This is a genomic window from Streptomyces sp. col6 (assembly GCF_008042035.1).
Taxonomy (GTDB): Bacteria; Actinomycetota; Actinomycetes; order Streptomycetales; family Streptomycetaceae; genus Streptomyces.
In genome coordinates, this window is record NZ_RDBL01000021.1 from 44016 (window position 1) to 99244 (window position 55229).

Consider the following 55229-nt stretch of genomic DNA (forward strand, 5'->3'; position numbering starts at 1 on the left):
TCCTCCGCCACCGCCGCTTCCGCCCCCTCGGCTCGTACGTCCGCCGTTCACCGCACCGCCCGCCCCGTCGTCGTACGGACTGCCAGGGCAGCCACGTTCGTGGCGAGCGCCGATGAGGCAGAGGCGCGATTCCTGGAGCTGGCCGACCTCATCGGACAGAGCTGCGAACCGGACGTCCTCGCCGCCGTCGGCCGCGTGGCACCGGCCCTCGCCCCCACTCCGGCCGACCCGGTGGCGCTGCATCCGGCGGAGGAGTGCGCCGCCCAGCGCCACCAGCTCCGGATCAGCAAGGCGTTCTCCGGCACGGTGACGGCCACGTACGAGCAGATGCGGGACAGGCTGACGACCCTGCGGTACCCCCGAGCGCGGATCCACCGCATGCCGAACTTCGCGGGCAGACCCGTGTCGAGACTCGACCTGCGCGTGGGAGCCGACCATCTGGCCCTGGAGGTCACCGACATCGGCGGCGGTGTCATGGTCCGGGCGTTCGGCGCCCCGCAGGGCGTGAGCGTGACCGATGTCCGTCTGAAGCCGGAGGTGGACCTGCCCACCTCCTGAGAACGCCGGCGGCCCTGTCCGCCCTGCACCCTCTCACGCCCTCTTCGCCATTCCCGCGAAGAGGGCGTCGAGCACCCGGTCGACATACGCGTGGGTGAGCGGTTCCTGTGTGATGAGCAGCTGGAAGTACAGCGGGCCGGAGAGGAGCGCCATCGACAGGTCCAGGTCGAAGTCCGGTGAGAGCCGGCCCTCGGCCTGTGCCGTCCTCAGACGTGCGACGGTCTTGTCCGCCTGAGGGGTGATGAATCGTTCGTTGAGAGCGGCGGCCACGCCCGGGTCGTGCTGGGCCTCGCCGACCAGTGCCTGGAAGAGCGGCCGGAACGATGGCCCGGCCAGGAGGTCGATGGCCTCGTAGATCTGCTGGCGCAGGTCTGCCACGACATCCTCCGTGTGGGGGTAGTCCAGGGTCGACTCACTGAGCGACAGCAGCGAGTCGAGCAGCAGGGTGCCTTTGGAGGGCCATCGGCGGTAGATGGTGTGCTTGCCGACGCCGGCGCGGGCGGCGATCGCTTCGATGCTGAGTTTCGCGTAGCCGAGCTCCTGCCCCAGTTCCAGAGTGGTTTCCATGATGGCTCTGGTCAGAGCGGGGCCATTGCGTCGGGCGGCAGTCATGCTCCCATGCTAGCGGCACGGCACGTGCCGTTCTTGACAAGTACTCCATGATCCAGGCACGCTTCAGCGAACGACACGGCACGTGCCGTGTCGCCTGCGGGGGGATGAGCGCGTGGACGCGGAGGTGATCACCGTGGGCGCGGGCACGTGCTGCGTAGACCCGTGGTCCCACGCCCTGCCGGACCAACGGCCGGTCACCGGCCACGTATCAGCCACTCGCACACGATGAGGACGCCCGCCATGCCCGTACCCGCCGACCCCACCGTGCTCCACCCGATGCCCGGCCAGCCGAGGGTGGTGCAGCTCAAGCCGCTGGTGACCTCGCCGCTGATCGAGGTGGGGGAGTACTCGTACTACGACGACCCGGACGACGCCACCGCGTTCGAGACCCGCAACGTCCTCTACCACTACGGCCCGGAGAAGCTGGTCATCGGCAGGTTCTGCGCGCTCGGAACGGGTGTGCGCTTCCTGATGAACGGTGCCAACCACCGTATGGACGGCCCCTCCACCTTCCCGTTCCCGACCCTGGGCGGCTCCTGGGCCGACCACTTCGACCTGCTCGCCGGGCTGCCGAACCGCGGCGACACCGTCGTCGGCAACGACGTCTGGTTCGGACACGGGGCGACGGTGCTGCCCGGTGTGCGGATCGGGCACGGCGCGATCATCGGCAGCGGCTCCGTGGTCACCAAGGACGTGCCGGACTACGGGATCGTCGGCGGCAACCCGGCCCGGCTGCTGCGTACCCGCTACGCGGACGAGGACATCGCGCGCCTCCTCGCTCTGGCCTGGTGGGACTGGCCCGCCGAGCACATCACCGGGCACATCCGGACCCTCATGTCCGGGACGGTCGACGACCTCGAAGCCGCCGCCCCGACCCTGCCGCGCGCCTGAACGCCGCGGTCACCACCCACCTGGAGAAACCATGACCAGCAGGTTCACCGAACTCGTCATCGACTGTCTCGACCCGCAGCGCCTCGCGGATTTCTGGTGCGAAGTACTGGACTTCACCGTGCTCGACCGAAGCGAGGACTCGGTCGAGATCGGCTCGTGGGAGCCGACCGCCGAGGCCGTGCGGGCCGGGCAGATGCCGCCGACCATGTTCTTCGTCCGGGTGCCCGAGGCGAAGACCGGCAAGAACCGGCTCCATCTCGACGTGAGCCCTGTCGACGCCCGTACCGCCGACGAGGTCACCAGGCTGCTGAAGCTCGGCGCCACCCGGATGGATGTGGGCCAGGGGCCCGATCGGAGCTGGGTGGTCATGGCCGACCCCGAGGGCAACGAGTTCGATGTCGTACGCAGCCTCGCGCCCTAGCCTGTCTTCGATATCCCCCCGTCGCCCGGAGGACGGCCGGCTCAGGAAGCCGCTGAAGCGATCACCTTCGCGAGATCCGCGGGCCGGCTCCACATGGGCCAGTGCCCGGTGGGCAGGTCGATGACCTCAAGGTGCTCCAGGTTGGCCACCTCGGCGAACATGGGATGCCCGGCGCGGGCCAGCTCCATCAGCTGCGCGCTCGGGATCGAGCAGCACACCAGCGTGGTCGGGACGCCGAGGCGGGCGGGATTCGTGAGCTCCACGGACGCGCGCAGCACGGGGCCGGGTTCGGGGACGGCCCTGGCCCGGAAGCGCTCCAGTACCTCGGGGCTCAGACCGTCGAGACCGGCCTGCTCCCCGAGGACCTCGAAGGGCGGCAGCGGCAGCTCTTCCAACTCCTGCGGCACGTCCGGAGCGAAGACACTTCCCGGCGCCACCGGTCCGGAGTCGACCCACACCACCCGCTGGACCAATTCCGGATGCCGGTCCAGAACGAGGCCGACCGGTGCGTTGGCCCCGCTGTGAGCGACGAGAACAGCCGGCTGGTCCTCGCTGACCCCGGCCTCGGCCATGACCTGTCCGACGGCCGCCGCTTGATCGTCGAGGGTCCTCGACGAACGGTCGGGATCGTGCGGGTCCAGACCCGGGAGGGTCATCGCGACAGCACGCGCGTCGTCGGCTGTCAGGTGTTCGAGTACCTCGTCCCAGGCCCAGGCCCCCAGCCAGTGGCCGGCGATCAGGATGATGGTCGGGCTGTTCGTGGTCGTCGTCATGCCCTGATGCTCGCAGTTCGTGCGGACAGGTGTGTGTCACCATTTCCGTCATGAATTTCTCGGGGTGGGGACAGTGAAGCGGGCGGAACGGCTCCATGCCCTGTCGGAGACGCTGCGCCGCAGTGGCGCGCGAGGACGCACCGCCGGGCAACTGGCCGCCGAGTTCGGCGTGTCCACGCGCACCGTGAAGAGAGACCTCGCGGCGCTGGAGAACAGCGGCGCACCCATCTGGTCCCGCCCCGGCCCCGGTGGTGGCTACGGAATGGCCACGGGCGCGTCCCTGCCGCCGGTCAGCCTGACTCCGGCCCAGGCGGTGGCCCTTCTGGCCGCAGTCTCCGCAGCGGCCGATGCCCCGTACGCCGATCTGGCCTCGGCCGGGGTGCGGAAGATCGTGGACGTCCTCGACCCCAGGACCCGAGCGAAGGCCGAGGAACTGGCGCGCCGCGTCTGGGTCGACGCGCCCCCGCTGAGGTCGCGCGCCAACAAGTCGGCGCTGGAGGAGGCGATGGCCGAGCAGAGGGTGCTCCGGATCCGCTACACATCGGGCGACGCCATCACGACCGGCCGCGATGTCGAACCCGTGATGTTCGCCTTCAGGAACAGCCAGTGGTACCTGGTCGGCTGGTGCCGGTTGCGCAACGCCATGCGCTGGTTCATGGTGTCCCGCATCGAGCAGGCCGCCGTGACCCGGATCGCCTGCGACGGCCACACCCTTGACGAGGTCGGGGTCCCCCCGCCGAACGCCCGGCCGGCGTTCGGTGACGGAGGCTGATCCACCCGGTCAACGTCCGAGGCGGGCCCGGCGGGTGGCGACGACGGGCCCGGCCGGGTTCTCGGCGCGACTGTGCGGGGCTGCCGGGACCTCCGGGAATCCGCATCGAACCTTCCTGGAGCACCGGACGCGTCGGCTCACCAGGTTCCCCGGCATTCTCCACGCGGCGTGGCCGGGCTGCGGTGGCCGGCCGTCTGGACGCCCCGCCGATCGACACCCCGGGCTCAGCCCAGTGCCTCAGCCAGAGCTTTCCTGAACTCCAGGTGGGCCTGCGCGTCGAAGAGGACGAACCGTACTTCCTCGACCGGCGGTGTGGCCTCCGCCAGGATCGTACGCACGGCGATGCGGGCCCCGTCGTCCATCGGCCAGCCGTAGATTCCTGTGGAGACCGCGGGGAAGGCGACGGTTCGCGCCCCCAGTTCCGCCGCCACACGCAGGGCTTCGCGGTAGCAGGACTCCAGCAGGGCCGTACGGTCCTCGGTACCGCTCCACACCGGGCCGACCGTGTGTACGACCCAGCGGGCGTCGAGCCTGCCGGCCGTGGTGGCGACGGCCTGGCCCGTACGCAGTCCCTTGCCGTAGCGCGAGGCGCGCAACTCGCGGCAGGCGGCCAGGATTTCGGGGCCGCCGCGCCGGTGGATCGCGCCGTCCACCCCGCCACCCCCGAGCAGGGAGGAGTTGGCGGCATTGACGATGGCGTCGACGGACTGCTGCGTAATGTCCCCCTGCACAAGGGTGACCGGGACCGCGGAAGGTGTGCTCATGCGGCCATCATGCCGTCGTTCGTCGCTCCGTATGAGCGCCTGTGCGCGCTGAGTTGCACCGGAAGGCGGTGGGGGACCGCAGCGCGAAGTCAGGCCGGTGAGGTGCCGCGCGCCGGAGCGAGACCCCCGCGTGCCGCTGCCCGAACCCGGTGAAGAACGGCCGTATCTCGTCCCTGGACGCAGATTCCCGGCCGTTGCGGTCAGCCTGCGCCGACGAGCGGGTTCCTGCAGGAGCGGCTGCCGGGGGCCGTCGAACGTCGAGGTGCGGAACACGCGGTTCGTGGCCTGGAGTGCGGCGCTGTGAGCGATAACACCGGGCATGGTGCGCCGACTTGTCGCCGTGCGGGGCGCAGGGCAACCCGGAAGGAACTGGGTCGTAAGGCTTGACTGGGTCACGTCAAGTCTCCATAGTGATGCCCGGCCGCACAAGCAGGCCGCACATCCCGCCCATGTCTCCAGGTCGGCTCGCGGTCGCAATTGTTAGCGCTAACAATCGGCGGCGTGCCGGAATGGCCCGCACCAGCAAGGAGCCCACCCTTGACCGTTCAGACCTGGCTGCGCCACGCACGGCGCAGCCTTCTCGCCACCGGCACCACCGCCGTGCTGACTGTCGCCCTCCTGGTCGGCACCGAAGCGTCCTCGCAGGCCGCCACGCAGGGGCCCTGTGATCTCTACGCCTCCGGCGGCACGCCCTGTGTGGCCGCCCACTCGACCACCCGCGCCCTCTACGGTGCGTACAACGGCGCGCTCTACCAGGTCCGGCGGGCGTCCGACAACGCCACCAAGGACATCGGGCTGCTGAGCGCCGGCGGCTATGCCGATGCCGGCGCCCAGGATGCCTTCTGCGCCGGAACCACCTGCGTGATCACCGTCATCCACGACCAGTCCGGACGGGGCAACAGCCTCACCCAGGCGCCCGGGGGCGGCGCCGCCCCCGGCCCCGACAACCTCGCCCCCGCCACTGCCGCCCCGGTCACCGTGGCAGGCCACCGGGCCTATGGCGTATACGTCGCCGCCGGCACCGGCTACCGCAACAACAAGACCAACGGTGTGGCCACCGGCGACCAGCCGGAGGGGATGTACGCCGTCCTCGACGGGACGCACTTCGGCGGAGGGTGCTGTTTCGACTACGGCAACGCCGAGACGAACAATCTCGACACCGGCAACGGCCACATGGAGGCCATCTACTTCGGCGACAGCACGATCTGGGGGAAGGGCACCGGCAGCGGTCCCTGGGTGATGGCCGACCTGGAGAACGGCCTCTTCTCGGGTCCCAACGCCGGTTACAACGCCAATGATCCCAGCGTCAGCCACCGCTTCCTGACCGCGATCGTCAAGGGTGCCCCGAACCTGTGGGCCATCAAAGCCGGCAACGCCCAGTCCGGCGGCCTGTCCACGTACTACAGCGGAGCCCGGCCCAACGTCCAGGGATACAACCCCATGCACAAGGAGGGCGCGATCATCCTCGGCATCGGCGGCGACAACAGCAAGTCCTCCAGCGGCACCTTCTACGAGGGGGTCATGACCTCCGGCTACCCGACGGACGCCACGGAGAACGCGGTCCAGGCCAACATCACCGCCGCCGACTACCAGGCGCCCGCACTCACGGCCGGCGCCCTCACCCCGGGCGCGCGGGTCTCCCTGAAGGCCACCACCACCTGCTGCAACGCCGACTACCTGCGCCACCAGGCCGACGGCACCGTGGCCATCTCGCCGATCACGGCCGCGAGTTCCGGCGGTGACAAGAACGACGCGACCTGGATCGTCCGCGCCGGGCTGGCCAACTCCGCCTGCCTGTCCTTCGAATCCGCCGGCGCCCCCGGACAGTATCTGCGCCACGCCGGATTCCAGCTCCGCACCGCGGCCTCGGACGCCACCGCCCTGTTCAACCGCGACGCCACCTTCTGCCTCCAGGCAGGCCACAGCGGGCAGGGCTACTCCTTCCAGTCGGCCAACTATCCCAACCGCTTCATACGCCACTACTCCTACACCGGGTACCTCGCGGGGGACGGGGTCGGCGGCAACACCTGGGACAGCGACGCCCTGTGGAGCGAGGACACCTCCTGGCTGACCGCCCAGCCCTGGTCCTGACCGCTCACCGGTGGCACACCGCGCGCAGGCGGGTGTGCCACCGGCGACGAGGAGCCGCACGCCGCCGGGGCGCCGGCTCCGCCCTGGACCGTTCGCCCACCGGGGTTCAGGAGCGGGCCCCCAGCACGTCGGCCAGGAACTGCGCCTCGTTGCGTCCGAGTCTGGTCGCGATCACGACCTCACTGCCCGTGATGCGGCCGATGACGGCGACCTTGGCGAGCAGCCGGCCCTCGCCCTGGACGATCGCCAGGGAGTTCGTGGGCTCGGTCCGGCCCGTCACCTTGCCGGTCAGGGTGGTGAACGCCTTGGCGTCCTTGTCCTGGAACGTCACCCGCACCGACCATCCGCCCGGAGCGCCCTCCTCCGTCTCCTCGAACGCCGAGACCTCCCTGAACCTGTTGACCGTCATGCCGGGCGCGGTGGAGACGACCACGCACTGCTGCCGGTCGTCCGAGGTGAAGCCGCGACCCGAGGGCACCCCGGGCTGCGACGTCCCGAAGACGGTGGCTTCGGAGGCCCCGCTGCCGGGGCAGGCCCCAGGCTGCTCGCGCTCCACTTCGAGGAAGCGCACCGGCTGGTCCGGGGCTACCGCACCGCCCTTGGCACCCCCGTCGCCGGACCCGTCCCAGGGGTTCAGCACCAGCAGCGTGCCCGCCAACGCGCCGACCGCGACCAGCCCACCGACGGCCCACCGCACCCGCCGGCCCCGTCCGGAGGCGGCGGTGGGCGGTGGGCCCGGGAGGCGTACCGTCCCGGCAACACCTGCCACGGCCTGCGTGGGTTCGTCCGGTCCGCTGCGCCCGGACCGGGAGGACGGGCCGGTGGCGCCGACGTGGCGCATCGCCGCACGCAGGGCATCGGTGCGCTCGGCGCGGTGTCGCTCGATGGCCGCGGTCCACCGGGCGTCCAGCACACCCCCGTCGCCGCGGGCCGACGGCCCCTCACCGAGGTGTCCGGCGCAGTGGGCGACCAGCTCGGCCGGCGTGGGCCGCGCCCGCGGATCCAGAGCGAGACAGGGCAGAACGAGGGCGCCCAGAGCGGGCGGAAGACCCGAGACATCGGTGTCGCCGGTGGCCGCGCGCATCAGCAGCTCCAGGGCCGAGATCTCCTCGATGTCCCGGTAGGGCGGCCTCCCCACCGCCAGGTAGTGCAGCGTCGCGCCCAGCGAGAACACGTCGGACGCCTCCGTGGTCGGCTCCCCCCGGGCCTGTTCCGGCGACGCGTACGCCACGGTGCCGAGAGCCGACTGGGTCCGGGTCAGGTCGTGCGCCTGCGAGATGCCGAAGTCGATGACGCGCGGTCCCTCCACGGGCAGCAGGACGTTCGACGGCTTGATGTCCCGGTGCACCAGCCCTGCCGAGTGCAGGGACGCCAGCGCCTCCGCCATACCCGCGCCCACCCAATGCAGCGCGTCCGCTCCCAGCGTGCCGCAGTCCTCCACCAGCTCCTTCAACGAAGGCGCCGGCACGTACTCCTGCGCCATCCACGGCACCTCCGCCGTGGGATCGGCATCGACGACACTCGCCGTGTAGATACCGTGCAACCGCTGCGCGCACGCGACCTCTCGGGCGAACCGGCGCCGGTCGTCCGCGTTGTTCGTGATCAGCGTCTTCAGCGCGACCGTACGCCCCGCCGGTGACCGCGCCAGGTACACCCGCCCCATGCCACCGCTCGCCAGCTCGGCCAGCACGGTGAACCGTCCGACCCGCTGGCCCGGACGCACCGCTTCCGCCCCACCCCACCGCATGCCCCGTGCCCACCTGTCTCCCCGTCACGGGGAAGCCGTAGCCCAAGCGGTCGCGTCGCACTCGACCCGACCGCTCTGCATCGTCACGTACGGAACTCGAACTGTGCATGCTTTTGGCCGAGTTGACCGGCGAAGTGGCGGGATGCCTCCGTGCGGACGGCGGCTCGTCCGTCCTCCGCCGGAAGCGGCGCGAGGCCCTGTCGCGGTATTCAGGGGGCAGGGGGGCTCAATGCACTGGCCGACGGGCAGGCGCTCAGGCTGTACGATACCCCTCAGGGGTATTCTGTTCGGGCGGGCGCGAGGCGGAAGCGAGGATTCGGGCATGAGTGGCGGAGCGGCGGGCAGGCCGGGCAGCACCCGGCTGGCTGCCGTGTGCGTGCTGTTGCTCGGCCTCTTCCTGATGCATGGCGCTCCCGCCACCGCCGCCGAGGGCTGCCACGGCGCGATGCCCTCCATGGCCGCTTCGGCGCAGCAGGGTCACACTGCCTCGGCGATGGCCCCGGCGCAGATGCAGGACACCGTGCACGGTGCACCGGTCTTCCGGGCCGGGGACGGTGCGGGAATGCGTGGCGCGCTGTGCGTGTCCACGCCGGCCCCGGAGCGCAACCCGCTGCCGGCCCCGGCCCTTCTCGCCTTCGCCGCCGCGCTGTCGGCCGGATGGGCGTCGGCGGCCTGGCGGGCGGCCGTCAACGGGACGCGGCGACGCGGTCCGCCGGCGGGCGGGCGGGATCTCGTGACGCGGGTGTGTATCGCGCGGACGTGACAGGCGCCGCCGGTCCCCGGCCACCGGCCGGGACCGGCACCATGTCCTGCCCTTCCCGCGCGCCATTGATGTGGTGCGCCCGCCCTGAAAGACATCGCGATCCCATGAACTTCTCCTCCCGTTTCACCCTGCGCCGCCGCGCCCTGGCCGCAGCCGGAACCGCTGCCACCCTCGCGCTGACGCTGGCCGCCTGCGGGTCGTCCGGCGACTCCTCGTCCATGCCCGGCATGGACCACGGCGGCACGTCCTCCGCGGCCTCCTCGCCGAGGGCGACAGCCTCCACGGACGACATGCCCGGTATGGACCACGCGGCCGGCGGCAACGGCCTGTCCGGCAACCAGGACGGCTACCGCCTCACCTCCTCCGACCGGTCCCTCGCGGCGGGCAAGCAGGCCGCGTACCGGTTCGCCGTGGCCGGCCCGGACGGCAAGCCGGTCACCCGGTTCGCCGTCGACCAGACCAAGCGGATGCACTTCTACGCCATCCGCTCGGACCTGACCGGCTTCCAGCACCTCCACCCGACCATGGCGGCCGACGGCACCTGGAGCGCCGGTCTCGCCTCCCTGACCCCCGGGTCCTGGCGCATGTTCGCCTCCTTCACCCCTGACAGCGGGGCCGGCAAGGGCAAGGACTTCGTGCTCGGCCGCACGGTCACCGTGCCGGGCGGGGCCACCCGGACGCCGCTGCCCGCAGCGGCCGGCAGCACTCAGGTCGACGGATACACCGTGACCGTCAAGGGCGAGCCGATGGCCGGCATGGCGCACCCGCTGACCGTCTCCGTCGCCAAGGACGGCAAGCCGGTCACCGATCTGCAGCCCTACCTGGACACCTACGCCCACCTGACCGCCTTCCACGAGGGCGACACCGCGTTCGCCCACCTGCACCCCACCACGAAGGTCAACGGGGACCACGGTGGCCCGGACCTGTCCTTCCATGCCGAGCTGCCCACGGCGGGCAACTGGCGGCTGTTCCTGCAGTTCCGGACCGGGGGAACGCTGCACACGGCGGCCCTGACGCTGCGCGTCGGCTGAACCCCGGCGGGCGCCACCCCGGCCGGGGCGGCGCCCGCATCTCCCGTCTGCCGGGAGCGCGGAAGGCGTAACAGGGTGCGCCGGCGACCTTCGGCGGAACCCGGGGGACCGTTACGCGCTCCCCGGAAGCCCGTAGGACACTGCTAGGCGGCCGAGCGCTTCGCGGAGCGCGGTCTGCTGAGGGGCGGTGAGGCCGGCGTCGAGCCGCGCGTCGAGCGCGAGCGACTTCGCCGTGCACTGCCCGAGGAGTTCGCGGCCCTCCTCGGTGAGGCTCAGGATCTGGCGGCGACGGTCCGCCGGGTCACGCAGCCGCTTGATGGCGCCCTTGGACTCCAGGTGATCGGCCAGCGAGACGACGAGGCTGGGTGCCACCCGCATCAGCCTGGCGATCTCCAGCTGTGAGGCGGCCAGCCCCGCATCGAGGACGCCCAGTACCCCGACGTGCTTGGGCTTCAGGCCGAGCTCGGCGAGGGCCTGCGCGTACTGATCGGCGACCATCGCGCCCAGGGCGCCCAGGCGGAAGCTGAGGGTCTCGGACCACTTGACGTCGTTCACGGACAGCATGCTACCTTCCTCAAACCATTCAGACTGTGAATGATTCGAGGGTGGAACGATGACAGATCCCGAGACCGTGCATGTGGTCTTCGCCGACCTGCAGGACAGCATCGTGGCCCTGAGCCGCACGAACAGCCCCACGGCCCTTCGGTGCTCGGCCGGGGCGCTCGGCACCGTCGCCCGAGCGCTCGACATCCCGTTCAGCGTGTCGGCCGCGCCCAGACCCGGCGGCCCCGCCGTCATCGCCGAACTCCCCGCGGCATCCCCGTACGTGCGCAGCGGACCGTCCTGCTGGGACGACCGGCCCTGGCGGGAAGCGGTGAGCGCGTGCGGCCGCAGGACTCTGGTCCTCTGCGGAGTGACCTCGGAGATCGTGGTCCTGCACACCGCGCTCGACGCCCTGGCCGACGGATACGAGGTGATCGTGCCGGTCGACGCGTGCGGCGGGATGTCGGAACGTACGGAGCAGGCGGCGTTCCGGCAAATCGAGGCGGCGGGCGGCATCGTGACCTCGGTGGCGAGCCTCGCCACGGACATGGTCCGCGACTTCACCGACCCCACCGGTCGCTCCGTCATCACGGCCCTGCACGCCCTGGTGAGCTGACCCCGCAAGTACCTCAGGAAGAAGGCCGCATGAAGCTCGCACCCCATCTGCACCGCCTGGGCAACGACATCGTGTCGTGCTACCTCATCGACACCGACGAGGGCATCACGCTCATCGACGCCGGACTGCCCGGCCACTGGCGGGATCTCCGGCGTGTGCTCGGCTCCCTCGGAAAGTCTCCCGACGACATCCGCGGGGTCGTGCTGACGCACGGCGACTCCGACCACATCGGTTTCGCCGAACGCCTGCGGACCACCCACGGCGTCCCGGTGTTCGTCCACGCCGCCGACGCGCTCCGGGCCCGTACGGGGAAAAAGCCCAAGGTCGCCGCCGGACCCATGCGCCCCGGGCCGTCGCTCGGCTTCCTCGGCTACGCGCTCCGCAAGAACGGGCTGCGCCCCCGCTATGTCGGTGAGGTCACCGAGATCGCGGACGGCGATGTGCTGGATCTGCCCGGCAGCCCGGTGATCGTGGGCATGCCGGGGCACTCCCCGGGAAGCGTGGCCGTGCACGTCCCGGTGGCCGACGCGGTCTTCGTGGGGGACGCCCTGACGACACGGCATGTCCTGACCGGTCGCACGGGTCCCCAGCCTGCGCCCTTCACCGACGACCCCGAGCAGGCCCTCGCGTCGCTGGACCGGATCGCCGGGCTTTCGGCCTCCTGGGTGCTGCCCGGCCACGGCGCTCCCTGGCGCGTCTCGCCGTCCCGGCTGAGTGAGGAGGTCCGTTCGGTCAGCTGACGGGGATGCCCGGGTTCACCAGCCCCGCGCCTCCAGTCACCCGGTTGTCCGAGGTAACCGTGACCGGGCAGTCCGACGGGTCGTAGTGGGTGACGTCGATGGCGAACCGGGTGGGGCCGGTGGCGCCGGTCAGGTCCGCGGTGTTGCCGCGGAACACCGCGCCGCAGCCCCAGCCCGGGTTCTGCGTGTGCGTCTGGAAGCCGTCATTGGTCGTGCCGGTGCCCCGGTTGTTCTCGACGGTGTACCCGTTGCCCTTGATGTCGACCCAGGAGTCGTCGTAGTTGGCCCCGGTGAGGCCGTCGCCGTCGAAAACGTTCCCGGAGATCAGGCCCCCGGTGGTGCCTTCCTTGATGTCGATGTTCTCGCCGCCGACGCGAGGGCCGATGTGGTTGTCGAGGATCTGGACGTGGTCGCTGGCGTCCGTGAGGGTGTTCGCCGTCCCTACGTAGACGCCCTCGCCCATGCCGTTGCCGGACGTGCCCGTGTCGTGGATGGAGGAGTTCCTGACCACCCCGTAACTGCTCGACGTCCGGAAGTGGATGCCTTCCATGGTCGTGTGGTGGATCTCCACCGAGTCCGCGACGACATGGTCGGACGAGTCGATCATGATGCCCTTCTGGCCGCCGGTCACGGTGATGCCCTTGATCACCCAGTACGGGGCACTCGTGAGCTGGATGCCGTTGCCGCCTCCCGACGGGGTGGTCAGCACCGCGGCACGTGAGCCGGTCAGGGTGATCGGCGCGCTCGCCGTGCCGCCGGTTGTGATCTTGAAGTTCCCCGAGTAGGAGCCGTCCGCCAGCTCGATCGTCCGGCCCGGCACGGCGGCGGCCAGCGCGGCCTTGAGCTCCTTGCCGTTCGTCACTCGCACCGTGGTCCCGGCGGAGACCCCGGGCGTGACGTCCGCCGACGCGGCTCCGGGCATGCCGAGCAGACCGGCGCCGACGAGCGCGACGGCGACAGCGGCGCGCTGCGCCGGACGCGCGGGCCGGCCGGCGGGGGAGAGGACTTGGAACATGACGGCACCTCCGGACCGGCAACCGCAAGGGTCACCGTCTTGACAGGGACACAACAGTGCGACGGGTGCCAAGATTGGACTGGACCAGAGTGGGCGTCAAGGGGCAGCCGGGCCAAATGACTTGGCCGGCGGGGGTTCGATCCTGTGCGGCCGGTGCGATCCGTCGGTTCGGACACGGGCCGCACAGGACCTGCGGATCGGGTTACGAGGCGCCCTCAAGGACCTCGCGCAGACGCCGCGCGAACTCGTCAGGCTTCCCCGGGTGGCCGAACTCCCCTCCGCAGAAACCGCCGTGGTGGCTCGGGAACACGGTGACCGGCTGTCCGAGCAGTCCGGCGGTCGCCACCGCGGTGCGGCCCGTCTGCACGTCGCGGGACTCCTCACCCACGGCGATCACCACCCGGGTCGGCGCGGCCGCGAGCGCGTCCACGTCCGGCCGGAAGTCGCTGACCGCCCACGACCGGTCGGACAGCAGCGGATCGTCCCGTGAGCCGTCGTCCTCGGTGGGCATCCCGAACGCGGTGGGGTCGGCCGCCGGCTGGGCGAAGTACGCGTCGGTGAACTCGCCCTCCCACGAGGTCATCGCGATGAACGCCGCCATCCCGGCGCCCCACCCCTGCTTCTCGTACGTGTCCCGCAGGGCCGCCCGCGCCCGTACCGCCGCCGCAGCGTCCGGGACGAGGGTGATCAGCGGAGGCTCGTGCGCCACCAGGGTGGTCACGTCCTGCGGATACACCGCCACGACCGCGAGCGCGGTGACCGCTCCGCCGCTGCTGGCGAACATCTCGACCGGCCCGGCCCCGAGGGCCTCGACCACGGCGTGCACGTCATCGGCCTGGATCTGCGGAGTGTGGTCCACCCGGCCGTCCTTGCGGATGCTGCGGCCGAGACCACGGGGGTCGTACGTGACGACCGTCCGCTCGGGGAAGCGCGCGGCGAGCGTGGCGAAGCCGGAGGCGTCCATGGGCGAACCGATCATGAACAGCGGAGGGCGTCCGTCCGTGGCCGGCAAGGGGCCGCGCACGTCGTAAACGAGGTCCGCGCCGGGAGTTTCGAGTGTGTAGGTCTTCATGCCTGTACAGACCTGCCCCGCCCCCGGAACTCATCGGTGCGACGTGCGTCGGTTTGCCCTGTCGTACGCGTACACGGGCATCGCGTGCGTACGCACAACGTGGACACCATGGCGACGGGCTCCCGGTCACCCGGTTGGTCCGATGTCCGATGAGCGCGTCACATCGGGGTACACGGGTGCGCATGGCACCGAAGAAGACCGAGCGCATCCAGTTCCTGCGGGCCCTGCGGCAGCTCCACCGCGCCCGCTCCTTCTACGCCGTCGGCGCGCTGCTGTGGGCGGCGTCCGTCGTCTGGACCGGCTGGCAGGCCCCCGGAAGCCGTCAGATGTGGGTCTCCGCCCTTCTCCTGGCGGTCTTCACCGGCCTCCTCGTCACGGCCGCCGTGTCCCTGCGGCGCCTCGCGGCCGACACCACGTACCGTCCCGCACACCACGCCGCCCCGCACAAGGCGCACGCCTAAGACCCGAGGAACGCGGCCTGCCGGGACGTTGACCCGTCGTCTGCGATCATGGCGGCATGCTCCAGGTCTGCCTCAACGGCGCCCGCAGCCGCGCCGCGTGTTCCCATCTTCCGGTGACCGCAGCCGAGTTGGCGGCGGCTGCCCGCGAGGCTGTTGCCGCTGGTGCGGTGGACATCCATCTGCACCCCAAGGACAGCGACGCGCGGGACACGCTGGAAGCGACCGTTGTCGCCGCTGCGGTGAACGCGGTGCGGGCCGCGGTGCCGGGCACCGCAGTGGGGGTCACCACAGGTGCGTGGGCTGTTCCGGATCCGTACGTACGTGTCGCACAGGTCCGGTCCTGGAGCGTGCTCCCCGACCATGCCTCGGTGAACTGGCACGAGGACGGCGCCGCCGAGGTGGCCCAGGCTCTGCTGGACCGGGGGATCGGCGTCGAAGCCGGCGTCTATTCCGGCACCGACGCGGCCGAACGGTTTCTTGGATGGCCCGGATCCCGCCGGGTCCTGCGCGTCCTGGCCGAGATCACCGAGACCACCACGCAGGACGCGCTCCACGCGGCGTCCGAACTGTTGGAGCGGCTCCGGCCGGCCGCCGCACCGATCCTCCTTCACGGCGAGGACGCGGGCGCCTGGCCCGTCCCTGCGCCTCGCGGCAGCCCGCCACCTGGACACACGGATCGGTCTGGAAGACGCACTCCACCTCCCCGACGGCGAACCCGCCGCCGACAACGCGTCCCTCGTCCGCGCGGCGCGCGCAATCATCCGCCGCGCATCCTGACCCCACTCACCGACAGGGGGAGCGCAGTCAATTCCGGGCCGGGCAGACTACGCACATGCAACTCCCCGCCGAGGCCGTAGAGCACGCCGCGCTGATCGAGGTCGTCCGGCTCTCCGGCCTTCCCGCCGGGCGGGACGACCCCTACCCCGGCACGGTGGTGGCCCACTGGTCCGGAAACGACGTCAGCACCGCGCTGTCGCTGATGGCGAGCCTGCCCGGCAGCGAGCAGCACCGCTGCGGGTTCGCGCCCGGCTGGAGCGTCCGGGCCTACGACGAACACCTCGGCGAGGCCCTGTTCGAGGCGGCGTTCTGCTTCACATGCCACGAGGTCCGCATGCGGGGAACGGCCGTGCCGCCCGCCCTGTCCACCCAGTTCTTCGACCCGGACTCGTCTCCGGCCCGGACCCTCCTGTCACTCATGCGCCGGGCGCAGGAGTAACCGGCCGGCGCGACCCCAGGACGGCGACGGAGCCGTTATGCCACTGGTCCCCGGTGGGCCTTCCGCGCGGGTGGAGGCCATTCCGCGGAACCGTGCGCGGGGTCCTCGGCGGCGGCGATCGAAAGGCTCAGCCCTTCGGTCAGCCAGGCGTGGGCCGCCGTCATGTTCAGGGAGCGCCCTCCGGTGACGGTGTCCAGCAACCCCCAGTACCGGCGCAGACGGGGGTCGAACCCCGACGACCTGGAGACCAGTGTGTGCAGGAAGCGACGGAAGGCCGGGGTGTCCGACTCCCTCCGAGCCCGCGCGTGGGCGGAGACGAACGCGTTGACCGCCGCCCCCGGGCCCGGTCGCAGCCCTTCCCGCACCGCAGCGGCCGTCAGGGCGGCCGCCTCGTCGATCTCGCCGTAGAAAGCGGGTGCGTCACGCATCTCCTGGGCGTGATCCCCCGTCCAGCGCGTGAAGCCGGGCGTGGACACCAGGACATGGATCTCGGCGTAGGCCAGGGCCGCCGCGGGCGAGGGATCGCGCCACGGCTCGGGCGACAGCATGGCGACCATGAGGTCGAGCCGCCGCTTCGGCATCTCCGCGGGCAGCTCGCGGTACCAGTGATCGGTGAGACTTCGCCGCGCCTGCGGAAGCCGCTGCACCCGGGCGAGGATCTCCAGGCGTCTCAGCCGCTCGCCGTCCGCGCAGTCGTCCAGGGCGCCAAGGGTCGCCTCCCGCCATTGCAGCTGCGTCAACTGCTCCTGTACTGAGGTGAGTTCCGCCGCCACCAGATCACCGAGGGCCTGCTCTCCACTGGCGACGCGCGCGATGGACGCGATCGGCGTTTCCAGCGCCCGCAAACGCCTGATCAGCGCGATCCGCTCCCACGCCTCCGGGCCGTAGCGCCGGTGGCCCCCGCTGCTGCGCTCCGCCACCGGCAGCAGACCGCTGTCCGAGTAGTAGCGCAGGGTCTTCACCGTGATGCCCGTCGCGGCGGCGAGTTCACCGATGCTCCATGTGCGGTGCGTCACAGACCCTTGAACCTCCAGCGCGCGGGAGCTCCTAGCGTACTGAGCACCGGCCGCCTCAGGCCCGGACCGTCGAGACACAGGAGCACGCATGTCCTCGATCCCACCACCACGTCCGCGCGGACCGGCCGGCCCGCGCACGCACGGACTTCGCCTGCTGCGCCTGGCCGTCCTGCTCGCCGTCACGGCCGTGTCCGTCACGACCGCGGCCGCCCTGCCGCCCCGCGTCGGCGAAGCCCGCACGGGAACCGTCGTACGGACCGACCACGGCCTGGTCCGGGGCGCCGCCCACGGCTCGTACCTCACCTTCGACGGCATCCCCTACGCCGCGCCGCCCGTCGGCCGCCTGCGCTGGCAGGAGCCGGCTCCGGCGCCGTCCTGGCCGGGAGTGCGGGACGCCACGGCCCCCGCCCCGCGCTGCGTACAGATGCCGATGCCCGGCACGGACGGGGTGAACGGTTCCGAGGACTGCCTCTACCTCAACGTCACCGTCCCGTCGGCACGCCCGGCCGCCGGTGAACGGCGCCCGGTACTGGTGTGGTTGCACGGTGGGGCGTTCCTCGGCGGGTCCGGCGGTGACTTCGGGGCCGAGCGGCTGGCCGTACGCGGTGACGCCCTCGTCGTCACGGTCAACTACCGCCTCGGCGTCTTCGGTTACTTCGGTCACCCGGCTCTGGGCTCCGCTGTGCCGTTCGGCCTCGCCGACCAGCAGGCCGCGTTGCGCTGGGTACGGGCGAACGCGGCGCGCTTCGGCGGCGATCCCGGTGCGGTCACCTTGTTCGGGGAGTCCGCCGGGGCCCTGAGCGTCTGCGCGCACCTCACCTCCCCGGGCGCGGCCGGTCTCTTCCGGCGGGCGGTGCTGCAGAGCGGTTCCTGCCACATGTCGTTCCCGCCGGGCGCCCTCGGCCCCGGAACGCCGGCGTACGAGCCCTTCGCCACCGAACACGACGTCCAGGACGGTGGAGTCCAGGCCGCGCGACAACTCGGCTGCACGGCGAACGATGACGCCCGGGTACTCGCCTGCCTGCGCGAGCAGAGCACGGAACGCCTCGCCACCGCACTCTTGATGCAGTCCTTCAACCGCCCCGCCGTCGGCAACCGGCTGCTGCCCACGGCACCGGACGAGGCTCTCGCCGCCGGCCGCTTCCACCGTGTGCCACTGCTCCAGGGCACCAACCACGACGAGATGCGGATGTTCGTCGGCCAGTCACTCGCCGCGTACCCCCTTCGGACCGACAAGGACTACCGGGCCCGCCTCGACGACACCTTCGGCCCGGCCGGCGCCGCCGTGGCCTCGCACTACCCGGCGGCTCGCTACCCGAGCCCGGCGCTGGCCTGGTCCGCCGCGCTGACCGACCGCTCCCTGGCCTGCACCACACTCCGGGCGGCCCGCGACATCAGCGCGAAGGCGCCTCGGATGCCGCTCTACGGCTATGAGTTCAACGACCCGGACGCTCCCGTCCTGAGCGGCCTCCCCGCGCACCCCGACCTCCCCTACGGGGCGGCGCACGGCTTCGAACTGCCCTACCTCTTCTCCTCCGTGCCCACCGAACAGCCCCTGTCCGAAGCACAGAGCACCTTGTCCGACCGCATGATCGACTACTGGGCCTCCTTCGCCCATTCCGGGAACCCGGACACACCCGGCGCTCCCCACTGGCCGGCCCTGCGCACCACGGGCCCCGTACTGTCGCTGGCTCCCGGGCCCGGGGCGATCCACGCCGTCGACGCGTATGACGCGCACCACTGCGCCTTCTGGGCCGGTGTACGGGAGTGAAACCCGGCGCTCAGTCGTAGAAGAAGAGTTCCAGGTCCTCGATCGATCCGGGTCCGGTGAAGAAGGCCTCGGCTTTCGCGATCTGGTTCTCCGGCGGCAGTTCGCCTTTCAGGAGACGACCCATCCAGATCTCTCCCTGCTCGGCTATCGCGTAGATTCCGGACAGCAATTCGGCCATGCCGGAATGGGGCGGCGGGTTCCGTCCGACAACCGGTTGGAGGACCCAGCCGCCTGCCCTGGCCGCGAGCCGCAGGACTCCGGCCCAGTTCTCGATCCTCCCCAGGCGCACGTGCCACGAGTCCTCCGTGAACGGGGCCGCCCGCCCACCATGAAGAGGGTTGGTGGCGGCGCTGATGTCCACGATCACCTGCCGCTCCACGGCGTCACGGATCCACCGCCCTTCCTGTGCCTCTTCGATGGCGGCATCCCACCACTTCCACCCGGCGTCCAGCCGGTGCGCGAACGTGTCCATGCGGAGAGGCTTTCACCCACGGTGCCGCAGCTGCCGGGAGGGGGCGGGTATGGCCCCGGCGCACCCCTGGCTGAGCCTGTTATGAGATTTCCATAAAGTCAGGGGAGTGGGGCAGCCCTTTCGGGGCACAGGGTGGAGCGGAGGTTGATAATCATGGTCCCCATCATTCTCGTTCTTCTGCTGGCTCTGCTTCTCTTCGGTGCCGGTTTCGCACTGAAGGCGCTGTGGTGGATAGCGGTCATTGTGCTGGCGGTCTGGCTGCTCGGATTCGTTGTCCGGCCGACGGCAAATGGAAAGCGGGGCCGTTGGTACCGGTGGTGACATTCGCCGGCCGAGCTGACTTTGCGTGGCGTGCGGGTGGGCCACGACGATTCGTCGTCGTGGCCCACCCGCACGTCGGCGTCCGTCAGGAATGAGGGCGGAGCGGGGGAGGACGGCCGAGTCTCAGGAAGCCGGGTTCTCACCGGCAGCCCTGGACGCCGCGCGTGTCAGGTCCGGGCGGCTGAGGGCGTCGGTGTTGTCGATGAACTGATCGACGGCGCCGGTCATCGGCAGGGCGCGGACGGCCGGGTCGGTGATGCCGCTGGTCAGTGCCTCGGCGAAGCGTTCGGCGTGCAGAACCTGGAACGGCCTTTGGTGGTAGGGCCGTGTCGTGGGGTCGACGGGGGCGGAGAGGCCGAGCCGGTTGTGCGCCTCCGCGACGGTCTCGTAGGCGCGGGCGAGGTGGTGTTCGCGGGTGTGCCAGTCGGTGGCGGCGAGGGCGGCGGTGAGAGACGGGGTGAGCGCGGAAGCCTGCGGCGTACGGGCGAAGGCGCTGCCGAGCCATTTGCCGTAGGGCGGGTAGCGGCGGTCCATCAGCAGACAGAGCCGCATCAGATCGCGCACCAGGCGGGCGGCGACGACGGCGGAACCGAGTTCGTCGCCCACCTCGCCGCAGCGCCCCACGAAGGCTTCCTCCTGCGAGATGCGTTGCCACTGGCAGGCCAGGACGTGGCGCCACAGGTCCCGGGGGTACCAGTCGAGGGCGGTCCGGGCCGGCCCGAGGCGGCCGAGTCCGTCGTGGAAGACCGCACCGGCCGTGACCTCGGCGAGGCGCTGGCTGGGGGTGGCCAGCCAGTCCGCCGAGGTGATGCCCGCACCGGGGTCGAAGCCCAGCCGGGCGGTGAACCAGGTGCTCGGGTCGGTGATCTCGACCCGATGCCGCACGGGTCCGTCGGTCAGCCGCATGACCCCGATGCCCGCCTCGCCGTTGTCGGTGAAGTGGGTCGGGTAGCCGCAGAACGTCTTCGGGAGGCGTTCGGAGAGCAGCGCCGTGACGGCCGCGCCGTGACGGGCGACGTCCTGCGGTTCCAGGAAGATCTGCAGCCGGGGCCCCCACTCGTGGTCGGCGCTACGGGCGGTGTCGAATCCCAGGACCTCCGAGCCGCTGCCGAGCCGGGCGGCGGAGTGCGCCATCCCGGGGACGGCCTCCTCCAGCAGCGGCCGCACGGCCTGGAGGTAGAAGCGACGCGAGAGTTCCAGGCCGGGGACGAAGGGCGGTGTGGTCATGATCAGGAGGGTGCCCGACCGGCGTGCGACCGGTCGAAGCCTTTTCCACGTCCGGCGGGCCGCGCTCGCCTCCGTGACGCGTGCGCACCCCAGTCGGGCACCGTGATCCGCCGGACACCTTCTAGAACGGTTCAGCGGCCAGCAGGACGTCCAGCGGGAGGTAGGGGCTCTCCACGCGGACAGCCCAGCCCCGGCGGCGCGCGTGACAGGCCAGGGCGAGGATGTCGAGGTTGGCGGAAGCCTCGGGGTCCTCGGCGCGGTCGGCGACCTGGTAGAACGCGCGGTGGGCTTCGAGTGCGTCGGCCAGGGCGAGGTTGAAGCTCTCCTCGTCACCCTCGACGAGCTGCGACAGCAGCACGGCGGGCGGCATCGTGAAGCCCCAGTCCTTGGCCTTCTCGGCCTCCCGCAGCGCCGGCCCTGCGGCGGTTTCGGGGTCGGCGCCCTTCAGGTAGGCGTGGAGGGCCCTGCGGTACGCGGCGAACGCGGAGCCGTCCGAGTGGGCGAAGGCGGGGCCGGTGAGGACCAGCGGGGCAAGGTCCTCGCGCGCGCCGGTGATCAGGGCGAGGGCGACAGCCGTCTGCCAGGGGGCCGGACCCGCCTTCTCGCCCCGCTCGGCCGGATAGCGCAGCGTGCGCCCGTCGATGGTCACCTCGGCCTCGGTGCCCGGCTCCGCCAGGGCGATGCGGAACAGCGCCGCCCCCAACTGGGAGGCCAGACGCAGGGTCGTGAGCTGGAGGTGGGGGTCGGTGCCGGGGTTGCCCGCCCGCCACTTGAACAGGCGCTCCTGTTCGCTCATGGCTTTGCCGAGACGCCAGACGGCAAGGGCCGCCTCGTCGGCCGGGTCGAACACCTCCCGGAGGTGTTTCTCGTACGTGGCCTCGATGCGCGCCAGGCCCTCGCGCTCACAGGCGGGCCGCTCCACCACCAGCGGACCCGCGGCAAGCGCGGCGACCGCGTCCGGGCGCCTGTCCCGGCCGAGCCCTCCGACGCGCGGGCCCCGGGTCTCGAAGCCGGTGACCAGCGCATGCGGGAGGTAGTCGGTGCTGACGGCAGGCGCCCAGCCCAGTGTCCGGTACGCGAGCGCGGCGAGAGCGAGGGGGACCAGCGGGAGCAGCGAACTCGGGGAAGCCGCGGGGGTCTGCCGTGCGGCGTACTCGGTCAGAAGACCGGCGAGCGTTGCGTCGAAGGAGTCCCGGTCCTCGACGACCAGGGCGCGCAACGCCTGGAGCGCCGTGCTGTCCGGCCGCTCCAGGAGCGGGCAGCCGGTCTCCGCCCCATGGGTGCGGACGCGGTCCAGGGCCGCGTCGACGGCGGCGAGCCTGGCCTGAGCGCTCGGCGGGTACTCCTCGTCGTCGCCGGTGTCGTCCAGGACCACGGCCATGAACCCGGTGGCGAGTTCGCCGGCAGGCGTGCCCTGTGCCTCAGCGGCGAATTTCTGCCGAGCGAAGTGGAAGGCCTCGCCGTGCCGGCCGGCCGTGCCCCTGAGGACGACCAGGCAGAGTGCGTCGATCCACTCCCCGGTCGTGACGCTCTCCGCGGGCGCGTCCTCGCCCGGGTCGTAGCTCATGCCGAAATTCACGTAATCCAGGAACACGTGGAAGCTGCAGTGCGGGTGGTAGGCGGCGTACGCGACGGCGCCGGCCGCGGCCTCCGAGGCGTCCTTGAGGGCCGCCTCGGCCTCCGGTGTGCCGAGGCCCGGGGTCTCGACGGAGAGGGCGCCGAGGTAGTCGAGGAACTCGTCGGCGATCAAGCCCCATTCGCACGTGGTCATCCGGTCGGCCCTCGACATGGACCGGACCCGGCTTCCGATGCGATGGGTGAAGTCCTCGCGCGCTGCCGACACGGCTGTCGGGCCCACCTGGTGACGCTCTATTCGCACTGCTCTGCTCCTTGATCGATCCCTGCGACAGCCTAGGGTCTGTCGTTTGGATCACGCCGGGCTCGCGGGCTCAGGTGTGCTCGGTGGGCCGCCCGTCAGGGGGAAGGTCCCTCCGGCACCGCGTCGAACGGGGGCAGGCAGCCGATCAGCGCGTCGATCGCGGCTCCGTAGGCGTGTTCCGGCGGTGTCGAGTACCCGATCACCACGCCGTCGCCGGCCGGCACGACCGCCGCGGGGTGCCGGAACGCGGACAGGCCGTCCAGCGCCAGCCCTTGCCAGGTCGCGGCCTTCACCACGGACGCCTCCGTGCCGGGAGGGAGCCGGAGCACCGCGTGCAGGCCCGCGGCGATGCCGGTGGCGGTGACGTGCGGGGCCCGCTCGGCGAGGGCGCTGACGAGCCGGTCGCGTCGGTGCCGGTAGCGCTGCCGCATGCGGCGTACGTGACGGTCGTAGCGCCCGGATTCGATGAAGTCGGCGAGGGTGAGCTGGTCGGGGACGCTCACCCACGCCTCCCGTTCGCCCTTGGCCGCCAGGACCCCGTCGACGAGGTGTGCGGGCAGTACCATCCAGCCGATGCGTACGGCGGGGGACAGGCTCTTGCTGACCGAGCCGAGGTGGACGACCCGCTCGGGATCGAGTCCCTGCAGCGCACCGACGGGCACGCGGTCGTAGCGGAACTCCCCGTCGTAATCGTCCTCGAGGATCAGAGCGCCACGCGTCCGGGCCCAGTCGACGACCGCGGCCCGCCGCGCGGCCGCCAGCGGCCCGCCGGTGGGGAACTGGTGCGCGGGCGTGAGCAGGACGGCGCGTACCAGCGGCTCATCGGCCAACTGCTCGATACGGGCGCCCCCTTCGTCCAGGCCGAGCGCTACGGTCCGCGCACCGGAGCCCTCGATGATCCCTCTGTGGAAGGGAAGGCCGTACGCCTCCACACCGACCGGGCCGCGCAGCGGGCCCGCGCCGGCGCCCTGGGTGCCCCCGAACAGCAGGCGCAGCGCGTGCGCGAAGCCCGAGCACACCACGATCCGCTCGGGCGTCACACGCACCCCGCGAGCGCGCGTCAGGTAATCGCTCAGAGCACGCCGCAACTCGATGCGCCCGCGCGGATCGCCGGGCCCGAAGGCGGCATCGGGTGCGGTGTTCAGCGCACGCCGGGCGGACGCGAGCCAGGCCGTGCGCGGGAAGGAGGCGGTCTCCGGAGTGCCCTGGCGCAGATCGTACGTGGGTGCCGCAGGCCGTATCGGAACCGAGGCGGACCTGCGGACGGCGCGGGGCGGCCCGGCCCGCTCGGCCACCCGTGTGCCGGACCCCTGGCGTGCGGCCAGCCAGCCTTCGGCCACCAGCTCCGCGTAGGCGTCGGCGACGGTGTTACGGGCGAGGCCCAGATCGGCGGCGAGCGAACGGTAGGGCGGCAGCCGGGTGCCCGGCGCGAGCCGGCCCTCGCGCACGGCGTCCCGCAGCGCGCGAATGAGAACGGCGCGGCGGCTGCCCGGCCCCGACAGGTCCAGGTGCAGGTCACTGCCTGTGAGCTGAGCCGAATTGACCCAAGAATCTGGCATGGAAGTGCACCTTATCGGAGGTCTTTCACGGCCGTAGATTCATGGTCATGACGCAGACCACGCACACGTCCCGCACCGCCCACGACCAGGCCCCGCGCTTCAACTTCGCCAAGGCCGCCCCCAAGGCGTTCAAGGCACTCATCGGGTTCGACGCCGCGGCCCGCGAGGGTCTCGCCCCGGCCCTGGTCGAACTGATCCAGATCCGGGCCTCACTCCTCAACGGCTGCGCCTACTGCCTCCACATGCACACCTCCGACGCACGCAAGGCAGGCGAGGACGAGGCACGGCTGCACATGATCGGGGTGTGGCGCGAAGCCCGTAACTTCTTCACGGAGAAGGAGCAGGCGGCGCTGGCCCTGACGGAGGCCGTCACCCTGGTGTCCCGCGACGGAGTCCCCGACGACGTCTACGCGGAGGCCACCCGCCACTTCGACGAGCAGGAGCTGGGGCGGGTACTCGCCCTGGTCTTCGCCATCAACACCTGGAACCGCATCGCCCTGAGCACCGCGAAGGTCGCGGGCGAGGACGAGAGGGTCGCCCGCTGAGGGCCGCCCGGCGGATCCGGCCGGTGCACGTGTCCTGAGCCCGTCCGGCCGGATCCGCGCGGGGCACCGGCCGGGCCGGCCCGGCCCGGCGCCCCCGGTCTCAGTTCAGCGGCGCCGGCGGTGGCGTGCCGTAGAAGGTGAGCGGCGGCCAGCCCTTGGACTGGGCGAGCGCGGACAGGGCCTGCGCCACCTCCAGGGGAGTGATGTCCTGGGCGGACGGGTAGCCGTTCGGCTTGTCGACGCGAACCTTGAAGCTCATCTCCATCATCAGGTCGCTCTCGGCCATGGTGTGGTCGGCCCTGAACTCGGATCCGTCCATGAACTCGACGGGGGTCGTGGCGGACGCCGTTGTGGCCTCCGCCTCGTCCCGGCTCGCGGCCTCGGACGTACCGCCGGTCGCGAACACCGCGCCGGCCGCGGCCGTCCCCGTGTACCCCAGCAACGACCGTCTGGATACCTGCGACATGGTCCCCTCCTCCTGTGTGACGCCCGGTGACCGGGAGCCGGATTCGATCATAGGAACGAATATCGCGTGGGGGAGGGTCTTCGCGTCTTTGGAGCCAGGAGGATGCGGAGCGGGGGCTTCCCCTCCCCGGCCGCAGGCTGCTAGGACGGATCGTCCGGGACGGCGGACAGCAGGTGGTGCAGGATCGGGCCGGCCGAGCCGCCGCCCGTGACGCCCTGCTCGACCACACAGGCCACGGCGACATTGCCGCGACGGGCCACCAGCCAGCCGTTGTTGGGCTCGTCCTCGGAGACCTCCGCCGTGCCGGTCTTCGCCCCGATGTCGCCGGGCAGGTCGGCCAGGACGCGCGCGGTCCCCTCCGTCACCGTGGCCCGCATCATCGACTTCAACTGCGCCACCACGGATTGCGGGAGTGCGGTGGTGGAGGTCTTGTCCTCGGTGCCGGGAAGGATCGTCGGCTGGTGGAAACGGCCCGACGCCGCGGTCGCGGTGACCGAGGCCATGATCAGCGGGTTCGCCTGGATGCGGCCCTGTCCGATCATGGCCGCCGCCTTCTCCGTCTCGTCCTTCGGCACGGGCACCGACCCGTCGTACGAGGGGATGCCCACGTGCCACTCCTGGCCGACGCCGAAGTACGTGCGCGCCACCTCGCCCGTCTCCCCGTCGCCGAGCTTGCCGCGCAGGCTGATGAACGCGGTGTTGCACGACTCCATGAAGTCCTTACGGAATGTGGCACCGTGGAACTCCGACGTCTCCACGTTGTGGAACTCCTTGCCCACGGTCAGGTACTTGGGACAGTCCACCACGGTGTCCGGAGTGACGGCGTTCTTCAGCAGCAGCGCAGTGCTCGTGACGATCTTCCAGGTGGAGCCGGGCGCGTACGTTCCCGAGGCAGCCCGATTGAAGCCCGTGGCGGGGGTGTTGGCCATGGCCAGGATCTCACCGTTGTCGATGCGCAGGGCGACCAGCGAGGCGTTCCGGCCACCGGACTCGGCGTCGAGCGCCCGGTCGGCGGCGGACTGCCAGCCGGCGTCCAGCGTGGTCTTCGTCGCCGACTCTCCGGCCTTGCCGTCCTTGTCCGCCCGCTGTCCGAACGTGGCCTCCGTGCCACCGATCTCCCCGGTCACCCGGTCGACGAGCCTGATCGCGCCGCGCGGCGCCCCGTCGGCACCGGCCATCCGCGCGAGCAACGGCTGCAGGGACGGATACTCCTTGCCGACGAGGGACTTCCCGTTCCGGTCGGCGACCTCCGGCGGACTGGTGTCCTCGCGCTCCAGACGGAACTTCGCCTTGTCGCTCAGGTGCGGGTGCACCAGTTCCAGGGCCCAGTCGACCTTCCAGATCCCGTTCTCCTCCCGCAGCGGGACGCGGGAGGTGTACGTCCAGGTGCCCAGCCCCTTCACCGGCATCTTCGCGGTGTACGGGACCCGTACGGTTCCGTCGTCCTCGCGCTCAGCGGCACCCGCCGCCAGGCGAGGCTTGTCGATGTCCAGGCCCGAGGTGAAACTGCGCAGCACATCCTGAGCCCTGGTGGGGTTGGTGGTACGCGCTGCCGCGCCGTCGTAGCGCCCGGCCGACCAGTCGGCGAGAAAGGCACGGGCCTGTGTGCCGGCAGCCGGGTCGAGAGCGTCGGAACCGCGGTCGAAAGGGCCGAGCTTCGCCGCGTACGCACCACCCGCGACGACGGCGAGGATCACGGCCGCGGCGGTGACCGCCTTGAGTGGGGTGCGCCTGTTTCTTCCCCGGACAGATGTGTGTGTCATGCCGCGAGGAGACCAAGATCCCTCACCACATGTCCAAGTCGGATATGGCTGACTCATCCATCAAGAACAGATATGATTGCTGGTCGTGGACCTGATTCGACACCTGGAATGCTTTGTCGCTGTTGCAGAAGAGTCACACTTCGGCCGTGCGGCGGCCCGCCTGAACATGGCCCAGCCGCCCCTGTCCCAGCGCATCCAGCGCCTGGAGCGGGAGCTGGAGGTACGGCTCTTCGACCGCAACAGCCGCCAGGTCGTCCTCACCAAGGCCGGCACGCTCCTGCTGCCCGAAGCGCGCGAGGTCCTCGCCCGCGCCGGCACGCTGCGCGCCGCGGCCCTCCGTATCCGCGACGGCGAGAGCGGACTCCTGCGGGCGGCGCTGCCGCCCGACATCGCGGGCGCCACGGTCGCCGCCCTGCTGAACGAGTTCCGGGCCAACTGCACCACGGTGGAGCTGGAGCTGCACGAACTGTCCACCGCCGAGCAACTCGAACGGTTCGCGTCGCAAGAGCTCGACGTCGGTCTCGTCCACCACCCCTGCGAGGTGACCGGCCTGGAACTGGGGCCGGTCCTCCGCCGCGACCTCGGCGTCCTGCTGCCCCGCGACGCACCCGCCGCACAGCACACCGAGGTGCCCCTCGCGGCGCTCGGCGCACACGATCTGGTGCTCTTCCCCCGCGCCGGATCCCCCGCGCTCTACGACGACCTGCTGACCACCTGCGCGCGCGGTGGCTACACACCGCCCGCCGTCCGGCACGGCAGAGGCACCAGCTTCGTCCGCGGGCTCGTGCTCTCCGCCGCGGCCGTCGCCCTCACCCCGCGCGACACCGCGGACGAAACCACACCACCCGACCTCGTATGGCGCCCCCTCGCCGGCGCCCCGCTGGCCTGGCGGCACTCCGCCGCATGGCCACGAGGACACGGTGACCCCGCGGTGCGCGCCTTCGCCGACGCCGCCGCGCACGCGTTGCGCACCACGGCGGGCGCCCGTCCCGACACCCCCACCCGTCCGACGTATCTGCGCCCCGCAGCGGAGTACTGGCTATGACCGACACACCCACCGCTCTCCGTGCCGCCTTCACCGATGCCGGAGTCACCGGCCGGATGCACGCCCTCGACATCGAATCCGGCGCCGAACTCGACGTATGCGGGGACGAGGTGGTGTGCACCGCCAGCATCCACAAGCTGCCGTTGCTCGTGACCCTGCACGAGCGGGCCGCCGCCGGCGACCTCGACCTCACCGAGCAGATCGACTGCCCGCCGCTCGGACGCTCCGCGGGCCCGACCGGCCTCGCGGCCATGCTGGACGTCGCCCGGCTCTCCCTGCGCGACCTCGCGTACCTGATGATGGCCGTCAGCGACAACGCCGCCGCCGACCTGCTCCTGGACCGCGTCGGCCTCGCCGCCGTGAACCGTACGGCCGCGGACCTCGGCCTCACCCGGACCGTCGCCACCCACTCCTTCGGCGCGATGATGGCCAGCGTCAAGGAGGACGCGGGAGCGGGCGGTGCACAGGCCCTCGCCGACCCGCACGTCATCGCCCGCCTCCGCGCGCTCGACCCGGCATGGGCCAACCGCAGCACGCCCCGCGAACTCACCCGGCTCCTCGCCTCGATCTGGCGCGACACGGCCTGCACCCCCGAAAACGGAGCCGCTATCAGGCGGCTGATGGCGTTGCAGGTCTGGCCCCACCGCCTCGCCTCCGGCTTTCCCTTCGACGACGTACACGTGGCCGGCAAGACCGGGTCGCTCCCGACCCTGCGCGGCGAGGTCGGCGTCGTCGAGTACCCCGACGGCGGCCGGTACGCCGTCGCCGTCTTCACCCGTACCCTCAGCACCGCGGCAATCGTGCCCGCCGCCGACGCGGTGATCGGCACCGCCGCCCGGATCGCCGTCGACGCACTCCGCGAACAGGCCGCCGTCCCGGAGAGGAGCCGGCGGTCGGGAAAATGAGATGCGGTCGCCTGAGCTGGAGTGATACCCAAGCGAGGTGACAGAGAGTCTTGAGTATTCCGCCCTGCTGCGACTGATCGATGAGCGGTCCGCCGCGTTCCGGAGTGCGGTTGCCGCCGCGCCCAGTCCGGACGCGCCGGTGCCGTCCTGCCCGGGGTGGACGTTGTCCGATCTCGTGCGGCACCTGGGTACGGGCCAGCGCTGGTGGGCCGCGATCGTCGCGACAGGCCCGGCCGGTTCCCCGCCGGCCAGGGACGCGGTGGAGGCACCGGGCGAGCCCGACGCGCTGCCGGCCTGGTACGCCGAGTCGAACGAACTGCTGCTGAACACACTGCGCGAGGCCGGCCCGGAACGCGAGTGCTGGACCTGGTGGAGCGCCGGCGTGTCACCGGCGACCGCCCGGGGCGTTGCCCGGCGCCGGGTGCACGAGGTGCTGGTGCACACGTACGACGCCCAGCTCGCCGCGGGCGTCGTACAGCCGATGCCCGCGGACGTCGCGCTCGACGGCGTGGCCGAATTCCTCGACACGTGCAACTCGACCCCGGTGGCCTGGCCGCACGAGCCGGCCACCATCCACTACCACGCCACCGAGGGCCGCTCCTGGCTCCTCACCCTGGACGACACCGGTGCCTGGCCCGCGCCCCTCGCGGACGACGCCGCGCCCGCATCCGCGTCGGCCACGGGCACGGCCGAGCAACTATTGCTCTTCGTCTGGGGCCGCCGCACGATGAGCGACCTGAAGATCGAGGGAGACCCGCAGGTGTTCGAGCAGCTGATCGCCTGGGTGCCCGGGGAGTAGCCGGAGGCGGGCCAACCCCCGCATAAGAGAAGCCAGGTGGGCCGGGCCGAGTTGACTGGCATCGGGCCCGCCCGTCTGAGTGAGGATTCGAGGGTGGATACGACCGATGTCACACGGGCGATCACGGCTGCGACTTCGGTCGCCGCGTCGCTCGGCCTGCCGGCCCGTCATGCAACCGTTCTTCACAACTCCAACAAGCTGGCACTGCGGCTGATGCCGTGCGATGTCTTCGCCCGGGTCGCATTCGTGGGGCAAGAGGTCGCACAGTTCGAGGTCGACCTCGCTCGGCGGCTCGCCGAGGTCGGAGGCCCGGTGTGCCCCTTGGAGCCACGGGTGGAGCCGCGTGTGTATACGCACGATGGCTTCGCCGTCACGCTGTGGACCTACCACGGGCCCGCAACACCGCACCTGTCGCCCGCCGACTACGCCAAGGCGCTGCAGCGACTGCACGACGGCATGCGCAGGGCCGATGTGCCGAGCCCGAGGTTCACGGACCGCATCACGGAAGCACAGGAGATCGTCGCCGACCCGGCCGGCTCGCCGGAACTCGCCGACGCGGACCGCGCGTTCCTCAGCGGCAGGCTCGCAACCCTGCGACGCGCGATCGACCACCGCGGAGCCGTGGAGCAACTGCTGCACGGCGAGCCGCACCCGGGCAACGTGCTCAGCACGGAGAACGGCCCCTTGTTCATCGACTTCGAGACGTGCTGCCGCGGCCCCGTCGAGTTCGATCTCGCGCACGTTCCCGAGGCGGTCAGCGAGCAGTACCCAGGCATGGACCAGGGGCTGCTGGACGACTGCCGGCAACTCGTCATCGCCATGGTCGCCGCGTGGCGTTGGGAGCGTGGCGACCAGTTTCCGAACGGAAGGCGGTTCGGAGAGGTACTCCTGCGCCTGCTGCGCGAGGGCCCGCCCTGGCCGACACTCGACACGGTGATCGAGCGACTGGACGATACGTGAAATGTGCTGAGGGCCGAGCCGTCGTAGAACGGGGGCGGTGACGGACCCCGCGAGCCACCACCGCATTTCGGATCGCACCCGCGCTGTTCCGCCGGCGGCGAACCCCGGCCCGTGCGGTCGCGGAGATCATTACGGTCGAGTCCTATGACGACGATTACCAAGCGCACGGTCGAGTACCCGGCCGACGGTCTGACGATGATCGGGCACCTCGCGCTCCCGGCAGGGGCCGGGCGCCGCCCCGCAGTTCTGGTCGGCCCCGAGGGCATGGGGCTCAGCGATGTCGAGCGTCAGCGGGCCGAGGCTCTGGCCGAACTGGGTTACGTGGCACTGGCCTTCGACCTCCACGGCGGGCGCTACGTGGGCGACCCGCAGGAAATGCTGGCCCGTTGCCTGCCGCTGCTCGACGACCCCGGCCGCATGCGCGGCATCGGGCACGCGGCACTGGACGTGCTGCGCGCCGAACCGCGGACCGACCCCGACCGGATCGCCGCCCTCGGCTACGGCACCGGGGGAGCGATCGCGCTGGAACTCGGGCGCGACGGCGCCGACCTGCGCGCGATCGGCACAGTCAACGCACTGACCACGGGCCGGCCGGGCGAGGCGGCACGCATTCGCTGCCCCGTATGGGCCGGGGTCGGATCGGAGGACCCGATCATGGCGCCCGCGCAGCGCGAGGCGTTCACCGCCGAGATGCAGGCCGCGGGCGTCGACTGGCGCCTCACGGTCTACGGCGGCGCCCTGCACGCCTTCCACCACCCGACGGTCGACCACCCCACGGTCCCCGGCGTGGGCTACCACCCACGGCACGCGCGGCGAGCCTGGGGCGATGTCGTCGGCCTGCTCGCCGAATGCGTGCCTTTGACGGAGTGATACGCAGGGCCGCCGGGGCTCCTCCTATTCGGGGCGGCCGTCGGCGAGCCACTGGGCGAGGCCGCGCAGCCCGACCGCCCACCGCCCGAGGTCGGTGACCTCGGCGTGCCCGGTGACGACGGTCAGCAGGTCGGCCACCGCCTCGTCCGGCCTCTTGGCGTCGTTGAGGGTCAGGGCACGGAAGACGCGTACGGAATCGGAGTCGGGAAACTCCCTGCGGGCGCGGTCGAGCACCGCCAGCGACTCGTCCAGCTCGCCCAGCCACCTCAGGGTGCTGGCGTACTGGCACAGGCACCGGCGCAGGACATCACCGTCGAGGCCGAGAGAGAGCGCGCGCTCGTAGTAGCCGCGGGCGGTCTCCTCCTGCCCCGCGCTGTCGTAGGCGCCGCCCACCTCGTACACGAGGACCGGATGGTCCGGGTGCTCGGCGAGCAGCGCCTCGAAGTAGGCGATCGTCGGCGCCATGTCCGCCCGGTCGCGCCGGTCGTAGCCACGCTGGATCGCCTCGGCCAGTTCGGGCGTCACGTCCGTCGTCACTGCTGCGCCCCCACACGTTCGAGTCCGGAGGCCGACTCTAGCGGAGCCTCCTCTGCGGGCGGCCAACGGTGACTCGTCCTGGCATCCACGGCTCGGCGCCTTCGACATCGCTGCCAAGTCGCGGTGCACATTCACTCACCGGAGTCAGCTGGTGCTTTTCGTGACGAGCGATCGTTCGAGTGCGGACCGGACGGAACTGGAAGCGAGATCATTCGCCGGAGTCAGAGCCAGCGCAGCCGTCATGAGCAGGAGCACGCGCACGCCTCCGCCGGTGGCACCGTCCACTCCGGGAAGTATCGGGATGACCAGGGCGAAGACCACGAGAACGAGACTGGAAGCGGCGCGCCTCACCAGCCTGGCGACCCGGGAGACCGACGGCTCAGCAGTGCTGTGCTGCATGAGCCCCGGTAGGTCCTCCACGGCGAGGGCGAGGACACCCGCGCGCAGCGAGGCGGCAATGGTGTCGTACTCCTCCGCCGTGCACACCTGGGTGACCGCACGATCATGGCGTCTGATCAGTTCCGCCAGCATCGCGTGGAATGCGCGCGCCCGGCGTCTGGCGGCCCATTCCCTTCCGGTGGTCCTGCGCCGGATGACCGATGTGTCCTGGGCAGCCTCGATCGCGAAGGCAAGACGACGTCGAACGGACTTGATGTGCCGCAGGTCCCACCAGGAGGCGCGTCCTTGGAAGGTCACCGCAGCAGCCACCAGGAGCTCGACGAGCAAGCCATCGAGGGGGCGCGGCCCATGACGCGCTCGGTACTTACGGCGGAGCAACTCCTGAATGCTGAGGATCCATCGGTTCCCCACAAGGCCCAGCACTGCGCCGAACAGTCCTGCCGCCGCTGCAATGATCAGCTGCTGTCCGACAGGAGCGGAGAGCGCAGTCACGACGCTCAGCCAGACAGTCACCACAGCGACGACGACGAGAACCAACGCGACCGCGGGCACGAACCACGTCCCCACGTGCGCACTCGTCAAGCGCCGAGCCAGGCCCCGCAACCCCAGATGGCGGAGCAAGGACGCGATCTGGCGCCAGTCGGACCGGGCATTGACGATGAGGCTGAGGCAGACGGCGGCCCAAGTCGCCACGAGGAAGAGCCACCAGGGGGCGCGAGCGGTTGAACCCTCACTGTTCCTGGCGAACAACGCGGCGACACCGCCCGCCCCGGAAGACACCACGGCCATCCCGACCGCAGTGACGGAGACGGCGACGTAGTTGGTCACGAACTGGAGGCTGACCGGACACCGGTAGCGGAACCAGGCGTGCAATACGGCCTTTCGGACCTTGCGGAGTTCCTCGTCATCGAGATCGGGAAGCTCAGCGGTGAACAGACGGGTCCTTGACGCGATTTCCCGCAGCCACAGTGCCTCGCGGCGAAGAAGCTCAGCCCCGTCCATGATCTGCATGTCACCCAGCATTCCCAACCGCGTTCATGATCAGCCGTTTTCGGGTCGGCGCAGACGTGTCCTGTGCGGGGTCCCGGGCATACCCGCTCATACGGTGCGCCGTACCGAGGCTCTGCGTTGTCGGCGGGCGGGCAGACGCAGTATTCCGTCGCGCTTCTGATCTCGGGGAAGACGCCCCGGACCGACGGGCCCGCCCCTAGCGTGGGGCGTCATGACTGTGCTGATCATCGGTGGCAGCGGCTTCTTGGGGGTCGAACTCGTTCGCCAGGCGGTATCCGCAGGCGTGCGCCCGGCCGCCACGTTCTGTTCCGGTCCGGGCAGGAACGACGGGGCGGCGTGGCATCACCTGGACCTCCGCGACCCGACCCGCCTGCAGGATGTCCTCGCCACGGTGGCTCCGGCCGTGGTGATCAACGCGACAAGTGGGGGATCGGACTGGGCGGTCACCGCGGAGGGCGGCATCCGACTCGCCCAGGCCGCGGCCCGTCACGGTGCCCGTCTGGTGCACGTCTCCAGCGACGCGGTGTTCTCCGGCGCGACCCGCGACTGGCACGACGAATCGTGCCTTCCGGATCCGCTCACCCCGTACGGGGCAGCGAAGGCGGCTGCCGAGACCGCCGTGCGCCTCCTGTGCCCTGACGCGGTCGTCGCCCGTACCTCGCTGATCATCGGGAGAGGCCTGTCGGAGCACGAGCAGCTGGCCCACGGCCTGGCCGCCGGAACCCGGCAAGGCGCCTTGTTCACCGACGACATCCGCTGCCCCGTACACGTGGAGGACCTGGCCACCGCCCTCTGGGAGCTGGCCCGCTCCGATGTCACCGGTGTGTTCCATCTCGCCGGCCCGGATGCCCTGAGTCGTCATGAACTGGGTGCGCTCATCGCCCGCCGCGACGGACTGGACCCGGCACGGCTCCCCTCCGCACGCCGCGCCGACACCGGACTGCCCGGCGGCCTCGACGTACGGCTCGACAGCCGCGCGACCCAGCAGAAGTTGCGTACCCGGCTTCGCGGCGCCCGCGCGTTCCTGAACGGGAACGGCACGCAGCGGCAGCGCTGACCGGCGCGCTCAGGCGAAGCCGTCGTCGGCAACGGGGGCGAGAGGCCGACGGGGGGCACGAGGCAACCCGAGCCGGGTTCGTTCCCGGTGGACGGCGTTGAGCTGAGCGGCGCCGCCGGGGCCCCAGTTGAACAGTTCGATGACCTGCTCGGGGGTGGCCAGCGCCCGCACGTAGGTCTGACCCGTGGCGGGGTCGGGCCGGGACGGGCCGACGTCCGTGAGAACAGCCGCCATACGGACGCGGGCACATGGCCCGGCGCCGCGTTCCCGGTCCGGCAGGTGGCCGAGGAGAACCGGAGGGCTGATGCGGGCGGAGGCCTCTTCAAGGGCCTCGCGGATGAGGGTCGTCGCGAGGTTCTGGTCGTCCTCCGGCTCAGGTGTGCCGCCCGGGAGGCAGGCGGCACCGCTCGCCGGGTCGAGAAGCACCAGGACGCGGCCGTCCGGGGCGAACAGCCACCCCCAGCTCTGGCGGACGGGGAGCCCGGCCGGGGCGGGCCCGTCGTGCCACGGCCAGTGGTGGACTGCGCGGTCCCGGGTGAAGGCGTTCACACCGTCGAGCAGGGTGGGGGAGAGGGGCCGGCCGTCCTCAAGGATCGCGGGGCCGCCGCCGTTGACCCGGGCCCGCAGGGCGGACAGCGCGCGGCGGGCGTCATCCGGAGACATGAGCGCGGGCAGATCGGCAGGTTCGACGAAGTCGACGCCCTCGATCTCGCCCGGCGCCGGGCGGATGGACGCGATCCGGTCCTCTTCCCAGACGCCGCCGTCGAAGACGTGCAGCAGTTCACCGGGGAACCCTACGGCGGCAGAAGCCCTGCGGCCTGCCGTGGACACCCAGTCGACGGCCAGCCCACGGGTGAGGGACACCGAGAGGCCCAGTTCCTCCTTCAGCTCACGGGCGGCACCCTGGGCCGGGGACTCGCCGGGATCCAGCGCGCCGCCGGGCAGCAGACGCGTGGGCCGGTAGCCGACGCGCTGGACCAGGACCCGACCGTGCTGGTCGGTGATCAGGACCGAGGCGCCGGCCCACAGCGCGTGGGAGGCGCGCAGCGCACCGTACGCCTCATCGGTCATCGTCACGCCGGGACGTTCGTCGGGTGCGGAAGTCGTGGTCATCTCTCTCCGATCGGTGGGCATGCCCGTGGCGGCAGGTCAGGTGATCAGCGGGGTCGGGGCACACCCTGCACGGGGCCGGGGCCGCGACGCGTGAAGTGTTCGGTCCGGATGTTCCGCAGGGCGGCGCCGGCTGTGTCCACCCGGCGTGTGCGCCCGTACCGGCAGGCTCCCGGGGCGGGCGAGTGCCGCCGTCGGATGCGCCTCAAGTACAGGCTCCCGTAGGGCCGTCGCCGGCGGGGCGTCCTCGTGCGTCGTCATGCCGGTCCGCCCAGCAACCGGGCTGCCCCGGCGTGCAGGAGCTGTTGTCCCGCTCGGCGTCCGGTGCGGGCCGCGTCGCCGGCCGGGCCGGACGCGCTCGTGCGGACCGGGGTCCCGCCGGCGGGGTCGAGGACGACGGCGTGCACGGTCACCGTTTCTGATCCCGGGGTGTGGACGGCGTGGACGGAGGCGGCGGTCAGGCAGCCGCCGCCGAGCGTGGCGAGGGCGGCCCGCTCGGCGTCCAGGACGACGCGGGTCGGGGCATGAGTCAGTGGGGCCAGCAGCTTCGCCGAGGTGTCGTCGCCGGTGCGGTGTTCGACGACGACGATGCCGGCACCCGATGCGGGCAACCAGTGGGCGGGGTCGAGGATCTGGGTGGCGCGCTCGGCGTGACCCAGGCGGCGCAGCCCCGCGAGGGCGGCGAGCATGACGTCCACGCCGAGTGTCCCTGCGTCGAGGCGTGCCAGCCTGCTGTCCGCGTTTCCCCTGATCGGGACCGGCACCAGCCCCGGGTACAGGGCGCGCAGGAGCGCGGCCCGCCGTGGGGCGCTGGTGCCGACCCGGGTGCCGGGCGGCAGACCGGCCAGGGTCGCCGGCGCGTGCCCCAGGGGCAGGACCAGGGCGTCGCGGGCGTCCTCGCGGGCAGGACCGCGCCGACGGTGATGCCCGGCGCGCGGTCGTGCGGACCGGGCAGGTCCTTGGCGCAGGCGATGGTGGCCTCGGCCCGCCCGTCGAGGAGCCTGATGTCGGCCCTGCGGGTGAAGGCCCCCTTCCCGCCGATCTGTGCGAGAGGGCCGGGGTGCTGGTCGCCCTCGGAGGTGATCGAGACGATGTCCAGGTCCGTTTCCGGGTGGTGGGCGCGGAACAACTCGGCGAAGCGGCCGGTCTGTTCCAGGGCCATCGGGCTGGGCCGGGTACCCAGCCGAAAGGGCCGGGTCGTGGTTGTGGTCACGGCGTGGTGGTCTTCCTGTGCGGCGGAGGTGGTCGGGCCGGGCGTGCTGCCGGCGGTGGACATGGTGGCGTCGGGTTGTCCAACGACGCGGCGACCATGTCGAACACGCGTCTTTCGGTCGGTTCTGAAATCCCGGGAGCGCGCGTTCGGGGAACGGTGGAAACCGCACCGATCCAGTTCCCGCGACGGCACGACCACTCAGGCCGGTTGGCCGGATCGCCGAGGTTTCCAAGTGGCTGTCTCTGCAAGCGTGTTGCGGCGGTCACTGGGACGAGCTCGGAGGGGCGGCAGCCATCGGCGCGAGAGAACGGCCGAGCCGCACCGGGACGAGTATCGGCCGCGGCGAGGGACGAGTGGGACGGTCTCTCCTCCGCAGCGAGGAATCGTCCCAGGTCAGTTCTCCAGCATCGCTGCCCCGTACCCCACCGGTGCCGACAGGAACAGGAAGAGCCAGTCGTGGTCCTGGGCCTCCGTCTTGAACACGTGGGCCACATCACCGGTTTCGCTGGTGAAGAGGTGCCAGGCGTCGCTGAAGTCACCTCCGTACGGAGCGACGGCGATCAGACAGAGGCCGAGGAGCGTGCCCAGGTAGGTGCCGAGCGGAGCGGCCAGCGCGCAGACGACGGCGACGGACTGGCTGTTGTTGCTGTAGCTTCCGGCGACCAGGCCGGTGACTCCGGCCACCAATAAGGCGCCCCAAGTCATCATGTCCGCCTGGTCCTTGATGATGTAGGCCCAGGCCAAGGACAGGCCGGCCGTCATGCCGAGCGCGATCAGGATGCCTGTGCCCTCGTCGTCGCTGCTCGACTCACTCATCCCAGCCCCCTGATTTTGAGATGGGGCGGCCTCCGCGGAACAGGGGCGCGCCCGTGGCCACGCACCCCCATAGACACGCACCCGGTCTCAGTAGTTCCCTCCGAGAGGCGGTCAGAATCGTCGTGAGCATGGCCGGGCAGGGCAGACCGGGGTGTGCGTCGTGCCACGGAGCGGCCGGAATCCCGGCGGTGGGCAGTGCCGTCGCCTTCGGGACACCTTGCCGGACCGGCCGCAGCTCAGCGCGCGTACGCGACCGTGGCGATCTCGACGAAGGAGCGGATCAACGGGTTGCTGTCACCCTCGTTCCACGCGGCCACCACGCGGCTCGGCGCCATGTCGGTCAGCGGGACCACAGCCAGCTCAGGGGGCAGGTCGTGACCGAGCGGGGCCAGGCCGATCGTGCCGTTCCACAGCACGGCCTGGAGGCATTCCTGCACCGCGCGCACCACCGGCCCCTCGCGTGTCCGGCCGCCGTTCCAGTACGACTGCCAGGCACCATCGGTGCCGTCCGGGAACTGGAACCAGCGTCGGTCGCTCAGCTCGGTCAGCCGCAACCGGCCGCGCCCGGCAAGCGGGTCGTCGGCGCGCAGCACCACGCCGACCGGATCGGACCGCAGCGTACGCACGGTCAGGGCCGTCTCGTCGAACGGCGCCCGGGTGAGGGCGACGTCGACCAGCCCGGCGCGCAGCCCGCACGTCGGATCGGCCAGGTCGGTGTCGCGGACGCGGATGTCGATGCCGGGGTGCTTCCGGCGGTAGGCGGCGGCCAGCCGGGTCGTTCCCGGGTCGGTGCCGTCGCCCAGGATGCCGACGGTGAGCGTTGTGGTGTGCGCCGCCGCGGTGACGCGGGCACCGACGCGGTCGGCATGGTCGAGCAGGGCTCGCGCCTCGTCGAGCAGCACCGTACCCACCGGCGTGAGCGTGACACCGGCCGGCGAGCGGATGAGGAGGAGCGCACCGGCCTCGGCCTCCAGCTGCTTGATCGCCCGGCTCAGCGGCGGCTGGCTCATGTGCAGGCGGGCGGCGGCCCGGCCGAAGTGGAGTTCCTCGGCGACCGCCACGAAATAGCGCAAGGTTCTCAGCTCCACGCTGCAACGATACCCATCAGGTATCGATCGCGCAGGATGGGTCTTGGACACGGACGGTGCCCTGGCGGTGCACTCGTCACCATGACCGATGAAGCGAAGGCCGACGAGCCGCGGGAGGGACCCGCCCTGTCGGTGGTGGGTCCCGGTGACGGCGAGACGATCGTCCTGGGCACCACCCGCATGCGCATTCTGGAGGACGGCAGCCGCACCGGACACCGCCTTGCGATCGCCGAGTCCGTTCTCGCCCCGCACACCGAGGGACCACCGCAGCACCGCCACGCCCGACACGACGAGGGCTTCTACATCCTGTCCGGGACTGTGCGGTTCACCGTCGGAAGCGACGACTACGACGCCGTGGCGGGAACGCTCGTGATGGTTCCGCCCGGCACCCCGCACACCTTCGCCAACCCGACCGACCAGCCCGCCGTCATGCTCAGCACCTTCACCCCCGACCTGTATGTGCAGTACTTCCGGGATCTCCAGGAACTACTGCACGCCGACGGCCGACCGCTGACACGGGAGGCCAACATCGACACGATGAGCCGTTACGCGACCGAGCCCGCCACGGGCCGGGCCTGAAGCCATCGCACGGCCGGTGGTCAGGGGCTTTCCCGGCCACCACCTCAAGCGAACGGGCCCCGGAACGGCGGCCCGAGAACGGGAACCATGAACATCGCCTACTGGATCGTCGCGGGCCTGCTCGCGCTCTTCTACCTCTACGGCGGCACCCTGAAGGTGATCCGCAGCCGTGATCGACTCCGCCCGATGATGACCTGGGTCGACCGCACTCCGCTGCCCGTCCTCAGAGCGCTGGGCGTGGTCGAAGTACTCGGCGCGATCGGGCTGGTCCTGCCGCCGCTGACCGGCGTCATGCCCTCTCTGGCGATGGCCGCGGCCATCGGCTTCGTCCTCCTGCAGGCCGGCGCGATCGCCGTGCACCTGACCGGCGGAGACCGCCGGATCGCCCTCAACATCGGTCTCGCCACCGCGGCGGCCGCGGCCACCTGGACGGCCACCGCGCTGTGAAGGGCCTCGCGGTCTCCTGACCGTACGGGACGGCAGAGCGGACACCGTCCCGACGGCCCGGAAGCCCGACCTGTCCCTGGCGTACGCGACCTGCGCTCGCTCCATCTCCGGCGAAGAGGTCGCGGCACCGGCCTCCTTGTAGGCTGTGGCGCCATGAAGCGCGACGTGCCCCGGACGGTTGAACGACCTGACCCTGCGCAGTGGGAGAAGCTCGTCACCCGGTACGCGTGGGCCGACGCCGACGAGCCCGCCGCGTTCACGTTCTCCGTAGTGGCGGGCGCATCGGAGGACGAAGTCGTCCGGGCGTTCGCAGGCGACCCCGGGGTGCCGCGGCAGATGACCTTCGACGAGGCTGCCGACGAGCAGGCGGCCCACCTGTACAAGGACCACCATCTGCTCGGCGTGATGACCGCCGGCCATCACGTCATCGCCATCGAGTCGGGCTTCCACGGCTGTATCCCTGAAGTCGCCCGCCGGGCTTCCGCCGACGGCGGGGAGTTCTTCAGCGTGTACAAGAGCGTCAACGCCCGGTACCAGGTCATGCACGCCCTGGACGGCAGCGTGGACGGCCTGTTCGACCCGTTCGAACTCGAGGACGCGGCCTGGATGGACCCACAACCGGACGTCCCGGCCTGGGCGGAAGGAATCGACTTCCACATGGAGACCCTGTGCGCCGAATCCTTCGCGCTCATGGAACACACCATGGGGGTGGCCATCCACCCCGAATGGTTGGCCACCCCTCTTCGCACCGTGCTGCTCACCTCGGTCTCCGACCTCCTCGGGCAGTCGGAGGCGGATTGGCTCCCGTGAACCAGCCGGCGGCGACACGGGGTCACTCGAAGAACTTCAGGCTCCACCCCGTGTCCGTGTTCGGGCCGGGCACGTTGGCGCGGCTGTACGTGGTGTTCCCCCACCAGCAGAAGGAACCGGTGTACCAGGAGCGGTTCTCCCAGCTGTAGGGGGTGCCCTTGGGGACCGCGTGGAACATCAGCGGGAAGGTGGGTCCGGCCGGCGGGCTGGTGCCGATGTCACCGTCGAGCAGGACGAAGGTGTGGTGGCCGGGGCCGTTCACGTGCAGGGTGGGGTCCCAACCGGCCATCATGGTCGCGCCGTTGGAGCCGAACAGACAGCCGTTGGACTTGTACCAGTCCCAGACGTACGTCGGGTCCCCACCCGCCCGGAGCCGCAGTTCCGCGATGCAGTACTGCTCGCTCCAACTGCCGTTGGCGGAGTACGTGATGTGCAGCTGGCCGTTCGGGTCCTTGATCGCTTCGGGTCCCTCGTTGATGAACGGGTTGCCGACGACGCGCTCCCAGCTCTCCCTCGGCTGGGAGATGATGTACCGCGCGCCCGTGGGGGTGGTCGGGTTGCTCATCCGCGCGATGTAGAGGTTCTGCTCGACATTGGTGCTGCCGGCCCAGCCCGACCAGACGAACCAGCGTTGGCCGTTGAAGGTGAACATGGTGCCGTCGATGGCCCACTTGTCGTCGGGGAGGGCGAGCTTCGTCGCGGCGCCGTACCCGCTGTCCGGGGCGGCGGAGCCGATCACGTACATCCGGTGGGCGGCCCCGCGGCCGGCCGAGAAGTAGATGTAGTAACGGCCCCCGTCCCGCACGATCTCCGGCGCCCAGACCTCACCCAGATTCCCGGTGTCGGACCACACCTGCCGGGCCGTGGCGGACGCCAGACCACCGGTGGAGGAGGCCTGCCGGACACTGATCCCGGCACCGGTCGACTGGACCGAGATGTACGTCCCGCCGACGCGGAGCACGCTGGGGTCGGCACCCCGAATGGCGGTCTGGCCGGCCTCGGCGGATGGGGCGGTCATCAGTGACATCGTGAGTGCCAGGAGCACCGACAGCGCAAAGGCTGTGATGACGGATGTACGAGGAAGTCTCATGGCTCCTCTTTCCCGTGCGGGTTCGTCGCGGGGGCGGGCTGACATCCTGACCCTATCCAGAAAGCGGCGTGAGCATGTCAATCACCTGCGTCCTTCTCGGCCGGCCGAGTCAAAGCAATCCGACCGCGCCTCGACGTCCCGTCCGCAATGGCCCTTGCCCCGGCCCGTCGGCTAGGGGGCGGCGTCGTCGGGCAGGCCGTCCAGAATCGTCGCGATGGTGGTCGTCGCACCGTTGACCTCCTGCAGCCGGCCGTCGGCGAACCTGACCTCGAAGCGGCCGTCGCCGAGCGGTCTGGCCCTCGGGAGGTCGTGGCACACGGGCGGTGCTGCCCGGCGGCTGAGGGTGAACCAGTACATGGCCCGTCCGGGGGAGAGGGCCCGGAGCCGCGGCTGTTCGAACGCGGCCTCGACGAGGTCCCACCAATCGGTTCTCTGCTCGCGTGCGGCGGACATGGCGGCGTGCTTACGCATCACCCGCCATCGTGCCGGTATGGCTTCGCCGCGCTCGTGGGCTTCGGCCAGCTCCCAGGTACGCAGGAAAGTCCACTGTTCGACGAACTCGCGCACCTCGGATGTCCGAAGCCAGGACTGCATGGCTCCGGCGACCTCGGACAGGTCCTGCGTGCTGCCCGAGGCCATCTGGATGCCGTGGGTCCAGCAGTCGACCAGGAAGAGGCGCTCGTCGCGGGCCATCAGGACATACGTCGAGCGGCCGTCCGCTTCCGCTTTCGCGGCCACACGCCGCCAGCCCGGCGAGGCCGTCAGCTCGATCGTGAGCTCGTGGCCCCCGCGATCCGCCTCCGCCTGGAGAGCACTCTGCAACGAGCCCGCCCTCACGACCTCGGGATAGTCCCTCACGTACTCGCGCATGAACTGGGTGGCGCCGGGCAATGGCGCCCTGTCAAGGGGATCGGTGGCGCTGGGCGGTGCCACATTTGGCTGCTGCTCGGACATGCGATCGATCCTGCCAGAACGGCCGCCACCAGGCGTCGGCCTACGGGAAAGCGATGGCCGAGCCACGTCCATCAGCCGGACCGGATCGCCCCGGAGGCCGCGGACACCTCCATCGGCCGCACAAGGTCCGGCAATCCCCCGACGGCCCGCAGGCGTCCGCCTTCGGCCTCAGGAGGCGTCGAGGGACACCCCGTCGACGGTCCAGAACCAGTTGTTGCCGCCCGTGTAGCGGAACCGGATGCGGGCGCTGTGTACACCGGCCGGGACCTGGAGGGTGATGGCCTCGCCGCGCGAGGAGGCATCGGCGGAGTAGGTCTTCACGGTGACGGGGGTTCCTCCGTCCCAGGACACCGATACCTCGCCCTTCTGCGGCGATTCCTGGCGGTAGAGGGTGGTGTAGCGCAGGACGGCGGTGGATCCGCCGGTGACCGCCCAGGCCGGGCTGACGAGGGTGGAGTCGAACGTGCCGGTGAAGGACTTGTCGGCCCACTCGTCGCCGTCGGCCACGGCGAAGACGTTGCGGGCGCGGATGTTCGACTCCCGCTGCTGGCCCCGCTCGGCGGCGGTCCAGAACTCGTCGGTGGTGAAGGACCAGCCGCGCCACTCCGTCACACCGCCGGTGCCCATGGCGGCGTTCTCGACGGACCAGCCGGCGGGCGGAGTGTGGGTGAAGCCGGTGACGCCCGCAGCGATGCCCGTCTCGTCGACGCGCGTGGCCAACTGCGGGCGCAGAGTGTCGAATGCGTCGGGCACGGGCGTCTGGAGCGGGCGGCCGTCCAAGCCCCAGGCGGCGTCGATCGTGACGCCGAGGTGGGCGAGGGCGGAGGCGGCGACATCCGGCATCTTGATGTCGTACCGGGTGGTGCCGGCCGTGATGGTGCCGCCCTTGGCGATGAGGAAGGTCTGCCGTTCGGGATCGGTGTTCCCGCCGTGGCCGCCCGCGTCCGTGTGGCCGTGATCCGCGGTCACCATGATCAGCCAGTCCTCGGAGGCGTACGTGGACCTGCCCGTGACGGCGGCCATGATCTGGCCGACCTGCGCGTCGGCCGTCTGGATCGCCGTCAGGTACTGGCTGCTCGCCGCACCGTAGCTGTGGCCCGCGTGGTCGATGTTGTCGAGGTGGACGAAGACCGCGTCCCGGTCGCCGCCTCCGAGCTCGGCCACGGCGCGGCTGGTCGTGCCGGTGTCGTACTCGGCGGAGGGCGTGGAGACCCGGGTGTCGACGGCGGAGGAGAAGACCGTGTCGGTGATCGGGGCCCAGGAGGAGACCGCGTACGTCGAGAGGGCGGGCTTCGCCGTCTCGACGCGGGTGAGGAAGTCCGGGTACCTGGCGAAGGCGTGGCCGGTGAACGCGTTGTCCTTGACCAGGTGCTTGTCGGGCCAGACGCCGGTGAGGATCGTCGACCAGCCGGGGCCGGACAGGGTGGGGGCCAGCGGATCCGCGTAGATGCGGCTGGCGGCGGTGACGCCGCCCGCCATCAGGGCGTCGAGGTGGGGCGTCGAGGCGTCCTTGATGCGGCCGAGGAGCGCTCCGTCGAGACCGATGACCAGCACCTTCGGGGTGCGGGCCGCCGCATGAGCGGTGACGGCGGCGAGGGGCGTCGCGACAGCGGCGAAGGCCGCGGAGAGAAGCACTGTGCGGCGGGACGGTCCAGCGGACATGGAAGAGCCTCCGTGATCGTGTGGGGGTGCCGGGCCCGCGCCGATGACAGAGCACCGTACGCGGGTCCAGACCCGTTATCATTCCGCGACAACTCGTCGTGGGTCCATACCTCTGCGGTGGAACAACGGGCGACGCTCAGCTGCCGGTTGCCGACTTCCAGGCGTCCACGTAGGAGTCCAGACCGGCGGCGATGGCCGGCCAGTCGGGTTCGAAGACGTCGACGTCCTTCATCAGCTCGGCGAGTGCCTCGGCGTCGGCGTCGGTGGCCTCGATGTCCGTACGGGGCGAGAAGCCGCCGCCGATGGCGCTGACGTTCTTCTGCGCAGCCTCGGAGAGCATGAAGTCGAGCAGCTTCTTGCCGTTCTCCGTGTGCGGTGCCTTGTCGACGAGACCGGCTGCGTAGGGGAGGGCGAAGGTGGTTGCCCTGCCGTCGCCCTTCGCCGGGAACCAGATGCCGAGGTTCGGCATGTCCTTGGACTGGGCGTAGTTCATCTGCACATCGCCGTTGGCCGCGAGCAGTTCGCCCTTGTCCACCTTGGGGGCGAGTTTGCCGGTGGAGGCCGAGGGACCGACGTTGTTGGACTGGAGCTTCTTCAGATACGCCATCGCCGGCTCCTGGCCGCCGAAGTCGTGCATCGCCTTGATGAGCACGGCCGTACCGTCGCCGGCCACACCCGGCGTCGAGTACTGGACCTTCTCCTTGTAGGAGGCATCCAGCAGGTCTTCCCACGACTTCGGTGCCTCCTTCAGCTCCTTCTTGTTGTAGATGAAGCCGAAGTAGTTGTTGACGACCGAGGTCCAGGTGCCGGTGTGTGCCTTGTCGGCGCCGTCCACCCGGTCGGAGCCGGCGGGTGCGTACTTCGCCAGCAGCCCCTTGCTGTCGGCCTGCTGGATGAAGGGCGGCAGGGTGACCAGGACATCGGCCTGGGTGTTGGTCCTCTCGCGCTGGACGCGCTGGACCATCTCGCCCGAACCGCCCTCGACATACTCGACCTTGATGCCGGTCTTCTTCTCGAAGTCGGCGAAGACCTTGTCGTACCACCCGTCGTTCTTCTCGCCCTTCAGGCCGTCGGCACTGTAGACGGTCACGACCTTCCGGTCCGAGGCGGAGGAGGAACCACAGGCGGAGAGCGAGGCAGCGAGGGCCAGGCAGCCGGTGACGGCGGCGAGCGACGTGAAATGGTTGCGCATGGGTGTGTGACTCCTGATACGTGAGAAAGAGTGTGGGTGCGAGAGGCGTTCACCGGTGGGCCCGGCCCGTCGGTCAGCGATAGGAGGCTCTGGTACGGATACGGGAGACGGCGAGCAGTACGAGCAGCGTCGCGGCCATCAGAACCGTGGCGACGGCGGCGCCGGTGAAGAGCGAGCCGCGGTCGGTCGCGGCGAAGATCTGTACGGGCAGCGGTGTCCAGTCCGGCGGGTAGAGCATCATCGTGGCGCTCAACTCCCCCATGGAGAGGGCGAAGCAGAGCCCCGCAGCGGCGGTGAGCGAGGGCAGCAGGAGCGGCAGCTTGATCCGCCACAGGGTGTACGCCGGGCCGGCGCCGAGACTGGCCGCCGCTTGTACGTACACCGGGTCGAGCCGCACGAGGGCCGCCGACACCGACTGGTAGGCGAACGCGGTGACGAGAACGGTGTGCGCCAGGATGACGATCCAGGGCGTCCCGTTCAGCAGCAGGGGCGGCCGGCTGAAGGCGACGAGGACCGACAGACCCACGACCACGGACGGCACGGCGACCGGCAGAACGAAGAGCGCGTCCATGAACCGCTTGCCGCGCCTGCCGAGACATGCTCCGGCGATGGCCGCCCAGCTGCCGGCGAGCAGGGCCAGTAGCCCGGCGGCGAGGGCGGTGAGGAGACTGGTGGTCAGCGCCCGCAGCGCGTCCCCGCTGGTGGCGGCGGCGTAGTGCTCGGCGGTGGGGCCGGAGGGGAACGCGCCGGACCAGTTGGTGGCGAGTGACGCGGCCAGGATGACCAGCAGCGGCACCGCGAACAGCGGCAGGAAGAGAAGGAAGAAGACGAGGCGGATCGCCCACCGGGCGGCCCTGCTATGCACCAACACGTCGGCTCACCACCCGGTACAGGCCGTACAGACCCACGGAGATCGCGATGTTGACGACGGCGACCACACAGGCTGTCGGGTAGTCGGATTCCAGAATCGCCTCGCTGTAGACCAGCATCGGGAGGGTGGTGACGCCCTTGGCCCCGGTGAAGAGGACGATGCCGAACTCGTTGAGGCACATCACCAGGACGAGGCTGCCGCCCGCCGCGAGCGCCGGCAGCGCCTCGGGGAGGATCACCCGGCGCACGATCCGGACCGGCCCGGCACCGAGCGAGGAGGCGACCTCGATCTGCGCGGTGTCCAGCTGCGAGAACGCGGCCAGCAGCGGGCGCATCACGAACGGAGTGAAGTAGGTGATCTCCGCGAGCAGTACTCCCCAGGGTGTGCCCAGGAAGTGGAAGGGGCCCTCGGCCGCTCCCGTCACGTCGGTCCAGACGCCGTTCGCCATGCCGGCGTTCCCGTAGACGAAGAGCAGAGCCAGGGTGATGAGGAAGGACGGGAAGGAGAGGAAGACGTCGATGAACCTGGCGACGAAACCCCCACCGGGGAACGGGACGAACGCGATGACCAGGGCCAGGACGAGGCCGAGGACGAGACAGCCGGCCGCGGAGCCCGCCGAGAGCCAGACCGTGGTGAGGAGCGCGGAGCGGAAGGACTCGGAGCCGAAGACGTCGGCGTACGGCGCGAGCGAGAAGCCGCCCCCGTCCGGGCTGACGGACTGCCGGACGACGAGGAACAGCGGATGGAGGAAGACCAGCGCGAGCGCGACGACCGGTGGCAACGCCCAGAGGAAAGCCGGCGCGCGACGCGGCTCACGAGAGGCCGACGGCGCCTGCGGCCCGGGTCCCGTGCTGGGCGGCGAGACCCGGGGACCGACTGGCTTCAGTACGGGGACGGGGGAGGCGTCAGCCATGGAGCCCTCCGGACGGCCCGGCCGCCGAACTTGCGGGCTCCTTGACCGGGGCGTCGGCTACGGCGGCCGCCGCGCCCGGGAGCAGGACGGCGTCCTCGGCGGCGAAGTGGACGGTGATCCGGTCACCGGGGCCCGGTGTCTCGCGCAGCTCGCGCACGTCGGCCGTGAGGCGGTGCCCCGAGACGTCGATGCAGAGGCGGTGTGTGTCCCCGCGCCACTGGACGTCGGCGACGGTGCCGGTCAGTGCGTTGGGGCCGTCCCCGATCCCGACCCGGTGAGGCCGTACACAGAGTGTGGCGCTCGCCCCGGAGGCGTGGCAGGCGCCGCCGGTGGTGGCGAGGGTGTGCCCGGCGAAGTCGACGGTGTCCCCACCAGGGCCGACGCGGACCGGCAGGAGGCTGGCGTTGCCGATGAACGAGGCGATGAACTCGGTGCGCGGGCGCCGGTACAGCTCCTGCGGCGTACCGCAGTCCTGGAGCCTGGCCCGGTCCATGACCGCGATCCGGTCCGCCAGCGTCAGCGCCTCGATCTGGTCGTGGGTGACGTAGAGGATCGAGACCTCCGGCAATTCCCGGTGCAGACGGGCGAGTTCGGCCAGCATGCCGGACCGGAGCTGCGCGTCCAGGGCGGACAGCGGTTCGTCCAGGAGCAGTACCGACGGCCGGATCGCGAGGGCGCGGGCGATGGCGACACGCTGCTGCTGGCCACCGGAGAGCTCCCGGGGGTAGCGCCTGGCATAGGCGCTCATGCCGGTCATCTCCAGTGCCTCACCGACCCGCGCCGGTATGCCGGCCCTGGGGACCTTGCGGGTCCTGAGGCCGAAGGCGACGTTGTCCTCGACCCGCATGTGCGGGAAGAGGGCGTACTGCTGGACCACCATGCCGATGCCCCGTTTGTGCGGGGGCAGGGCGGTGACATCGCGGTCACCGAGGTGGACCCGCCCCGACACGGGGCGCACGAATCCGGCGACGGCGCGCAGCGCGGTGGTCTTGCCCGATCCGGACGGCCCGAGGAGGGCCACGACCTCGCCGCGCTCGACGGTGAGTTCGAGCCGGTCGAGGACCACGGTGCCGTCGTAGGCGACGGTGACCTGGTCGAACCGGATGCCCGGTCCGACCGACCCGGCCGTCATGCCTCCGCCCTCGCGATCAGTCCGGGCAGCTCGGCGACGGACCCGAGGACATGGGTGGCGCCGTGCCGGAGCAGCTGTTCCTCGTCGTGGGCGCCGGTGAGGACACCCGCGACGATGCCGGCCCCGGCGCGTCCACCACTGAGCATGTCGTACGAGGTGTCCCCGGCGACCACGATCCGCCGTACGTCGTCCACGGAACCGGTACGCAGCAACGCGGCGAGCACCATGTCCGGGTAGGGCCGGCCCCGGCCGCCGGCGTCCGCCGGGCAGAGCGTCAGCGGGACCAGATCCTGCCAGCCGAGTGCGGCGAGGATGGCGTCCTGGGTGACGCGGGCGAAGCCGGTGGACAGGACGACGGTGCGACCGGCTGCGCGGAGTTCATCGATGGCCTCGCGGGCGCCGGGTATCGCCGAGATCGCCCCGCCGTCGACGAGTTCGCCGTACGCCACCTCGAAGACGAGGTTCGCGCGCTGCGCCTTCTCCTCGTCCCCGAAGAGGTGGCGGAAGACGGAGATCTTGGACTCGCCCATGGTGGCGCGGACGTAGTCGAGCTTCGCGGCATGGTCGGCGGAGCCGGCCTCGACGCCCAGGCGCCCGGCAGCGGCGGAGAACGCCCGCTCGACCAGGCCGCCGTCGGCGACCGTTGTGCCGGCCATGTCCAGGACGACGAGTCGGTAGGAGTGGTCATGCGTGGTCATCTTCACCAGCCCAGTTCGTCGGCGGTCGTTTCGGCGATGGCGGGGGAGCAGGTCATGCCTCGCCCCCCGGGCCCGGTGACGAGCCAGACCCCGTCGCTCACCTGCTGACGGTGGACGACGCGGCTGGTGTCGGTGCACTGGGCGTACACCCCGGCCCAGCGGTGCCGGATACGCGGCAGCGGGCGGCCGAGGAAGGATTCGACGACGCCGGCGAGGTGTTCGTACGGCTCCTCGACGGTGTCGAACGAGAAGGGGTGCTCGTACTCGTGGGTGTCCCCGATGGTCAGCCCGCCGTCGCGGCGCTGCACCATCAACAGCTGCATCCGGTGTGCGGACGCGGTCGGTGCCTGCGCCTGCCCGTCGTTGAGCGCGTCGAGCGCAGGGCCGCCGTAGGCCGGGTAGTAACGGAAGCTGTCGGCGTCCGCGACCGAGGTGGTGAGTGTGTCGCCGAGTGGGTCGGTCTGCATCATCTGGAGGCGGACGCGTCGCACCGGCAGCCCGGGTCCGGCCAGTTCCCGCACGAGGCCGCCCAGCCAGGCACCGGTCGCCAGGACGACGGCGTCACCGGTGTGGACGTCACCGTGGTCGTCGCGCACCGAGGCGGTCCCGACCACCTCGCGGACCTCACGGCCACCGAGGAAGGTGTACCGGCCGGACGCCAGCAGCGCCCGCTTCAGCGCGAGTTGAGCGGTCCGGGGCTCAACGGCCGCGTCCCGCTCGCACCACAGGGCGGAGGCGAACGCGCCGCGCAGGGCGGGATTGATCGCGCGGGCCTCGTCGGCGGTGACCAGCTTGTAGCCGCGGGCAGCGGCGTCGTTCCGGGCGACGGCTGCCTCGGCGACGGCGACTTCCAGCTCGGTGCGCAGCAGGGTGAGCGAGCCGCAGGGGCGGAAGCCCAGGCCGGGCACCTCGGCGCCGATGCCCTCCCACAGCTCACGCGCCCGCAGCGCGGTCTCCAGTTCCTCGCCACCGGCCCGGCCGCTGACCCATATCTGTCCGAAGTTGCGGAGCGATGCCCCGCGCGCCTCACTCTCGCGCTCGATCTGTACGACCTCGTGGCCGCGCTTGACTGCGTGCCAGGCGTGCATGGTTCCCACCACGCCGGCTCCTACGACGATGACCTTCACGGCGGAAACACTCTTCGGGGCCGGTAACCCTGGTCGGTCCGGGGAGCAACGGGACAGTGAACGGGCCTGCAAGTTTGGCCTAGACCCGTTATGTTCCCGTTACTTTAGGGAAGGTGAACGCCGCACCGGCTCCGACCGCCGGCGTGGTGTCCGCGCGGTCAGTGCGGTCGTTCGTGACCGAGGTGCGTACGGAAGGAGAACCGGTCACCCCGGAAGAGGGTGCGTACGCGCTCCAGCGGACGGCCTCCGGCATCGCGCGACAGGCGGTGCAGCAGCAGCATCGGCAGCGCGGGCGGAGTGCCGATGAGCAGTGCCTCACGCGGCGTCGCCAGCACGGTCTCGATCCGCTCGTCGGCGTCACCGAAAGACAGGGAGAGCTTCTCGGTCAAGTAGGCGTAGAAGGAGGAATCCGGATCGAACTCGGTGTCGAGGGCAGGCACCCGGGCGACCGTGACGTAGGTGCTCTCCAGCCCCACCCGCTCGTCGTCGGCGAGCAGCACCCGCTCCATGTGCCAGACGGGTTCGCCGGGCTCCACCTCGATCTCGGCGGCCAGCGCCGTCGGGCAGGGGAAGCGCTCGAGACCGATGAGATGCCGCCCCGGCCGCCGGCCCTGCCGGCGCACGCCCTCGGTGTAACTGGCCAGCGACAGCGGCTGTTCCAGCTTGGGCCCTGCCACCACGGTCCCCCGCCCCTGACGGCGCAGCCGCCCTTCCAGAAGCAGTTCACGAAGCGCCTGCCGGACCGTCTCCCGTGAAACCTCGTGGCGCAGCGCCAGGTCGCGCTCGGTGGGGAGAGTGTCCCCCTCCCTCAAATCATCGATGAGAGACAGGAGTTGCGCTTTGACCGCGTAGTACTTCGGAATGCGTCCATGCTCCGGGATGCCGGAGCGCACGGGTGCGCCGGGTGCCTGATCGTTCGGGTAGTCCACCCGCCGATAGTGGCACGGGAACGGCTGGGCCTGCGGCTCTGCCACCGCTGACCGGCCATCCGGGCCGGCACTGTTCCATGGCGACAAGGCAGGATCGGCTGTGTGATACGCCGTCCTCACGACGATGCCGGGCTCCGGCCTACGCCCCGGGCACCGGCGGTGTCCTCCGGGCCGAACCCGCCGCAGAAGCCGCGTCCGCCGCCGACCGCATCTCGTCGAGCGTCGGGGGTCCGGGGTCACGAACGGGTTGACCGATCTCGGTCGGCCAATGGGGCCGGACGCGTTCCACGAAGTCGGCGAAGTCGCACCGCAGATACCGTGAGTCGGCCGGCTTCAGCCGGATCTGCTGACGACTGTCGGCCCACCAGATCTCGAAATCCGCGACCGTGCCTTCCACCAGCCAGTCCTCGCTCTGCTCCGGAAGCAGCAGGACGTCGACGAAGCCTCCGACGCTCAGGCCGATGTCCACGAAGATCCCGATCGCGCCGGGCCGGGGAACCTGCACGACCGTGCCCTCGAAAACCTGCCCGAAGCGCAGGCCCTTCCGCATTCGAGTCCACTCGGCATCTGTCACCACGAACGCATCGTCGCATGCTTGACCGAACGCATGGCCACGCGCGAGCCTTGCGAGCACAGGGGGATGCGGCGACCGCGCTGAGCGAGGATTCTGTGTCCTTCGCTTGCAGCGGGCGGCGTGCGGGGGTGTGCGCCGCGAACCATGAGTGGGTGCGCGGATGATCGGATTCCTGATCGACATGGTGGGGAGCCGCTTGCTCCTCGGAGCCGTCGGGAAACGCCGGACCAGGGCTCAGGACCGGGCATTTTCCGAGGGCAGCGAGATCCTGTTCGAGGCATGCGTCCTCGGCGACCGCCCGTTCTGCAGACCGGCCATAGTCTTCCTGGCGGCTTCCAGGACTGCTCTGCACGTATCGCCCACCGAGCTGAAGACGCTCGGCCGTCGCGCTCTGCCGACCGAACACATCGAGATACGCCGGGTCCGCGAGCGGACCCGATCGGACCCCCGGATCATCCGCCCGTCCTGGTCCGTCGCCGAGTGCTACGACGGGACCGCCCCCTTCACCATTGCCTGCGCCCCTGAGCACATGCGCCACGTCACCGGGTCACTCCGAACGGAAGGCCCTGGACCGACCCCCACTACGGCCGACTGACAACGCCAACCGCCGGCCGAGTTCCCGCGTCCCGGCCGGGCAGGACGGGGTGCCGGCGCCGGAGCGCATCACCTCTCAGTACACCGTGTCCTGCTGGTCCGGTACGACGCTGCCGTCGCCACGCCTCACGGGGCCGTGGGTGCCGTCGGGTTCGGTGTACGCGCTGGTTGCGCAGGGATAGGCCGTGGTCCTGCGGGGCAGCGGTTCGATGAACATGGGGTTCACGACCCAGCGCCCGTCGGCGTTGTCGTAGGCGCGGCACATCACCTCGTTCTTGTTGCGGTTGAGCACGAGGTGCGCGCCCGTGGCATCGCCGACGAACGTCACGTCGGTGTCGGCGTCACCGCCGCCGAGCGTGATCCGCCGGTGGGGAGCCTGCCGGTTCCAGGCAGCCGCGCCCTTGATCCCGTAGATCTCCTGGTTGATCCAGCAACGCTTGCCGTCGATGTACGGGATGGCCTCGCCCTCGGTGACGCCCACGCCGCCGCAGCCCTCGTTGCTGGTCGTGATGCGGCCCTTGCGGTCGAGCACGGACCGGATGGCGACGGTGTGCGCACGGTCGATGCCGATGCCGCGCGACCACACCTCGGTGACCGGCTCCGAACCGGCCGAGACGATCCAGACGTCGAATCCGGCCCTCTGGAGCGTCCGGACGAGGTCCCGCTGCTGGTCGTAGTACCGAACGTAGGCGGGGAGGACATGGGTGCCGACGGTGCGGGTCGCGCCGACGGGCGCGGCGAGTGCCTCCGTACGGGCGGCCTCGGCGTACGCGCGCAGTTCGGGGACAGTGTGTCCGGCGAACAGTTGCGGCACCCATGCGTACTGCGGCACGGTACGGCGGTGGTTCCACTTTCCCGCGAAGGCGGCCTCGCCGCTCATCGTGCTGCCGTCCTCACGGATCTGGAGGATCTCGTCGGCGCAGCGGGCGTTGGTGGAGGTGGGCAGCGGCGTTCCCACCTTCACCTCGGTTCCGCAGGCCTCGGTGAGGGCCTTGTCCGCGGTGTCGGTCAGCCATGTGCTGGTGTCCTTCCAACGGGCGGGCCGAAGGATCTTGTCGTGCCGCAGGGACCAGCTGATGGTGGCGTCGGTGACGTCGTTCTTGGTGATGGTGTTGTCCCAGTCGAACGCCGCGACCGGGCGGGGCCCGCCCCTGCCGTGGCAGGTGCCGCGCTCGTCGATCACGCGCTGCAGCTGGGCTCGGTTGCCGCCGTACCAGGGAAGGTCGTCGGAGAGCTGGGGGCAGCGGGCCGTCGGCGTCACGGGCGCGCGATCGGCCGGGGCGGCTGCCACGGGGCCGGTCGCGGTCGCGACCGCGAGTGCGGCCGTCACGGCTGAGGTCCACGCGAGAACAAGTCGTGTGCGCATGCGAGTGGACCGTACATCAATGTTTCGGTGATGTAGAGGGGGCACGCTTCCCTCCGTGGAAGTCACCTGATGGGTGCTCACCTTGCGTCGCTCCGGCGTGTTTCCGTGCCCGGGGCAGTCCCGCCGACGGCAGGTCGCACGCGGCAGTGAGTCGGACCAGGAGGCAGATTCCGGTCACCGGCAGCACGCCTGCTGGAGCGGCGTGGACGCGTACGCGGTTGCCTCGGGCCCGCCGCTTCTCACCCCGAGGCGGCCGGCCGGTCGGCAGCCGGGTCCGCGGGGAGCAGCGGGCGCAAGGCCCCCACCGCTGCCCCGACGCAGGTGTCACGCAACTCGGTGCGGGTGCAGGTCTCACGGGTGAGCCAGTCCACGCAGAGCACCTGCACGAAAACCAGCCATGCCTTGAGTGCCGAGGAGGCGGCGTCGCGCACGCGCTCGTCGCCGAGCGGGAGCACGCCGAGGAGGCGTGAGCGCAGAGCGTCGAGTTCATTCGTCATGATCGTCTGGATGACCGGGTCGCCCGCCAGCACGCGGTTCGCGGCCAGTACGGCATGACGGTTCGCGATGAAGTAGTCGAGGTGGGCGTCCAGGCCCTGGGTGAGCTGCTCGACGAGCGAGGCGTCCGGATCGAACCGCGTTGCCACGAGCAACTGGTCGGCCGCCTGCTGGTACATCGCCGCGAAGAGGGCGTGCTTGCTGGGGAAGTGCTGGTAGAGCAGGGCGCGGGACACCCCGGCCTCCCGCGCGACGTCCTCCATGAGCACATCGTCGTAGGGGGCCGCGGCGAACAAGCGCGCGCTGACGGTGAGCAGCTGCGTGCGGCGGTCGGCGGGACTGAGGCGTCGGCGGGTCGGCACACGCGCAGCTTACTTGACATGTGTCTAGCAGTGACCTCTAGGGTGGTGCTTAGTAGACGCGTGTCCACTAAGGCAGGGGGAGTCATGAGCAGAGCGCTGCGGATGTTGGCCTGGGTGACGGGAGTTGCGTGCGTGGCGATCGGCCTGTTCCACGTGATCGGCGGCAACGCGGCGATCCCCGGTGAGGCCGACGCGGGTGCGACCATCGACAGCCTGGGCCGTTTCTTCGGTGCGATCTTCGCCGGCTACGGACTGGCGTGGCTGTGGGCGGCCCGGCAGAACCCCGTCCCGGCAGGCGTCGTGCGGTGGCTCGCGGCGGTCTTCCTGCTGGGTGCCGCGGGCCGGCTGCTGTCCCTGGCGGCGCACGGCTGGCCGCACCCGTTCCAGGTGGTGCTGACCGCGATCGAACTGGTCCTGCCGCCGGTGTGGTTCTGGCTGGCCGACGCCGACGAGCAACGGCGTATCAGGTCCCCCTTGGCATCGGACAGTTGATGGCGGCGCATCGCCGCACCACGATCC

57 protein-coding genes and 2 pseudogenes are annotated in these 55229 nt (G+C 71.0%); 26 read left to right on the forward strand and 33 right to left on the reverse strand.

Annotated elements, in window-relative coordinates; translation table 11 throughout:
• Positions 1–558: hypothetical protein (locus tag EAO73_RS25865; RefSeq protein ID WP_318153284.1), on the forward strand; the 558-nt coding region annotated here is incomplete at its 5' end.
• Positions 559–591: 33 nt separating this feature from the next.
• On the opposite strand, the gene EAO73_RS25870 is transcribed toward EAO73_RS25865, so the two are convergent.
• A complete protein-coding gene (locus tag EAO73_RS25870; RefSeq protein WP_147973990.1) occupies positions 592–1170 on the reverse strand; it encodes a TetR/AcrR family transcriptional regulator in 579 nt (192 codons plus the stop codon).
• A 240-nt stretch (positions 1171–1410) separates the two neighbouring features.
• Between EAO73_RS25870 and EAO73_RS25875 the strand changes: the two genes are divergently transcribed.
• On the forward strand, positions 1411–2061 hold the full coding sequence (locus tag EAO73_RS25875; RefSeq protein WP_147973991.1) for a CatB-related O-acetyltransferase: 651 nt from the start codon (positions 1411–1413) through the stop codon (positions 2059–2061).
• 31 nt (positions 2062–2092) lie between these two features.
• Entirely contained in the window at positions 2093–2482 is a 390-nt protein-coding gene (locus EAO73_RS25880) for a VOC family protein (RefSeq protein WP_147973992.1), read from the forward strand.
• Positions 2483–2523: 41 nt separating this feature from the next.
• Here EAO73_RS25880 and EAO73_RS25885 read toward each other — a convergent pair whose 3' ends face one another.
• A complete protein-coding gene (locus EAO73_RS25885; RefSeq protein ID WP_147973993.1) occupies positions 2524–3255 on the reverse strand; it encodes an alpha/beta fold hydrolase in 732 nt (243 codons plus the stop codon).
• A gap of 64 nt (positions 3256–3319) precedes the next feature.
• Between EAO73_RS25885 and EAO73_RS25890 the strand changes: the two genes are divergently transcribed.
• A complete protein-coding gene (locus tag EAO73_RS25890) occupies positions 3320–4027 on the forward strand; it encodes a helix-turn-helix transcriptional regulator (RefSeq protein ID WP_224756448.1) in 708 nt (235 codons plus the stop codon).
• A gap of 224 nt (positions 4028–4251) precedes the next feature.
• Here the strand turns inward: EAO73_RS25890 and EAO73_RS25895 are convergent, their stop codons facing one another.
• The gene (locus EAO73_RS25895; protein ID WP_147973994.1) at positions 4252–4791 is read right to left on the reverse strand and encodes an O-acetyl-ADP-ribose deacetylase; all 540 of its coding nucleotides are present in this window, start codon (positions 4789–4791) and stop codon (positions 4252–4254) included.
• Between the two features lie 537 nt (positions 4792–5328).
• Between EAO73_RS25895 and EAO73_RS25900 the strand changes: the two genes are divergently transcribed.
• Positions 5329–6882, forward strand: a complete 1554-nt coding sequence (locus EAO73_RS25900; RefSeq protein ID WP_147973995.1) for an alpha-L-arabinofuranosidase B — start codon at positions 5329–5331, stop codon at positions 6880–6882.
• 106 nt (positions 6883–6988) lie between these two features.
• Here EAO73_RS25900 and EAO73_RS36730 read toward each other — a convergent pair whose 3' ends face one another.
• Positions 6989–8605, reverse strand: coding sequence for a serine/threonine-protein kinase (locus tag EAO73_RS36730; protein ID WP_224756449.1), 1617 nt, complete (start codon positions 8603–8605; stop codon positions 6989–6991).
• Between the two features lie 346 nt (positions 8606–8951).
• On the opposite strand from EAO73_RS36730, the gene EAO73_RS25910 reads away from it, so the two are divergent.
• Positions 8952–9392, forward strand: coding sequence for a hypothetical protein (locus tag EAO73_RS25910; protein WP_147973996.1), 441 nt, complete (start codon positions 8952–8954; stop codon positions 9390–9392).
• Between the two features lie 104 nt (positions 9393–9496).
• Positions 9497–10423 (forward strand): hypothetical protein, encoded by a 927-nt coding sequence (locus EAO73_RS25915; RefSeq protein ID WP_147973997.1) that lies wholly within the window; start codon positions 9497–9499, stop codon positions 10421–10423.
• 111 nt (positions 10424–10534) lie between these two features.
• Here EAO73_RS25915 and EAO73_RS25920 read toward each other — a convergent pair whose 3' ends face one another.
• A complete protein-coding gene (locus tag EAO73_RS25920) occupies positions 10535–10987 on the reverse strand; it encodes a MarR family winged helix-turn-helix transcriptional regulator (protein ID WP_147973998.1) in 453 nt (150 codons plus the stop codon).
• A gap of 49 nt (positions 10988–11036) precedes the next feature.
• On the opposite strand from EAO73_RS25920, the gene EAO73_RS25925 reads away from it, so the two are divergent.
• Both EAO73_RS25925 and EAO73_RS25930 read left to right on the forward strand, forming a co-directional pair.
• Positions 11037–11582 carry an isochorismatase family protein gene (locus EAO73_RS25925; RefSeq protein WP_224756450.1) on the forward strand — a complete coding sequence of 182 codons (546 nt, stop codon included), beginning with the start codon at positions 11037–11039 and terminating at the stop codon, positions 11580–11582.
• Between the two features lie 29 nt (positions 11583–11611).
• Entirely contained in the window at positions 11612–12322 is a 711-nt protein-coding gene (locus EAO73_RS25930; protein WP_147973999.1) for an MBL fold metallo-hydrolase, read from the forward strand.
• On the opposite strand, the gene EAO73_RS25935 is transcribed toward EAO73_RS25930, so the two are convergent.
• Complete coding sequence (locus tag EAO73_RS25935) at positions 12315–13337, reverse strand: right-handed parallel beta-helix repeat-containing protein (RefSeq protein ID WP_147974000.1); 1023 nt, start codon at positions 13335–13337, stop codon at positions 12315–12317. The two genes, EAO73_RS25930 and EAO73_RS25935, sit on opposite strands and share 8 nt — an antisense overlap.
• Before the next feature lie 202 nt (positions 13338–13539).
• Positions 13540–14409 carry an alpha/beta fold hydrolase gene (locus tag EAO73_RS25940; RefSeq protein ID WP_147974001.1) on the reverse strand — a complete coding sequence of 290 codons (870 nt, stop codon included), beginning with the start codon at positions 14407–14409 and terminating at the stop codon, positions 13540–13542.
• A gap of 182 nt (positions 14410–14591) precedes the next feature.
• On the opposite strand from EAO73_RS25940, the gene EAO73_RS25945 reads away from it, so the two are divergent.
• The 3 genes and pseudogenes from EAO73_RS25945 to EAO73_RS25955 all read left to right on the forward strand — a co-directional run bounded on the left by EAO73_RS25945 (position 14592) and on the right by EAO73_RS25955 (position 16086).
• Entirely contained in the window at positions 14592–14870 is a 279-nt protein-coding gene (locus EAO73_RS25945; RefSeq protein ID WP_147974002.1) for a hypothetical protein, read from the forward strand.
• Positions 14871–14926: 56 nt separating this feature from the next.
• A pseudogene (locus EAO73_RS25950) lies at positions 14927–15647 on the forward strand (3-keto-5-aminohexanoate cleavage protein).
• Between the two features lie 55 nt (positions 15648–15702).
• Positions 15703–16086 (forward strand): hypothetical protein, encoded by a 384-nt coding sequence (locus tag EAO73_RS25955; RefSeq protein ID WP_147974003.1) that lies wholly within the window; start codon positions 15703–15705, stop codon positions 16084–16086.
• A gap of 35 nt (positions 16087–16121) precedes the next feature.
• Here EAO73_RS25955 and EAO73_RS25960 read toward each other — a convergent pair whose 3' ends face one another.
• Complete coding sequence (locus tag EAO73_RS25960; protein WP_191134224.1) at positions 16122–17102, reverse strand: MerR family transcriptional regulator; 981 nt, start codon at positions 17100–17102, stop codon at positions 16122–16124.
• Positions 17103–17190: 88 nt separating this feature from the next.
• Here EAO73_RS25960 and EAO73_RS25965 point away from each other — a divergent pair, with 88 nt between their 5' ends.
• Positions 17191–18873 (forward strand): carboxylesterase/lipase family protein, encoded by a 1683-nt coding sequence (locus EAO73_RS25965; RefSeq protein WP_147974005.1) that lies wholly within the window; start codon positions 17191–17193, stop codon positions 18871–18873.
• 10 nt (positions 18874–18883) lie between these two features.
• Here EAO73_RS25965 and EAO73_RS25970 read toward each other — a convergent pair whose 3' ends face one another.
• Positions 18884–19345: a hypothetical protein gene (locus tag EAO73_RS25970; protein WP_147974006.1), complete on the reverse strand. Its 462-nt coding sequence runs from the start codon at positions 19343–19345 to the stop codon at positions 18884–18886.
• 153 nt (positions 19346–19498) lie between these two features.
• Between EAO73_RS25970 and EAO73_RS25975 the strand changes: the two genes are divergently transcribed.
• Positions 19499–19666 carry a hydrophobic protein gene (locus EAO73_RS25975; protein ID WP_147974007.1) on the forward strand — a complete coding sequence of 56 codons (168 nt, stop codon included), beginning with the start codon at positions 19499–19501 and terminating at the stop codon, positions 19664–19666.
• A 123-nt stretch (positions 19667–19789) separates the two neighbouring features.
• On the opposite strand, the gene EAO73_RS25980 is transcribed toward EAO73_RS25975, so the two are convergent.
• From EAO73_RS25980 to EAO73_RS25990, 3 genes are all read right to left on the reverse strand, one after another.
• Positions 19790–20893 (reverse strand): DUF4037 domain-containing protein, encoded by a 1104-nt coding sequence (locus tag EAO73_RS25980; protein ID WP_147974008.1) that lies wholly within the window; start codon positions 20891–20893, stop codon positions 19790–19792.
• Between the two features lie 121 nt (positions 20894–21014).
• The gene (locus EAO73_RS25985; RefSeq protein WP_147974074.1) at positions 21015–22751 is read right to left on the reverse strand and encodes an immunity 49 family protein; all 1737 of its coding nucleotides are present in this window, start codon (positions 22749–22751) and stop codon (positions 21015–21017) included.
• Between the two features lie 116 nt (positions 22752–22867).
• On the reverse strand, positions 22868–24331 hold the full coding sequence (locus EAO73_RS25990) for a PLP-dependent aminotransferase family protein (protein WP_147974009.1): 1464 nt from the start codon (positions 24329–24331) through the stop codon (positions 22868–22870).
• 41 nt (positions 24332–24372) lie between these two features.
• Between EAO73_RS25990 and EAO73_RS25995 the strand changes: the two genes are divergently transcribed.
• Positions 24373–24876, forward strand: coding sequence for a carboxymuconolactone decarboxylase family protein (locus EAO73_RS25995; protein WP_147974010.1), 504 nt, complete (start codon positions 24373–24375; stop codon positions 24874–24876).
• A 100-nt stretch (positions 24877–24976) separates the two neighbouring features.
• Here the strand turns inward: EAO73_RS25995 and EAO73_RS26000 are convergent, their stop codons facing one another.
• Complete coding sequence (locus EAO73_RS26000) at positions 24977–25342, reverse strand: hypothetical protein (protein ID WP_147974011.1); 366 nt, start codon at positions 25340–25342, stop codon at positions 24977–24979.
• 140 nt (positions 25343–25482) lie between these two features.
• A complete protein-coding gene (locus tag EAO73_RS26005; protein ID WP_147974012.1) occupies positions 25483–27105 on the reverse strand; it encodes a penicillin-binding transpeptidase domain-containing protein in 1623 nt (540 codons plus the stop codon).
• 85 nt (positions 27106–27190) lie between these two features.
• Between EAO73_RS26005 and EAO73_RS26010 the strand changes: the two genes are divergently transcribed.
• The 5 genes from EAO73_RS26010 (at position 27191) to EAO73_RS26030 (ending at position 31684) form a co-directional block, all read left to right on the forward strand.
• Positions 27191–28150 (forward strand): LysR family transcriptional regulator, encoded by a 960-nt coding sequence (locus EAO73_RS26010; RefSeq protein ID WP_147974013.1) that lies wholly within the window; start codon positions 27191–27193, stop codon positions 28148–28150.
• Positions 28147–29055, forward strand: a complete 909-nt coding sequence (locus tag EAO73_RS26015; RefSeq protein WP_147974014.1) for a serine hydrolase — start codon at positions 28147–28149, stop codon at positions 29053–29055. The genes EAO73_RS26010 and EAO73_RS26015 overlap by 4 nt, the downstream gene beginning before the upstream one ends.
• A gap of 37 nt (positions 29056–29092) precedes the next feature.
• A complete protein-coding gene (locus EAO73_RS26020) occupies positions 29093–29854 on the forward strand; it encodes a maleylpyruvate isomerase family mycothiol-dependent enzyme (protein ID WP_147974015.1) in 762 nt (253 codons plus the stop codon).
• A 93-nt stretch (positions 29855–29947) separates the two neighbouring features.
• Positions 29948–30814, forward strand: a complete 867-nt coding sequence (locus EAO73_RS26025) for a phosphotransferase enzyme family protein (RefSeq protein WP_147974016.1) — start codon at positions 29948–29950, stop codon at positions 30812–30814.
• Between the two features lie 144 nt (positions 30815–30958).
• The gene (locus EAO73_RS26030; protein ID WP_147974017.1) at positions 30959–31684 is read left to right on the forward strand and encodes a dienelactone hydrolase family protein; all 726 of its coding nucleotides are present in this window, start codon (positions 30959–30961) and stop codon (positions 31682–31684) included.
• Positions 31685–31708: 24 nt separating this feature from the next.
• On the opposite strand, the gene EAO73_RS26035 is transcribed toward EAO73_RS26030, so the two are convergent.
• Entirely contained in the window at positions 31709–32221 is a 513-nt protein-coding gene (locus tag EAO73_RS26035; RefSeq protein WP_224756451.1) for a tetratricopeptide repeat protein, read from the reverse strand.
• Positions 32222–32365: 144 nt separating this feature from the next.
• On the reverse strand, positions 32366–33631 hold the full coding sequence (locus EAO73_RS26040) for a hypothetical protein (protein WP_147974018.1): 1266 nt from the start codon (positions 33629–33631) through the stop codon (positions 32366–32368).
• A gap of 211 nt (positions 33632–33842) precedes the next feature.
• On the opposite strand from EAO73_RS26040, the gene EAO73_RS26045 reads away from it, so the two are divergent.
• Complete coding sequence (locus EAO73_RS26045) at positions 33843–34688, forward strand: SDR family oxidoreductase (protein WP_147974019.1); 846 nt, start codon at positions 33843–33845, stop codon at positions 34686–34688.
• A 9-nt stretch (positions 34689–34697) separates the two neighbouring features.
• On the opposite strand, the gene EAO73_RS26050 is transcribed toward EAO73_RS26045, so the two are convergent.
• The 4 genes and pseudogenes from EAO73_RS26050 to EAO73_RS26065 form a co-directional block, all read right to left on the reverse strand.
• On the reverse strand, positions 34698–35759 hold the full coding sequence (locus EAO73_RS26050; RefSeq protein WP_224756461.1) for an NUDIX hydrolase: 1062 nt from the start codon (positions 35757–35759) through the stop codon (positions 34698–34700).
• Positions 35760–36055: 296 nt separating this feature from the next.
• A pseudogene (hemC, locus tag EAO73_RS37155) lies at positions 36056–37074 on the reverse strand (hydroxymethylbilane synthase).
• A gap of 330 nt (positions 37075–37404) precedes the next feature.
• A complete protein-coding gene (locus tag EAO73_RS26060) occupies positions 37405–37827 on the reverse strand; it encodes a hypothetical protein (RefSeq protein WP_147974022.1) in 423 nt (140 codons plus the stop codon).
• Positions 37828–38063: 236 nt separating this feature from the next.
• Complete coding sequence (locus tag EAO73_RS26065; RefSeq protein WP_224756452.1) at positions 38064–38915, reverse strand: LysR family transcriptional regulator; 852 nt, start codon at positions 38913–38915, stop codon at positions 38064–38066.
• Positions 38916–38996: 81 nt separating this feature from the next.
• Between EAO73_RS26065 and EAO73_RS26070 the strand changes: the two genes are divergently transcribed.
• The 3 genes from EAO73_RS26070 (at position 38997) to EAO73_RS26080 (ending at position 40751) form a co-directional block, all read left to right on the forward strand.
• Positions 38997–39494 (forward strand): cupin domain-containing protein, encoded by a 498-nt coding sequence (locus EAO73_RS26070; RefSeq protein ID WP_147974023.1) that lies wholly within the window; start codon positions 38997–38999, stop codon positions 39492–39494.
• 87 nt (positions 39495–39581) lie between these two features.
• A complete protein-coding gene (locus EAO73_RS26075; protein WP_147974024.1) occupies positions 39582–39941 on the forward strand; it encodes a DoxX family protein in 360 nt (119 codons plus the stop codon).
• 153 nt (positions 39942–40094) lie between these two features.
• On the forward strand, positions 40095–40751 hold the full coding sequence (locus EAO73_RS26080) for a DUF6461 domain-containing protein (RefSeq protein ID WP_147974025.1): 657 nt from the start codon (positions 40095–40097) through the stop codon (positions 40749–40751).
• Positions 40752–40773: 22 nt separating this feature from the next.
• Here EAO73_RS26080 and EAO73_RS26085 read toward each other — a convergent pair whose 3' ends face one another.
• The 11 genes from EAO73_RS26085 to EAO73_RS26135 all read right to left on the reverse strand — a co-directional run bounded on the left by EAO73_RS26085 (position 40774) and on the right by EAO73_RS26135 (position 51953).
• A complete protein-coding gene (locus tag EAO73_RS26085; protein ID WP_147974026.1) occupies positions 40774–41841 on the reverse strand; it encodes a glycoside hydrolase family 43 protein in 1068 nt (355 codons plus the stop codon).
• Between the two features lie 171 nt (positions 41842–42012).
• Entirely contained in the window at positions 42013–42795 is a 783-nt protein-coding gene (locus tag EAO73_RS26090) for a DUF6193 family natural product biosynthesis protein (RefSeq protein ID WP_147974027.1), read from the reverse strand.
• Positions 42796–42963: 168 nt separating this feature from the next.
• The gene (locus tag EAO73_RS26095; RefSeq protein WP_191134226.1) at positions 42964–44457 is read right to left on the reverse strand and encodes an alkaline phosphatase family protein; all 1494 of its coding nucleotides are present in this window, start codon (positions 44455–44457) and stop codon (positions 42964–42966) included.
• A gap of 136 nt (positions 44458–44593) precedes the next feature.
• Complete coding sequence (locus EAO73_RS26100) at positions 44594–45649, reverse strand: 2-aminoethylphosphonate ABC transporter substrate-binding protein (RefSeq protein ID WP_147974028.1); 1056 nt, start codon at positions 45647–45649, stop codon at positions 44594–44596.
• Positions 45650–45722: 73 nt separating this feature from the next.
• Positions 45723–46520 (reverse strand): ABC transporter permease, encoded by a 798-nt coding sequence (locus tag EAO73_RS26105; RefSeq protein ID WP_147974029.1) that lies wholly within the window; start codon positions 46518–46520, stop codon positions 45723–45725.
• A complete protein-coding gene (locus EAO73_RS26110; protein ID WP_147974030.1) occupies positions 46507–47433 on the reverse strand; it encodes a 2-aminoethylphosphonate ABC transporter permease subunit in 927 nt (308 codons plus the stop codon). Before EAO73_RS26110 ends, EAO73_RS26105 begins: the two co-directional genes overlap by 14 nt.
• Entirely contained in the window at positions 47426–48565 is a 1140-nt protein-coding gene (locus EAO73_RS26115) for an ABC transporter ATP-binding protein (protein WP_147974031.1), read from the reverse strand. The genes EAO73_RS26110 and EAO73_RS26115 overlap by 8 nt, the downstream gene beginning before the upstream one ends.
• The gene (locus tag EAO73_RS26120; RefSeq protein ID WP_191134227.1) at positions 48562–49263 is read right to left on the reverse strand and encodes a phosphonatase-like hydrolase; all 702 of its coding nucleotides are present in this window, start codon (positions 49261–49263) and stop codon (positions 48562–48564) included. Before EAO73_RS26120 ends, EAO73_RS26115 begins: the two co-directional genes overlap by 4 nt.
• Positions 49264–49265: 2 nt before the next feature.
• Positions 49266–50390, reverse strand: coding sequence for a TIGR03364 family FAD-dependent oxidoreductase (locus tag EAO73_RS26125; RefSeq protein ID WP_147974033.1), 1125 nt, complete (start codon positions 50388–50390; stop codon positions 49266–49268).
• A gap of 158 nt (positions 50391–50548) precedes the next feature.
• Entirely contained in the window at positions 50549–51319 is a 771-nt protein-coding gene (locus tag EAO73_RS26130; RefSeq protein ID WP_147974034.1) for a GntR family transcriptional regulator, read from the reverse strand.
• A gap of 139 nt (positions 51320–51458) precedes the next feature.
• Complete coding sequence (locus EAO73_RS26135) at positions 51459–51953, reverse strand: hypothetical protein (protein WP_224756453.1); 495 nt, start codon at positions 51951–51953, stop codon at positions 51459–51461.
• Positions 51954–52053: 100 nt separating this feature from the next.
• On the opposite strand from EAO73_RS26135, the gene EAO73_RS26140 reads away from it, so the two are divergent.
• A complete protein-coding gene (locus EAO73_RS26140; protein WP_147974036.1) occupies positions 52054–52488 on the forward strand; it encodes a hypothetical protein in 435 nt (144 codons plus the stop codon).
• Positions 52489–52563: 75 nt separating this feature from the next.
• Here the strand turns inward: EAO73_RS26140 and EAO73_RS26145 are convergent, their stop codons facing one another.
• A complete protein-coding gene (locus EAO73_RS26145; RefSeq protein WP_224756454.1) occupies positions 52564–53853 on the reverse strand; it encodes a haloacid dehalogenase-like hydrolase in 1290 nt (429 codons plus the stop codon).
• Between the two features lie 239 nt (positions 53854–54092).
• Entirely contained in the window at positions 54093–54710 is a 618-nt protein-coding gene (locus EAO73_RS26150) for a TetR/AcrR family transcriptional regulator (RefSeq protein WP_147974037.1), read from the reverse strand.
• An 84-nt stretch (positions 54711–54794) separates the two neighbouring features.
• On the opposite strand from EAO73_RS26150, the gene EAO73_RS26155 reads away from it, so the two are divergent.
• Entirely contained in the window at positions 54795–55202 is a 408-nt protein-coding gene (locus EAO73_RS26155; RefSeq protein WP_147974038.1) for a DUF4345 domain-containing protein, read from the forward strand.
• The last annotated feature ends 27 nt before the right edge of the window (positions 55203–55229 follow it).

Coding starts and splice junctions, on each gene's coding strand:
- EAO73_RS25870 (WP_147973990.1), bottom strand. CDS start 1,170: ATGACTGCCGCCCGACGCAATGGCCCCGCTCTGACCAGAGCCATCATG.
- EAO73_RS25875 (WP_147973991.1), top strand. CDS start 1,411: ATGCCCGTACCCGCCGACCCCACCGTGCTCCACCCGATGCCCGGCCAG.
- EAO73_RS25880 (WP_147973992.1), top strand. CDS start 2,093: ATGACCAGCAGGTTCACCGAACTCGTCATCGACTGTCTCGACCCGCAG.
- EAO73_RS25885 (WP_147973993.1), bottom strand. CDS start 3,255: ATGACGACGACCACGAACAGCCCGACCATCATCCTGATCGCCGGCCAC.
- EAO73_RS25895 (WP_147973994.1), bottom strand. CDS start 4,791: ATGAGCACACCTTCCGCGGTCCCGGTCACCCTTGTGCAGGGGGACATT.
- EAO73_RS25910 (WP_147973996.1), top strand. CDS start 8,952: ATGAGTGGCGGAGCGGCGGGCAGGCCGGGCAGCACCCGGCTGGCTGCC.
- EAO73_RS25915 (WP_147973997.1), top strand. CDS start 9,497: ATGAACTTCTCCTCCCGTTTCACCCTGCGCCGCCGCGCCCTGGCCGCA.
- EAO73_RS25920 (WP_147973998.1), bottom strand. CDS start 10,987: ATGCTGTCCGTGAACGACGTCAAGTGGTCCGAGACCCTCAGCTTCCGC.
- EAO73_RS25925 (WP_224756450.1), top strand. CDS start 11,037: ATGACAGATCCCGAGACCGTGCATGTGGTCTTCGCCGACCTGCAGGAC.
- EAO73_RS25930 (WP_147973999.1), top strand. CDS start 11,612: ATGAAGCTCGCACCCCATCTGCACCGCCTGGGCAACGACATCGTGTCG.
- EAO73_RS25935 (WP_147974000.1), bottom strand. CDS start 13,337: ATGTTCCAAGTCCTCTCCCCCGCCGGCCGGCCCGCGCGTCCGGCGCAG.
- EAO73_RS25940 (WP_147974001.1), bottom strand. CDS start 14,409: ATGAAGACCTACACACTCGAAACTCCCGGCGCGGACCTCGTTTACGAC.
- EAO73_RS25945 (WP_147974002.1), top strand. CDS start 14,592: ATGGCACCGAAGAAGACCGAGCGCATCCAGTTCCTGCGGGCCCTGCGG.
- EAO73_RS25955 (WP_147974003.1), top strand. CDS start 15,703: ATGCAACTCCCCGCCGAGGCCGTAGAGCACGCCGCGCTGATCGAGGTC.
- EAO73_RS25965 (WP_147974005.1), top strand. CDS start 17,191: ATGTCCTCGATCCCACCACCACGTCCGCGCGGACCGGCCGGCCCGCGC.
- EAO73_RS25970 (WP_147974006.1), bottom strand. CDS start 19,345: ATGGACACGTTCGCGCACCGGCTGGACGCCGGGTGGAAGTGGTGGGAT.
- EAO73_RS25975 (WP_147974007.1), top strand. CDS start 19,499: ATGGTCCCCATCATTCTCGTTCTTCTGCTGGCTCTGCTTCTCTTCGGT.
- EAO73_RS25980 (WP_147974008.1), bottom strand. CDS start 20,893: ATGACCACACCGCCCTTCGTCCCCGGCCTGGAACTCTCGCGTCGCTTC.
- EAO73_RS25990 (WP_147974009.1), bottom strand. CDS start 24,331: ATGCCAGATTCTTGGGTCAATTCGGCTCAGCTCACAGGCAGTGACCTG.
- EAO73_RS25995 (WP_147974010.1), top strand. CDS start 24,373: ATGGTCATGACGCAGACCACGCACACGTCCCGCACCGCCCACGACCAG.
- EAO73_RS26000 (WP_147974011.1), bottom strand. CDS start 25,342: ATGTCGCAGGTATCCAGACGGTCGTTGCTGGGGTACACGGGGACGGCC.
- EAO73_RS26005 (WP_147974012.1), bottom strand. CDS start 27,105: ATGACACACACATCTGTCCGGGGAAGAAACAGGCGCACCCCACTCAAG.
- EAO73_RS26015 (WP_147974014.1), top strand. CDS start 28,147: ATGACCGACACACCCACCGCTCTCCGTGCCGCCTTCACCGATGCCGGA.
- EAO73_RS26030 (WP_147974017.1), top strand. CDS start 30,959: ATGACGACGATTACCAAGCGCACGGTCGAGTACCCGGCCGACGGTCTG.
- EAO73_RS26040 (WP_147974018.1), bottom strand. CDS start 33,631: ATGCAGATCATGGACGGGGCTGAGCTTCTTCGCCGCGAGGCACTGTGG.
- EAO73_RS26045 (WP_147974019.1), top strand. CDS start 33,843: ATGACTGTGCTGATCATCGGTGGCAGCGGCTTCTTGGGGGTCGAACTC.
- EAO73_RS26050 (WP_224756461.1), bottom strand. CDS start 35,759: ATGACCGATGAGGCGTACGGTGCGCTGCGCGCCTCCCACGCGCTGTGG.
- EAO73_RS26060 (WP_147974022.1), bottom strand. CDS start 37,827: ATGAGTGAGTCGAGCAGCGACGACGAGGGCACAGGCATCCTGATCGCG.
- EAO73_RS26070 (WP_147974023.1), top strand. CDS start 38,997: ATGACCGATGAAGCGAAGGCCGACGAGCCGCGGGAGGGACCCGCCCTG.
- EAO73_RS26075 (WP_147974024.1), top strand. CDS start 39,582: ATGAACATCGCCTACTGGATCGTCGCGGGCCTGCTCGCGCTCTTCTAC.
- EAO73_RS26080 (WP_147974025.1), top strand. CDS start 40,095: ATGAAGCGCGACGTGCCCCGGACGGTTGAACGACCTGACCCTGCGCAG.
- EAO73_RS26085 (WP_147974026.1), bottom strand. CDS start 41,841: ATGAGACTTCCTCGTACATCCGTCATCACAGCCTTTGCGCTGTCGGTG.
- EAO73_RS26090 (WP_147974027.1), bottom strand. CDS start 42,795: ATGTCCGAGCAGCAGCCAAATGTGGCACCGCCCAGCGCCACCGATCCC.
- EAO73_RS26095 (WP_191134226.1), bottom strand. CDS start 44,457: ATGTCCGCTGGACCGTCCCGCCGCACAGTGCTTCTCTCCGCGGCCTTC.
- EAO73_RS26100 (WP_147974028.1), bottom strand. CDS start 45,649: ATGCGCAACCATTTCACGTCGCTCGCCGCCGTCACCGGCTGCCTGGCC.
- EAO73_RS26110 (WP_147974030.1), bottom strand. CDS start 47,433: ATGGCTGACGCCTCCCCCGTCCCCGTACTGAAGCCAGTCGGTCCCCGG.
- EAO73_RS26115 (WP_147974031.1), bottom strand. CDS start 48,565: ATGACGGCCGGGTCGGTCGGACCGGGCATCCGGTTCGACCAGGTCACC.
- EAO73_RS26120 (WP_191134227.1), bottom strand. CDS start 49,263: ATGACCACGCATGACCACTCCTACCGACTCGTCGTCCTGGACATGGCC.
- EAO73_RS26140 (WP_147974036.1), top strand. CDS start 52,054: ATGATCGGATTCCTGATCGACATGGTGGGGAGCCGCTTGCTCCTCGGA.
- EAO73_RS26145 (WP_224756454.1), bottom strand. CDS start 53,853: ATGCGCACACGACTTGTTCTCGCGTGGACCTCAGCCGTGACGGCCGCA.
- EAO73_RS26155 (WP_147974038.1), top strand. CDS start 54,795: ATGAGCAGAGCGCTGCGGATGTTGGCCTGGGTGACGGGAGTTGCGTGC.